Consider the following 57,671-nt stretch of genomic DNA (forward strand, 5'->3'; position numbering starts at 1 on the left):
CCCATTGCTTTGGATTGGGGCTATGATGTTCAGCTATATGCACGTGAAAGAGTCTAGCGGTTCGGGAGCCGGATTTGGTGGCTTAACCACATTAGGCATTTTGTTCGGCCAATATCTTACTCCGGATGGTGACTTAATGTTCAGTGCGCTGTATCGCGTGAGCAGTATTTTGTTTGCTATTGTTGCGACGCTGCTTGTGACCTATACGGTTCACAGAATACTCAACAGCTTTGAGGCGACGCGCTTTAGCGAGCAGTAAGTTCAGACGTTACTGGTTAGAAAGGATTGCTCCAGTAACTCTGTTTTTAGTTCGTGAGTCATCGCAATGGGACTGGCAAACTTAATTCCAACTACCCATCCCTTCACCAATTTCTTAATGTTGGCAATGACACATCGATTTTCTTCTCCGATATAGTGGCTTAACGGGCATTCGATGGTAACACTCTCACCCACGTTGAATTCGGGCTCAATCAAGGTTGATATACCAACACCTGCTAGAGAAAAATCGATAAGGCTACCGTCGTAGACATTCCCTGCATGAATAACGTTACAGTCCATTTGCAACTTGTAACGCTCATGTTCCCGAACTGGTTTGGTTGCAAATGTTCCTGGAATGCGGATAAACAAAAGGGGGGATGGTCGAACGGTCGTCGTCAGCACGCTGGACTTAAACGCAATGACATGGCCTAACTCCGTATCTGATACTCCACGCACGATGACATCGGCGTTGGGGAGTTTCCTCATCACTTGCTCTTCAAGCAAACGCATTGGTATATCAAGAATCAAATAAGCATTTTCTTTCATCCCAAGATAGGTGGTGGAATACGTATATTGATCCTTAGGCCCAAATTCGAAATTAGTAGAAAGTTTCATTCCCGGTTTGAGAAACCTATGCAGTTCATCTTTAGTATGAGTGGCTGGCATCACATTGGCGTTTTAATTTTTAGTTAAGCTGAGGCTATCAAAACGCCATTTTGTTATTCAAGATAGTAAGGCATAAGTTTTTGTAAAATCATCGCTATCTGTGAAGTGGTGGGCGATAAGTTTGGTTCATTCCATCTTTCATAAAGATTTGGCTTGCCACAATACTGCCGCATGTGACCAACATCAGCGCTAACCAAGTGAGAGAATCTGGTTGTTCACCAAAAATTGGAACGGCAAGAAGTGTCGCGACGACTGGAGTTAATGAACCAAAAGCTGCGCTGGCTTCGGCACCGATGATCCTAATTGCATAAATGAAAGTGAAAGAAGCGATTAAACCTGCGCCAACACCTTGTAGCATCGCGTGGCCAAATAACTCCTCCCATGGCCACTGGCTGAACGGTGTTACCACCAAATAACTGTCTACCCACCCGAAACCAACGGCGATGATGAGCAGAGCCAAAGACGCGATTGCAACGAATCCTGCACAGACGTGTGCATTAAGATTGGCGACACGAGCGCTGATGGTGAAAGCAGCCCACATGATGCTGCCAGTTAGAAACAGGATATGCCCTTGTAATTGAGACCAGTTGTACTCTGCGCCGCTATTAGAAAGAAGGAATACGAAAATCCCTAACAACACCGTAGAAAGCCCGATTAAGCGGTGAGCACTCAGCGACTGTTGATAACAAAGTACCGCGATAGCAGAAACAAACAATGGCAAAGTGCCAGGTACTAATGCACTGCCGTGCGCCACGGGAGCGAAATGCATAGCCGTTCCGACGACCAGAAGATAGGGAAGGCCGCTTCCAACCACAACACCAACCAGGTAGCGTTTAGGCACCACGCGCAGCGACTGTTTATGCTTAATCACAAATGGTAATAAAATTATACTTGGGATTAGAAAGCGAACTAACGCGATATCGGCTGGCTGCAAGGCAGAAATTGCGCCCCCTTTTAAAGAAATAAAGAAACCAGACCAAAGCAGTAAGGTCGTTAATATAGCTGCGTATCCCAAGATCATTATCGACATGTCCATTTGTAAATGATGTGTTAATTGTTGAATAAAACTCTTGCCAAAGGGAGGCAAAGTTTGACGTAATTAGGCTTGATGTTGGTGATAAATTGCGTATAAATGTTAATTATTAGTGATTAAAGGCACGGAAGGATGAATGGATAAAATTGACAGGCAACTTATCAACCTAATGCAGAAGGATGCCACTCTGACAACTGCAGAACTTGCTGACCAAGTAGGGCTATCGGCATCACCTTGTGCAAGGCGCATTAAGCGTTTGGAGCAGGAAGGTGTAATTAGTGGTTATCGAGCTATTGTGTCCAGAGACACTGTAGGCATCGCGATGACTGTATTTGTTGAAGTGAGTTTAAATAACCACCAAGCTTCTTCGATTGATGAGTTTGAACATGCCGTTGTTGAGATGGATGAAGTGATCTCATGCCATGTCGTATCAGGGGCCTATGATTACCTGTTAGAGGTGGTCAGTAAAGATCTCGCTGGTTATGAAACATTTACTAGAAAGTTACAGCGATTAGAAAATGTGAAAGATATTCATACCCACCTGGCGATTAGACAAGTGAAAGGAAATGGCAGTTTGCCGATTTATGCATAAGAAAGATGAAATTTTTCGATAGACTTAAGATTGCCCACTATCATCGAAAGCGATATAGACAGTTTGGTAAAGACAGAGCCCGAACTCTGGGATGGGCAGATAAGTATAGTCAGATCAGCCGTTTTGAGGCGTTGTGCCGAGGGTTAACGTTAGACGGTTCAAGTATTTTAGATATTGGGTGCGGCTACGGAGACTTGTTAGCGTTTATCGAACTTACGGGGGGGCTTCCTCAAAGCTATATTGGCATTGATCAGCAAAAACAGTTTATCTCTGAAGCCAGAAAACGAGATTTTCGTACGCAAAGTAAGTTTATATGTGGCGACTTTTCAACGTTGGTATTGCCTCGTTGCGACTTTGTTTTTGCTTCCGGATCATTGAACTATCAATCCACCAACCCAAATCATACCATTGAAATGATTGATAAAATGTACCGAGCGACAGAGAAAGGTTGTGTGTTTAACTTGTTGGATGAATCCAAACTACCCAGCATGAAAATGTTAGCGTCGCACAATAAAGAAGGTGTCTTTCGCTATTGTCGGTTGCTGTGTCCGAATACACGATTGATTGAGGGGTACTCCGAGCACGACTTTACGATTGCCATGATCAAAAAAGCGGAGTCCGTTTCCTGACTCCGCCTTATAAATTCTTAAGCCTTATTGGTTTTTGTATTGTGAGATTTCACAGTTACCTGTGTATCTATCAACCTTGAATGAGAAAGCGGCTGAATGGTATTCCCTCCCATCACTCCATATTGTTTCTCCGAAGATTTTACAAAGATCCAAATCACTGATTGAACCGAACTCTTTTACGTGCCTAACTACTGACAAAAACTTGGCTTTGGTAGCATTAGGACATTCCCTGTTACTTAATCGATTGATAACCATGTTTGTAGCATCATCTCCAGCCAAATGTGACTTTTTATTAAATTTTATTAATGGCTAAACTAACCAAAAAATGTCCATAAGTAAAGCATTAATGTGACGTATGTCTCTATAAATTGATTGTCTTGGTCATGGTTTAGTCAAGTTTGTCAAAGGGAACAATCCCATTATTTACATTTGATATTATTCACGACTAAGGAAAGATAAAAAGCACGAATAACGTCCAATATTGGAGTGAAAAACCAACATCGTCTATTCAAAACTGGCTCTGTTTTTACTTCGAAACATCTTGAGCGTATTGAAGTGCTCGAGCTTCTTTATCATAGACTTGTGACAGAGTTTGATATTGTGAAGAGAGGCGCTTGTAATCTTCAGCAAGTTCCAAAGCGTTGGTGTTATACCATTCCGCAGTTATTTGATTGGCTGTTTTGTTTGACTCGCGGCACTTTTGGGCCAGGATCTCCCACCCATTAGCTGACCATTGGGATTGTGTGCTCAATTTAAGCAGCTGATTCGCTTTAGTTGTGAGCTCTTCTTTGTATTGAATCGATGCTTTTAATTGCGCTTTGAACACATTTTGGTTCGACTTGGCACGCCAAAGTAGCACGAGTTCATGCAGTGAAAAGGTTTCGGACAATAACTGACGCTGTTTATGTTCGGTCAAAAGTGTATTGAATACCTCAACATGCTGATTGTAATTGGACTCTAAACGATTGAATTGGGTAAGATTGTCATTCCACGACGATGGGTTACATTGAATATTGGCGTGCCCCATTATCGGGAACAGAAGAAATAGTAGTATCCAATTGAGTCTGTTGATCATTATTGCTCGCGTTAGTTGACCTGCTCTTTTGAGTATATACCCAAATTTCTACGACATGCGTGCTGCTGGTGGGATAAGAATAAAGAATGAAAAGGAAAAGGGCATGAAGAAAATTCTCGTCGCATTGATTGTCATGCTGTTGCTCGGCGGAGCGGGGGCTGGATACTATTTCTTCTTTATGCAGAAAGATGAACCTGAAGCACCAAAGGCTACACAAGTCGAGCAATCGTCACTGCAAAAAGAAACATCCAAACCGATTCTGGATTTAGAAGCCGTTCCCCCGGAAGTTACCGAGTACTACGTTATTGAGCGTCGTGTCAATGTTTACAACAAGCCTAACCCTAATGCTTTAGTTGTCGATACGCTCTATAAGGGAGAAAAAGTATCGGTGTTAGAAAAAGTAGATGGGTGGTACCGAATCTCCGGCTATCTTGTCTATGAAGAGGGTGGAGAAGAAAAAGCCGAATGGTTGAATGCTGAAGGGTTATCTGATGCAGAGCCAGTTATTAAAGAGCAAGAGCGCTTAGAGATATTGGATGAATACCTACAGAAGTCGGATGATTTAAAAGTTCACTTGGATATTTTCCGTAAGAAAACACAGCAATTGTTAGACGATGAAACCTGTGATCCGAGTGATTTTGAGGAGCTCGGAGGCTGGGTTCGTTCTGTGACGTTCAAAAAGCGCAACGTTTACTTCATCTATTGTGGCGGTTTGGAGCAAGAGAACAAGATCTACTTAGATGTTGATAAGGGCGATATTTTTTATCGATAACTCACCACCAATTACACTAGTTTTCTAAAGACGTTTTGATAAATGCAATAACGATGCAAACCTGAAATCAGAGATTTATAACTTTTTAGTTGTGAACCATAATCAATAGGAATACTATCAACGAGTCAAGTGACCTAACTTGGCTCTTTGTGTTTTTAGTGAGTTCCTATGCCTTGGATTTACCTTAGAAAATTGATTTTACTGCTATTTGCAATGGTATTGCTACCAGTGCATGTATCTGCTGCGCAAATCGACCACAAGGCTCACGTACCGCACTTTTCTAAGCTACAACCTTTTGTAGCCGCAAGTGTATCGCCAAACTCTTCCGTCGATTTTTCTGAAGTTTCAGAAGAAAGCTCTCAATCTCCAGTATCTGAAGGCCATGCAAGTCTCGATTCCGTTGCTTTGTTTAACTCTCAGCGCTGGACGTCTTACTTACGGGAAGGGCTTGATGACGAGCACGTAGATTTTGTCGGCGATCTCACTACTCCGTTTTACGCTGATGCGGGTTACGCATACAGCTTGATGGACATTAACTGGCGTCACAACCAGTCCACATTTTATCATTTCACAAGCGATCATCGCATTTCTGGTTGGAAAGAGACCAATGCCATGTACGTCGCACTCAATAGTCAGTTTTCTGCCTAAACACCATCTATTTGCACCATTGTGCACTCTTAACACGACGATTGTATTCGACAGGACGTGAGCGTTCTGAGCATTTCATACCCTGAATTTATTCTGGGCGCATCTGTCGTGTGTTAAGCCTTGTTATTAAAAGCTTCACTTCATCGTGAAGGGATGATGTTTACATGAAAAAAACACCAAAGCAGCAAAAGAACAGAAAGCTGATGAATCACTACTCAGCTTGGAAATATGTAGTATTAATCACGACGGTCATTATTTTAACCCTAAGTGCTATACCAACTTGGTTTGGCGAACAGCCTTCTATCCAGTTGACGTTTTCGGAGCAAAACAACAGTGAAATGTCGGTTGTTCATCTGAATCAACTGTTAAAAACCAACCATATTTCAGCCGACAAAATCATCGAAAAAGACGGCAAAACAACCATTGTATTCGATGGTGAAGATGCGCAAAGTAAAGCTCGTGCGTTGTTAAACAAAGAGCTAAATAAAGACGACAGCATCACTTTCTCATACGTATCGGTTGCGCCAGAATGGTTGAATGAGATGGGCTTTAGCCCAATTAAGCTCGGTCTTGACCTTCGTGGTGGCGTTCAGTTCTTGTTGAATGTTGATGTGAATAAAGCGTTTGAAGAACAACGTGATGCATTGATTGATGAAATCAAAGCGAACCTGCGTGATCAACGTGTTCGTGGTGTGCAAGTTCGAGCAGAAAGCGGCAACCGAATTACGGTAAACAGTGACAGCGAGCAAGCATTGTCGGAAGTGAACAAGTTCTTGCGTCAAAACTACCCGGGCTGGATTTCAAAAAGTTCATCTCGTGGCTTTGTGCTTGAACCGAGTGAACAAAATATCCAAGAATTTCAATCGTCGACTCTTCAACAAAACCTGAAGATCATGCGTGGTCGTATTGAAGAACTTGGTATCACAGAAGCACTAGTGCAACGCCAAGGTAAAGAGAGCATTCGAATTGAACTCCCTGGTGTACAAGATCCTGCTCAAGCGAAAAACGTTATTGGTGCAACAGCAAGCTTGGCGTTTTATGAAGTGAAAGATGCGAGCCAAGCACACAGCAGCCAAGATCTTGTTCTTCAAGACAATGACGGCCGTACAGTGATTTTGGCAAAACGACCAGTCCTAACGGGTGAGCATATCGTAAACGCTCGTGCTGGTGTCGACAAAATGGGTATGTCAGAAGTAAATATTTCTCTTGACCACGCTGGTGGTAAGAAAATGAGCGACTTCTCAGCAACTCACATCGGCAAGCCAATGGCGACCGTTTACCGAGAGTACAAGACAAACGATCGCGGTGTAACCGAGCGTAGTGAGCGCGTTATCAGCGTCGCGACTATTCAATCTCAACTTGGTAGCCAGTTCCGTATTACCGGAGCAGGTAGCATGGACGATGCGCAGCAGTTAGCGCTATTGCTTCGCGCGGGTTCACTAACCGCGCCAGTTACTATTGTGGAAGAGCGTACTATCGGTGCTTCTCTGGGTGCAGAAAACATTGAAAACGGTTTTGCAGCACTGGCTTTAGGTATGGGTTTAACACTGACCTTTATGGCACTTTGGTACCGCCGCTTAGGTTGGGTAGCAAACGTGGCGCTTTGTGCCAACATGCTTTGTTTGCTTGGCCTAATTGCTTTGCTACCAGGTGCGGTGTTAACGCTTCCTGGCATTGCAGGCTTAGTGTTAACCGTCGGTATGGCAGTGGACACCAACGTTATTATTTTCGAACGTATTAAGGATAAAATGCGTGAAGGCCGCAGCTTCGCTCAAGCGATTGATCTAGGCTTTGACAGCGCGTTCTCGACCATCCTTGATGCCAACATTACTACTATGATCACCGCCGTGATTTTGTACGCCATCGGTAATGGCCCAATCCAAGGCTTTGCCTTAACACTCGGATTAGGTTTGTTAACCAGTATGTTTACAGGCGTATTTGCCTCTCGAGCAATGATCAATTTAATTTGGGGCCGCGATGCCCGTCGTGATGTGAGGGTTTAATCATGGTCGAAATGCTAAAACAAAATATTCGTAAAATTCGCTACTTTACTACGCTAGTTTCCATCATTTTGACGGTGATCGCGTTAGTCGCTCTAGGCTTTAAAGGGTTGAACCTCGGCTTGGATTTCACTGGTGGTATGGTGACAGAAGTAAAGGTAGATAAGCAGCTAACTAACCATGATCTGCTTGATGTACTGCAACCAAAACTTGGTGAGTCAACGTCAGTAACTCGTTCTGGTGAAGATGGCCGTTGGGTGATCCGTTACTCTGCGCCGGAAGAAGGGCAGACATTACCAAGCGTGGCAGATGTACTTAAGCCAATCTCTCACCAAGTTGATGTTGTCAGCAACAGTATTGTTGGTGCTCAAGTTGGCCAAGACTTGTTTGAACAAGGTGGCTTAGCACTGTTGATTTGTGTGTTGAGTATTCTCGGTTACTTGTGTTTCCGTTTTGAGTGGCGTTTGGCAAGCGGTTCACTGTTTGCTTTGGCTCATGATGTGATCTTAGTGCTTGGCTTCTTTGCAATTACTCAAATGGAGTTCAACTTAACCGTTTTTGCTGCTGTGCTGGCGATTTTAGGTTACTCATTGAATGACTCGATCATCATTGCAGACCGAATCCGTGAGCTGTTGATTGCGAAGCAGAGTTGGAAAACAGAAGACATCAATGACCAAGCTGTTATCGCGACGTTTTCACGCACCATGGTGACATCTGGTACAACACTGATCACCGTTGGAGCATTGTGGATTATGGGAGGAGCGCCTTTGGCTGGTTTCTCAACAGCGATGTTTATTGGCGTTCTGTCTGGTACATGGTCATCGATTTCGATTGGTACCGTGCTGCCAGAGTGGTTGAAACTGGAGCCGAAACATTATCTGCCTGTTGAGATCGACGCTGCGCCATAGCATCGTTCTTTTAAGGTAAAAGTGCTTGCGCCACTCATTTTGAGTGGCGCTTTTTTTGTGCTTATTTCACGCGCATCAGACGATGTTTTACCCGTCCCAAATCGAACTCTAAGATCTGTGAGCGCTTCATTGCTTCGACTTTATTCAACATCGACTCTTGGTAGCCTTTTTTCTTCATCCACTGAAGAGGTTCAGAGAAAGCATCTTCATTAACGACATAAGACTCGCCTTTATGCTCTCCTGCATAGACGTTCACAACCCACACTCGGGCCTGAAAATCTAGTACTTCACTCATCACTTGCGTGAACTTTTGAAAGAGGTTTTTCATTACTTTTAGTTCCGCTCTAACTCACAAACAGCCAAACACCAACGCCCATCATCAAAGTGCCTGCGAAACGGTTCATCAAACGTACATTTTTTGATTGGCCTAAAACACGTTTAAGCCCTTTACCGCCTGTCGCGTAAAGTGACATACAGATGAACTCGAACAGCAGAATGATCGAGACTAAAACCATGAGCTGTGGCGCCAAGGCTTTGCTTTGGTCGATGAATGGAGGCAAAAGTGAGATCATAAACGCCCAACCTTTAGGGTTCGCGATGGCGGTAACGAAGCCCTGCAGAACCAAATTCCAGTTACCTTTAGGTGGTGAAGTTGAGTTCTCCAAATTGATCGCGAGTTTGCCCCGAGATCGCCACATTTCGATACCTAAATAGAGCAAGTACGCACCGCCGCCAAATTTGAGGAAGGTAAACAGCCACGGATAATTGAGCATAACTGCGGCGATGCCGAGTACAGCAGAGATGGAAACCAGAGCGACTCCGGCGAGTTCCCCAATCATCATCCACAGTGTCCGGCGATAGCCGACACTCATTCCCAATGTGAGTGCCAACGTCATGCACATTCCTGGAGTAATCGAGACGAAAAAGAAAGTAGGGATGAACATACTGAGTAATGCAATATTCATATCTGTTGATGACTTAGTGATTAAAGAGAAGCCACAAAGATAGTGCAAAGCGGGAGAGGATGCTACTACAAAGCGAACGGTTGCTTTTTGTGTTAGTTAGCTGATGTTATTCGGATATTTAAAATTAAAATGAAATTATATTTTAATCTCTGCGTCATAATAGTGCGTATTGCACCAGTATGAGACAAACTCTTATATCGATCTTCGATTAAATATATTTAATTTTTTATATTTTTTCGTTGTTTATTTTCATTGTTCTAAATAGCCATGTTGATAACTAAATTGTCATTAAATGCAGTAATTAAATGATATGTTTGATAATTGTCTTTACTGATATTTGAATTATTATTCTAATCTTGTTTTTGCCATAATCATTTAGACTTAAAATTCAGATCTTAAATCATGACATAATGTAACGTCTGCTGTACTGTATGTAATTATATGATATATAATGATTATTTTACCGTATTGGTAGGCTAATGTTTCAGGTAAGTACTATTAAAAACAATGAGTTATGAAGAGTTAACCATTTTATAACATTTCATGTGTAATGAGATCTAAATCAATCTTATGCAATTGGGTGAGTTTTTTATTTGAAATGTAATATTTCTAGGTTAACTTAAAATAAAGGCAGCACGGGATTGGTTGTCAAAAGAATAAATAAACACGTCAGTTGGTGAACTATTTCATCAGTGTATTAAGTTTGCTTTTTAAATGCCGTTAAGAATGGAGTCTTCAATGAAGAAAGTCGCTTTGATCACTGGATCAAAAGGCGGAATTGGTTCTGCTATTTCCTCTCAATTAGTCAATGACGGTTACCGTGTAATCGCTACTTATTTCACAGGTAACTACGAATGTGCGCTGGAGTGGTTCAACAGCAAAGGGTTTACCAAAGATCAGGTTCGCCTTTTTGAGTTGGATGTAACAAACACGACAGAGTGTGCAGAGAAATTGGCGCAATTGCTTGGGGAGGAAGGAACCATTGATGTTGTTGTCAACAACGCAGGAATCACACGTGATGGCGTGTTTAAAAAGATGACTGCGCAAGCTTGGAATGATGTCATCAATACTAACCTCAATAGTTTATTCAACGTTACGCAACCCCTCTTTGCTGCAATGTGCGAAAAAGGCGGTGGTCGTGTCATCAATATCTCTTCAGTCAATGGTCTTAAAGGGCAGTTTGGTCAAGCAAACTACTCGGCGGCGAAAGCTGGGATGATCGGTTTCTCTAAAGCCTTAGCATACGAAGGTGCTCGCTCGGGTGTGACAGTTAATGTTATCGCTCCGGGTTACACGGGTACGCCAATGGTTGAGCAAATGAAGCCAGAAGTGCTGGAATCCATCACGAACCAAATTCCAATGAAACGTCTTGCGACACCAGAAGAAATTGCAGCATCAGTGAGCTTCTTGGTCAGCGATGCGGGCGCCTACATCACCGGAGAGACTTTGTCGGTGAACGGCGGCCTATACATGCACTAAGGAGAGAAGATGATGGAAAAAGTATTTATCGTAGCGGCGAAGCGTACTCCAATTGGTGCTTTTGGTGGCAGCCTGAAAAATACTTCTGCTGGCGATCTGGCAGCAGTAGCGATTAAAGGCGCGTTGGAAGCGGCAAAGTTGCCTGGCGACAAGGTTGACGAAGTGATTGTTGGCAACGTTGTTGGTGCAGGTCAAGGAATGGGTGTTGGCCGCCAAGCGGCACTGTTTGCGGGGGTTCCTGAATCTGTTCCTGCATATGGCGTAAACATGGTTTGCGGTAGTGGCATGAAAACGGTCATGGATGCCGTGTCCCATATCCGTAGTGGCGATGCTGAGATCGTTGTTGCAGCGGGTGTTGAAGTCATGTCGCAGATTCCGTTTGCTGCACCAAGCAGCATTCGTGATGGCAACAAAATGGGCAATCTGGAGCTAAAAGATCTGCTCGTAGCGGACGGTTTAACCGATGTTTACAACCAATATCACATGGGTGTGACGGCAGAAAACGTAGCAAAACAAATCGGCTTAACTCGCCAGCAGCAAGACGAATACGCGCTGTCTAGCCAACAGAAAGCGGTAGCCGCTATCGAAGCTGGCAAATTTCAAGACGAAATTGTGCCAGTGGAAGTAAAGCAACGCCGTGAAACCGTAATGTTTGATACGGATGAATACCCAAAAGCGAACGCGACAATGGAAGCCTTAAGCAAGCTACGTCCTGCTTTTGACCGCGAAGGCACTGTGACTGCGGGTAATGCATCAGGTATTAACGATGGCGCGAGTGCGATTATCGTTGCATCTGAAAGCGCAGTTAAAGCGCATGGATTAACGCCGCTTGCTGAGATCGTAAGCTATGCGCAATCGGGTCTTGATCCGAAGATCATGGGCCTAGGTCCTGTTGAGTCGGTCAATAAAGCACTCGAAAAAGCAGAACTCAGTGTACACGACATCGACGTTTACGAGTTAAACGAAGCATTTGCAGCGCAAGCACTTGGCGTGATTCATCAGTTGGCGGAAACAAACCAAGTTCCAGTTAACGCGATTCAAGATAAAGCGAACTTTAACGGTGGTGCTATCGCGCTAGGACACCCGCTTGGTGCATCTGGAAACCGAATCTTAGTCACGCTGGTTCACGAGCTTCATAAGCAAAATGGTCAATATGGCGTTGCTTCACTTTGTGTGGGCGGCGGCATGGGCACGGCTGTGGTTGTAAAGACAGTTAAGTAATTATTTAAACGGACATTTTTAATTCTTTCTCTAGGAGACAAACCATGTACACAGATTTCTTCAAAACATTTAGCGATCAAACTGAAAAAAATCTAGAACCTTACTTGAAGTTCAACAAGCTAGTGACAAAAAACGTAGAAGTGTTGACCGAGCTTCAATTGAACGCCATTCGCACATACAGTGAAGTGGGTCTAAACCAGATGAAAGCAGCGACAGAAATCAAAGACGTAACGTCATTGACTGCTTTCAACAGTCAGCAACTAAGCGTACTTACTAAACTTTCTCAACAAATGATGGATGACAGCAACAAGCTTCAAGCGATTGCAAAAGAGTTCAAAGAAGACGTTGAGAAAATGACTTCGGAAAATCTAAAGACTGTTACTCCAGCGTAATTTGTCCGATTCTCGCCGCCCCTAGATTTGGGCGGCGTTGTTTTTTCCGAATATAGGAGTAAGACTATGTTTCAACACTTCTTTTCGGACTATCTTGTGAAGCTTCAGGAAACCAATCATCAGTGGTGGCATGATTTCGAAGTGAACAAGGCAGTCGTGAACTCTCCTTTAAACAAGGCCATGCAAGAAGTGAACTTTGAGGATACTGCCAAACTGTTCGAACAAGCTGCGAATCAGCCTGCTGCGATTTTAAAGCTGCAAGCACAGTGGTGGGAACAGCAGCTACAAATTTGGCAGAATGTTGCATTGGCAGGGAACCAAGCACAAATCGTCGAAGCTGAAAAAGGGGATAAGCGTTTCTCAAACGAAGCGTGGCAAAATGAAGCCATGTATAGCTTCATCAAACAATCCTACCTTTTATTTAGTAAGACCTATCTGGACACCATCGAGTCTTTGGAAGGCTTAGATGAAAAGACGAAAGAACGTATTATTTTTTTCTCTCGCCAAGCCATTAACGCCCTTTCTCCTTCCAACTTCATCGCCACTAACCCAGAGCTTTTGAAGCTGACACTTGAGCAAAACGGTCAAAACTTACTGGCAGGCTTAGAGCAGTTGAAAGAAGACGTTGAGTCGAGCGCAGACATTTTAAAAATTCGTATGACGAATAACAATGCATTCCGCGTGGGCGATGACGTTGCGACGACACAGGGCAATGTGGTTTTTCAAAACGAATTGTTTGAGTTGATTCAATATCGACCTCTAACAGAGAAAGTGAATGCGACGCCGCTGCTCATCGTCCCACCTTTCATCAATAAATACTACATCCTTGATTTAACAGCAAAGAACTCAATGGTTCGATGGTTGTTAGAGCAGGGGCATAGTGTATTTATGATGTCTTGGCGCAATCCAGGCAAGGCACAAGCGCACATAGAGTTTGGTGACTACGTGACAGAAGGCGTAGTGAAAGCCGTCGCTGCAATTGAAGATATAACAGGACAAGAGCAAATCAATGCTGCTGGTTATTGTATCGGTGGTACTGTTTTAGCAAGCACGGTTGCCTACTACGCTGCAAAACGTATGAAGAAGCGCATTAAGTCTGCCACTTTCTTCACCACGTTGCTCGACTTCTCTCAACCAGGTGAAGTCGGCGCGTATATCAATGACACCATTGTTAGTGCAATTGAAGCGCAAAATAACGCAAAAGGGTATATGGACGGCCGTTCCTTAAGCGTGACGTTTAGTTTACTGCGTGAAAACAGCTTGTACTGGAACTACTACGTCGACAATTACTTGAAGGGTAACAGTCCGGTTGATTTCGACTTGTTGTACTGGAATAGCGATAGCACCAACGTCAGCGCTGCATCTCACAATTTCTTGCTTCGCGAGCTCTATTTAGAGAACAAGCTGGTGCAAGATAAAGGCGTCAAAATTGGTGGAGTATGGATTGATCTAAATAAGATCAAAATTCCTAGCTATTTTGTGTCAACGAAAGAAGACCATATTGCGTTATGGCAGGGAACTTACCGTGGTGCGCTGAACACGGGTGGTAACAAAACGTTTGTCCTCGGTGAGTCTGGTCATATTGCGGGCATCGTGAACCCTCCAGCTAGAAATAAGTATGGTTATTGGTTGAACGATAATTTGGATGACTCTGCTGATGAGTGGTTGAATAACGCGGAACACAAAGAGGGATCGTGGTGGACACACTGGAACGAGTGGTTACTCCAATTCAACCCTAAAGAGCAAGTTGAGCCTTTCCCTATTGGCTCAGAAAACCATCCGGTTATTGATGAAGCGCCAGGACAATACGTCAAACAGGTTCTGCCAGTGAAAGAATCTTAAACAACTCCCTATAGCAGTAAATCTTAGCGGCCTTTATGGTCGCTTTTTTTATGTATGATTGCTTGTTTATTGTTGGCAAGTACCATTGAGTAATAAATAAAAAGCGCCGAGCATTTGCTCGGCGCTCAGTGTCAACAAATAGGCTAGTTGACGAGTAGAGATGCGTTACGTTACACCTCTTTATCCTTACCAAATGACAGCAGCCAGAGAGAGATTGCTGCTACCGCCACAAAGCCGGAAAGAATAATCACTGGCATAGCACTGTAGCCAAGGATATGCCAAATTACAGATTCTAATGTACTCATGGTAAGTCTCCTTAGTGCCAGCCTTCAACGCCGCTCATGTCTGGTAGTTTGTGCGCAATACCTTTGTGACAGTCTACACATGTTTTCTCGCCTGAAGCTAGAGCGGTGGAGTGTTGTTCTGCCGCACGTGATCCTTGCTGAGAGTAATCCATGAAATCAAACTCATGACAGTTACGACATTCAAGAGAGTCATTCTTTTTCATACGTGCCCACTCTCGCTCTGCGAGGTGTCCACGACGCTCTTGGAACTTCTCTGGCGTATCGATCGTCTTCGTTACGAAGTGTGCAAATAGCTCTTTAGATGCCTGTACTTTACGAACGATCTTATCCGTCCATTCATGAGGAACGTGACAGTCTGAACAAATCGCACGAACACCAGAGCGGTTGGAGTAGTGAATTGTTTCTTGAATTTCAGCAACGATCGGCGCGTGACAGCCAGAACAGAATTCTTCTGTGTTGGTTGCTTCCATACCTGTGTTGAATGCGCCCCAAAATAGAAGGCCACCAGCGAAGCCTAGAAATAAAACCACACCAGCGGCAGCTTTACTCGGGCTCGACAGTCTCTTCCAAAACGCTTTAAGTATTTTCATAAGTAACCTCTTAGTACTCGCGTTTCAATTACTGAAGCGAATCGACTGCCTTAAACTCGTTTTCCACTAGTGGTTTTGCATCCGTTTGTGGAACGTGACATTGCAAACAGAAGTAACGACGAGGAGACATATCTGCCAGTACCGCATCTTCTCTGTTTACATAGTGCGTTACGCTAATTTTAGTCGCACCTGACTCTTTTGCATTTTTCCAACTATGGCATGCAAGACACTTGTTAGCATTTAACGAAATTTCGTAGTGACGAATGCTGTGTGGGATCAACGGTGGTTGATAAACATAGCTGTCTTCAACAATTTGATCTTTAGGGAAGTCTTTGAACTCGTCTGCTGGACGCGTATCTTCCAATTGAGACATTCCACGTAAAGATTCTAGACCACCAATACCACCTGGATTATCCAACTCAGCTTGCGCAATGCCTGTCACTAACGCACCTACAGATAAAACTGCGACAAGTAATTTTTTCATCATTTCATCTCCGCCTTTATGGCTTAAATTCTTTATTAGGCCGCCATAATGACGGCCGTAGCATTCAGTATCTGAAGGTTAAGCAATCTTAGTGATTTTGACTGGGCACTTCTTAAAGTCTGTCTGTTTAGACAGTGGATCAGTCGCATCTAGGATAAGCTTGTTAATCAAAATACGTGCATCAAAGAACGGTACGAATACCAAGCCTTTTGGCGGACGGTTACGACCGCGAGTTTCAACACGAACGCGTACTTCACCGCGTTTGTTTGCCATGAGTACTTCTTCACCACGACGAACATTGCGTGCTTTTGCGTCTTCTGGGTGCATGTAACACACTGCGTCTGGTACTGCTTTGTATAATTCAGGTACACGACGAGTCATGGTGCCTGTGTGCCAATGTTCAAGAACACGACCAGTACATAACCACATATCAAATTCATCGTTCGGTACTTCTGGTGGCGCTTCGTATGGCGCGGAAATGATCTTCGCTTTGCCGTCAGCATTGCCGTAGAAGTCCCAACCAGAGCCTTCTTTCGCGTATGGGTCTGAACCTTCTTTAAAGCGCCACTGTGTTTCCTTACCATCAACAACAGGCCAACGTAGACCACGCACTTGGTGGTAGCGGTCGTATGGAGCCAAATCATGACCGTGACCACGGCCAAATGTTGCGTATTCCTCAAACAGACCTTTTTGAACATAGAAACCGAAGTGGTGAGCATCGTCATTCAGTTCACGAGCTTCTTCGATAGGGAATTTGTCGACGTTACCATTGCGGTAAAGTACGTCGTACATTGTTTTACCACGGTATTGAGGCGCTTTCGCTAGAAGCTCTTCAGGCCACACTTCTTCCATTTTGAAGCGTTTCGAGAACTCCATTAGTTGCCAAAGGTCCGATTTTGCTTGACCGACTGTGCCCACTTGTTGGTACCAAGCTTGGGTACGACGCTCAGCGTTACCGTAAGCACCTTCTTTTTCAATCCACATTGCGGTAGGAAGAATAAGGTCTGCTGCTTGTGCTGTTGCTGTCGGGTATGGGTCAGACACAACGATGAAGTTTTCTGGGTTGCGGTAACCTGGAAGACGTTCTGTGTTGATGTTTGGACCGGCTTGCATGTTGTTGTTACATTGAACCCAGTAACAGTTCAGAACGCCGTCATTCAGCATACGGTCTTGCAATACGGCGTGGAAGCCAGGTTTTGGTGGAATCGTACCTTCTGGCAGTTTCCAGATGTCTTCTGCAATCTTACGGTGTTTAGGGTTAGCAACCACCATATCCGCTGGTAGGCGGTGAGCAAACGTACCAACCTCACGAGCGGTACCACATGCTGATGGTTGGCCCGTTAGTGAGAATGGGCTGTTCCCCGGAGTCGAGATCTTACCGGTTAGTAGGTGGATGTTGTAAACCAAGTTATTCATCCATACACCACGAGTATGCTGGTTCATACCCATCGTCCATAGAGACATCACTTTCGTGTTTGGATCCGCGTATTGCTTCGCAAGCTCGATAAGCTTCTCTTTCTCAACACCAGAGATTTCAGATGCTTTCTCTACTGTGTATGGCGCTACTGATTTCTTGTACTCTTCGAATGAGATAGAAGTGAGTTTGCCAGAGTTCGGGTTCTTCGCTGCTTTTTGTAGCGGATCGTCGTCACGTAGACCGTAGCCGATGTCAGTGTCTGCTTGAGTGAAGTTCGTGTGTTTGTTCACGAAGTCCCAGTTTACTGCATCGTTTTCGATGATGTAGTTTGCGATGAAGTTAGCAATTGCAAGGTCAGACTGAGGATTGAAAATGTAGCCGTGGTCAGCCAACTCAAATGAACGATGGTAGTAAGTAGAAAGCACGTTCACTTTAACGTGAGGGTGGCTTAGGCGGCGGTCAGTAATGCGAGTCCATAGAACCGGGTGCATCTCTGCCATGTTTGAGCCCCAAAGAACGAAAGCGTCTGCGTTCTCGAAGTCATCGTAACAACCCATTGGCTCATCGATACCGAATGCGCGCATGAAACCTACAACGGCAGAAGCCATACAGTGACGAGCGTTTGGATCAATGTTGTTTGATCGGAAGCCTGCTTTCATTAACTTTGATGCAGCGTAGCCTTCCATTACTGTCCATTGGCCTGAGCCAAACATACCTACGCTTGTTGGGCCTTTTTTCTCGAGGGAAGCTTTCCATTTCTCAGCCATAATGTCGAAAGCGTCATCCCAAGAGATAGGTGTAAATTCACCATCTTTGTGGAATTTGCCATCTTTCATTCGTAGCATCGGTTGAGTTAGACGGTCTTGACCGTACATGATCTTAGAAAGGAAGTAACCTTTGATGCAGTTCAGACCTTTGTTTACTGGTGCTTCTGGGTCACCCTGTGTTGCTACCACTTTGCCGTTTTGAGTGCCAACAAGAACAGAACAGCCTGTACCACAGAAACGACAAGGTGCTTTGTCCCATGTGATTTTGGTTTGATCAGAGCTTGCAATCAGGTTGGCTGCAGATGCTGGTAGTGTCACACCTGCGACAGCAGCAGCTGATGCAGCCGCGTTTGCTTTCACAAACGCACGTCTTGTCATTTTCATACTTCACCCTCGATTTGGGAATGTTGTGTTCCAGTGTCTTCTTCATCCGTTTCTTCAAGCCCAGTTTCGATTTGGTGATAAACCAATACCGTGCTTAAGACGTTCGGTAAATTGTTAATGGCATCGATAGTGTCTGTGATGAAACCTTGGTTCTCAGTTTCAAGTACGACGATAATCTTGCCTTCAGGACTGTCACCATAGATTTCCGCATTTTCGTGTGCTTCTATCTTTTGTTTGATTTCGTCCAAATGTTCCGGCAGCACATGTACTACCAAACTTGAAATATGCACTTCATTTAGTGACATATAGCTCTCTCATTTATTTTTATTGCCTTTGGCCGACGACATTCGGCTTAGGCTGTTGTATTGCTCACATTGATGGATGAAGTCGGGCACACTGAAACACAGGCGCCGCAGCCGTTACACTCATCAAGGTCTAAATTGGGTTGTGCTACTTTCCCCAGTTCTAATTTGAACTGAATTGCCATCGGGTCGCACATATCCCCACAACTTCGGCATTCGACATTTTGTTTTGCTAAGCAGTTATCGTTGATACTTGCTTTTGCTTGCCAAGGTTGTTCTGTTTCTGGCAAGAAAAGGGGCTCAGGACAGGCGTTTGCACATTGATAGCAAAATGTGCATTCATCGATGGAAAAATCGACCGAGGGGAATCCGCCATCACTTTTGGTTATAATCTTTGTTTCACAGACCTCAATGCATTTACCGCAGCGAGTGCAATCGTCCGTAAACTGTTGCGGTTTAGTTAACCAAGGCAAACGTACGGCGTTGTCGGGGTGCGCTTTTCTTGCAAAGAGTCTTCTTCTGGAAAGGTCTACCACTTAGTCACCTCGAAACTTGGAACCCAAACTAAGCATAGTCCACAATTTTCATTAATAAACTGTCATTTAAACTAACGAAATTGTAGTTTTTGACATATTTGTATAAATACCTCTTAGGGGGTAAATGGTATGCAATATTGTTTTGGATCAATAAATTCCGTCGCAGGTGATCACATATTGATAAAGTTGAAAGGTAATGGGTTCATTGCACGTAAAAATAGGATTGTTAATGGGCGAGGAACTCAGATTGTTTAAAAATGTGAAAAAGTCGGTGACGCGCACGATTGCGTCCGCGATGCTTCTTATTTTGCTGCTCTCAGTCGCTACGACTGGTTTTGCAATTTTTACGTTAGCGTCCAGTTTGAACGATGCTGAAGCCGTCAATGTTGCTGGCTCGATGCGAATGCAAAGCTACCGTCTGGCGAATGATATTCAGGTTAAATCTGTTGACTATTCTTCACATATTGACGCATTTGAACATTCGATATATTCACCTTCAATGAAAGCGCTTCAGCATTGGTCTGTGCCAGAAGACATCACTCACGATTACTACCGTCTTATTATCAGATGGCATGAACTTAAGGCGGTGCTTAGAGGAGACAACCCGGCAGAATATCAACTCCTAGTGGCCGGTTTTGTTGAACAAATCGATGAGTTTGTATTTAAGCTGCAGAGCTTTTCGGAGCAAAAACTGATTAACTTAGCCTGGATCGGCGGGTTAGGGTTGGGTGGCATTCTTTGTGTCAGTATGTTTGTCGTTCATTTTGTGCGCCTCGAAGTTGTTCGGCCTCTGCGTGCCTTAGTTTTTGCTAGCGAGCAAATTAAAAATCGCTCATTTAATATATCGCTCAATGTATCTAGCGATAATGAAATGGGAATACTGACTCGAACCTTTAATCGGATGGCGACAGACCTTGGTAAGTTGTACCGAGGATTAGAACAAGCGGTTGATGAGAAAACACGTAAATTGCAGCATGCCAACCAGTCTTTAGAGGTGCTGTATGACTCGTCAAAAGAACTCACGGCGTCGCGTATTAATCAAGACAATTTCCAGGCGATTTTGCAGCATATCGTCAGTCTTGAGGGCATTAAAGCGGTCAAACTTGAAATCGAGCAGCTGGGAGAACCGAGCTGGATATTGATGGAAGGAGAAGAATGCTGCCAAGATTGTGATGAAGATTGCCACGGTAAAGCCCTGATGCTAGATGGTGAGCACTTGGGTTATTTATATTGGAAAGCAGGGTTACCTTGTCCGAACGAGGCTCTTATTGACAACTTCGTGCAGATTTTATCACGCGCCGTGTATTACAATCGGGCGCAGCGCCAAGCAGAACAAATTCTGCTGATGGAAGAGCGAGCCACTATTGCTCGGGAGTTGCATGATTCATTGGCTCAAGCACTCTCTTACTTAAAAATTCAGGTCGCTTTGTTAAAGAGAAGCGTAAAGAACTTGCCTGACGAAAAGGCGATCGCGCAGGCTAATCAAGTTATTGCTGAGCTAGATACGGGCTTATCTGCGGCTTATACGCAGTTACGCGAGCTACTGACGACGTTTCGTCTTACGATTAAAGAGGGCAGTTTTGGCCAAGCATTGCAAGACATGGTTGAAACGCTCAGTGAACAAACTGCTGCGGACATTACGCTAAAAAATAGACTTTCATCAACTGAACTGGATGCACATCAGCAGGTTCATTTACTACAGTTGATAAGAGAAGCGGCAATTAATGCTATCAAACATGCGCAAGCAGATAATATTCACATTCAATGTCTCGATAATGATGGAAAAGTCACAGTAACCGTTAGCGACGATGGAATAGGCTTTGAACATCAAGACGAAAAATTAAATCATTACGGTATGAGTATCATGCAAGAGCGGGCCGCTAGACTGCATGCCGATCTTCACATCGAAGCATCGATAAACAAAGGTTGTACCGTAAAATTAGAATTCCAACATAGTAAGGAAGTAAACAGTGACAGTGTGTAAAGTAATGCTGGTGGATGATCATCCACTCATGCGAAGAGGTATCCACCAGCTTTTAAGCTTTGAGCCTGAGTTTGAGGTTATTGCAGAAGCAAGTAATGGCGCGGATGCAGTAGCGAAAGCGCATGAGCTGGAACTGGATCTTGTACTTCTTGATCTTAATATGAAAGGCATGTCTGGCCTTGATACTTTGCAAGCACTGCGTGCAGATGGCTGTGAAGCCAGAATTGTCATTCTAACCGTTTCGGATAGCCCAGCAGATATAGAAGCAATAGTTCGAAGTGGTGCCGATGGCTATTTATTGAAAGACACTGAGCCCGATGAGTTGGTTGAGTTGCTAAAACAAGCGCACCAAGGGGACAAGGCATACAGCCAAGAAGTTTCTAAGTATTTGAGTGAACGTTCAGAGCAAGAGGACGTGTTTGATACACTGACCGATCGTGAATCGCAGATCTTAAGAGAGGTGGCAAGAGGTTTCCGCAACAAGCAAATTGCCGATCGTCTTTTTATCTCTGAGTCTACGGTTAAAGTACATATGAAGAGTTTACTTAAAAAGCTTCAAGTTCCTTCTCGTACTGCAGCAACCGTCCTTTATCTTGAGCGCTTTGGAGACATCAAATAACATTGTTGGATTTGAATCTGTAATAATAAATAAAATCAAACAGTTATATTGATTCTGACGAATAAAAAAACCGCCTGTTAGGCGGTTTTTTTACTTGTCTGGGCGAATAGAGTACAAGTCACTGTTGTGCTTACCACACTCCAAATAGTACTGATAAGCCACTTTTTTGCTTTCAGCAATGACTCTCATGCAGTGCATTTTCCCCTGTTCAAAATATCGAATCTCATATTCTACACTGGTATCAAGTTGCTCAGCGGCTGCCATACTTCGCCTCCATAAACCATCCAAAAAACATCCATGCAAATTATATGCCGTTATAGGGAGCGTCGTTCGGTACGTTTTTTAGCCGATAATTGCGCTCTAACTCACTTTTTTGCGGATAGCTGTGATCAAAAAGTTAATTTCAAACTCTATATATTATTAAGGTGGCAATCAATATTTGTCACACTGGTGTAAGTTTGCCGCAATACTAAGTGATACAGGTTGAGTATAGAACTTAATCAACAGAAAAGGGAATACGAATAAGTGACTAAATTAAAGGATGTATCTAATAAGGCGCTTCGTTATGGCCTTCTATTTTGTTTCGTATTTCTGCTTGCCGGTTGTGCGAAAAAGTTTTTATACAGCAATATCGATTGGTTCGTGCTCGATTACTTAGAGGACTATGTCTCGTTGCAAGGGGAACAAGAAGTCCTAGTGGAAGAGCGTTTATTATTGTTGGCAGACTGGCACAAGAAAGAGGAGTTACCAATATATATCGAACATTTAAAAGACCTTGAGAGATTAAAAGCGAGCGATATCACCTTAAATTACTTACAAAAAAATCGAGATAGAATGCGAGCGCATTACGATAGAGTGGTCAGCAAAGCAGCACCAGATCTTTTTGCGTTAAGTTTGCAATTAACGAAAGAGCAAGAACGCGAGTTTTTGAGTAATGTACAAGAACATTATCAAGAGCGAAACGCAAAATATGCCGATAAGACAGAAGACGAAGTGCGTGAAATTATTCTGGATAACACTGAAGAGTGGATGGAAGAATGGCTGGGGAATCTATCAGGAAATCAGCGTCAATTAGCTCAAAGATTTTCTCAGCAAGTTATTTTAAACAGCCCTTTATGGAGAGATTATCGAGCCACGGTATATCAAGAGCTCGAATACTTGTTCGACAACAAATCTAATGTTGTGACTTATCAAGATATATTTATGCGACTCTTGTTCGAGCCAGAGAGTTATTATAGTGAGCAGCTTTCTCTGAATATTGACTCTAACTTTGCATTGGTTGATCAACTGACATTAGATGTTTCTCGTTCGATGACCGATAAGCAATGGCGTCATTTTCGTGAAAAGGTTAAAGAGTGGCGAGTACTGGCAGAGGAACTTTTAGATTAAATTCATGCTTCAATGAGCGGAAGCAAAGCGCAAAAGCCTTTCTTATCAAAAAATGATTCAAAGCAAATTCTTATTGAACTAAGAGCGTAACATAGCGTGAGGTTTGATGAGGCAACGTCAGCTTATCAATGCGTGATATGGCCTCATCGTACAAAACAATGAGAATAAATATGAAACATTTAGTTGAAAGATTTCTTCGATACGTCACGTTTGATACCCAATCCAATCCACATGTGACGCTTTGCCCAAGTTCACCTGGCCAGTTTGTGTTTGCTGAGTTACTTAAAAAAGAGATGCTCGAACTTGGCTTAAGTGACGTGACTTTGGATAAAAATGGCTACTTGATGGCTAAACTGCCAGCCAATGTTGATTATGAGGTTCCTCCTATCGGCTTCATTGCCCATATGGATACCGCGCCGGATGCATCTGGCAAAAACGTAAAGCCGCAATTCATCGAAGATTACCAGGGTGGCGATATTGCATTAGGGTTGGGGGATGAAGTGTTATCTCCCGTGCAATACCCAGATTTACATCACCTACATGGCCACAATCTTATTACTACCGATGGCACTACATTACTTGGCGCGGATAACAAAGCTGGTATCGCAGAGATTCTTTCCGCGGTAGCTCTGCTACTGGAAAACCCAGACATTCCACACGGCGACATTTGTATCGGCTTTACTCCGGATGAAGAAATCGGTCGTGGTGCAGATTTGTTTGATGTTAAAAAATTTGGCGCGAAATGGGCATACACTATAGATGGTGGCCCGCAAGGTGAATTGGAATACGAAAACTTTAATGCAGCAAACGCTGATGTAATTTTTCATGGAGTTAGCGTTCATCCAGGTACCGCAAAAGGCAAAATGGTCAATGCGATGAACTTGGCTGCGAAATTTCAAGTTCAAATGCCCCAAGATCAAACTCCGGAAACAACCGAAGGTTACGAAGGGTTCTTCCATCTAAAATCGGCAGAAATGGGCGTTGCACGAAGCGAGCTAGGTTACATTATTAGAGACTTTGACCGTCAAAGACTTGAGGATCGAAAAGCTTTTATGCAGAAACTCGTCGATGAAATGAACACGGGTTTACGCCATGGTTCTGTAGAGCTAAAAATAAAAGACAGCTATTACAATATGAGAGAAATGGTTGAGCCTTACCCTCATATCATTGAGCTGGCAAAGCAAGCGATGGAAGCGTGTGATGTGGAACCGATTATAAAACCTATTCGTGGTGGTACAGATGGTGCTCGTTTATCTTTTATGGGTTTGCCGTGCCCGAATATCTTCACCGGTGGTTTTAACTTCCACGGAATTCATGAGTTTATTTCTGTTGAAATGATGGAAAAATCAGTACTCGTTATTGTCAAAATTGCTGAGCTCACTGCGAAAAAACACAGTTAAAAGACTACGTCGAGACCTCTTGCAGATTTAATAACAAAATAGCCCAGATCTCTCTGGGCTATTTAAATATTAAGATGGAATACTAGCGCACGTCTTTGTCTTCAATTTCAATGTCTTCTAGCGGTAACCAGTCGACTTTCACACCCGCTTGGTCGAACATATCTTGACTGACTTGGATTTTATCTCCCCAGCGAGATAAAAAGTCTTCAGACTGCTCAGGGCAGTGTACGTGTGAGATCCCTGTTTGAATGATCTTTGCCGCGCAGTTAGGGCAAGGAAAATGCGTTACCCAAATATCACATCCGTCTAAGTCACGTTTTGAGAACAAAATTGCGTTCTCTTCCGCGTGCAGTGTTTTAAGGTATTTCAACTCGCGCTCATCGGTGTCGACACTGTCAGAAACACCATGCGGATAGCCATTAAATCCAACAGATACAATGCGATTCTGTTTAGTAATAACGGCACCGACTTGTGTTGATGGGTCCTTACTCCAAGACGCCACTAGTTCTGCCATCTGGTAAAAGCGTTTCGCCCATTTAGAAATCATAGTCATCCTCTCTGTCGAAGGCGTTGAATTAATTGAATGATAACCCATTTATATTAAAAAAATAGTCAAAATCGGGGTCTTGAGTATGAAGGCGTCACTTTTTACCTTTTTAGCCACAAAACGTTCTTATCTTGAGCACTGAATCTCACTTTACGCCCGAATACAATACTCCCGTTAGTGTTTCCAAGCACACGCTAAAATTCGCGATCTCCTAAGGCGTATATTAAATAGTTATGATTGAGTTGTATGTATATTGCTCATTGAATACCACTGTTAACTAAATTACTTTATTTTCCTTTTGTTTCTCATGTTTACATTTAGAAACACCTTGGGCGCTTTTCAGTGAAGTTTTCAGTGGCAGCAAGGAGTAAGGTTGATAGGAATTCAACAATATCCTGTTCTATAAAGACGGTAAATACATGCAAAAGAAACCACTTGTCGCACTAATGGCGGCTACAGCAATCCTCGCTGGATGCGGGGAAGCTAATAATGCCCAAACGAAAGGTCAAGCGCCTCTCGTAGTGACTCAGGATGTCACGGTTATCGACTACCAACCGAGCAAGTCTTATATCGGTCGCATTGAAGCAGTAGAAGATACCAATATTACCGCGCAGATTTCTGGCTACTTAAAAGCTCGTCACTTTGAAGAGGGGCAAATGGTAGAAAAAGGGCAGCTCCTTTACTCTATCGAGCCATCTTCTTTTGAAGCCCAAGTCGCGAGTGCTAAAGCCGCACTTGCACAAGCTAAAGCGGCGCTAAAAAAAGCCGAATTAGATCATACTCGAGGTAAAAACTTGTTGCCTCGCGGTAGTATCTCTCAATCTGAGTTTGATGCTTTAACTGCGGCACTTCTTGGTGCGAGAGCAGAGCTAGAAGCGGCAAATGCTCAACTTAAACTTGCTGAAGTTAACCTTTCCTATACTCAAATCCGAGCACCTTTTAGCGGACGTATTAGTGATACCAAAGTTAGTACGGGTGATCTGGTTTCTCCGTCATCTGGCGTGCTGACAACTCTGGTGAGTTTAGATCCAGTTCATACCTCATTTAGTGTGAGTGAGCGTGAGCGTTTAGCTATGGGTATGGATCAAGTAAAAGGTGATGGCTCGGCTGAATCAAACCGCGTTGAAGTTCAGCTTGAACTGGAAAATGGACAGTTTTTTGAGCATCTTGGTAAGCTTGATTTCTTAGGTAATCGTATTGACACCAAAACGGGTACGATTGCTATGCGCGCGCTAGTGCCAAACCCAGAGCAGAAGTTACTTCCGGGTCAACACATCAAAGTGAACTTGAGAGATAAGAACACGAAAGACGTTATTGTTATCCCACGACGTGCCGTACAGACTGACTTAGAAGGTGACTTTGTGATGGTGATGGCTGAGGGAAGTGTGGCAGAGCGTCGTAACGTCGAGCTTGGCCCTCAGGTTGAACAAGGCATTATCATTCGAGAAGGGCTCGATCAGGAAGATACGGTTATTACACAAGGCCTACAACGTGTGCGTAATGGTGTAGAAGTGCGCCTTCAAGCACCTGCTGAAGATAAGCAGTAGGGGGCACTATGTTAAGTCGTTTCTTTATTCAGAGACCTAAATTCGCGCTGGTTATTTCGATCATATTAACGCTAGCCGGCGCGATCTCACTGGCGATTTTGCCAGTGGCTGAGTATCCACAGATAAGCCCGCCATCAGTAAGCGTTTCGGCTTACTACACTGGCGCGAGTGCGGAAGTTGTCGAGCAGGCCATTGCGGACCCCATAGAGACCTCAGTCAACGGCGTTGAGGATATGATATACATGTCTTCAAAGAGCGCGAACGATGGCTCTTACAGCCTAAACGTCACGTTCGATGTTGGCACCGATCCAGATATGGCGCAAGTTAACGTGCAAAACCGCGTGTCACAGATTGAGTCAAAACTGCCTCAAGAAGTTCGCATGGTTGGTGTGACGGTGAAAAAGCGTTCACCTGACTTGCTGATGGTACTTAACTTCTATTCACCTGATGGCAAATACGATGATCAGTTCTTGATTAACTACATTAACTTGAATGTAAAAGATCAGTTGGCTCGTGCGAAAGGTATCAGTGAAGTTAACGTGATTGGTGGTGGCGAATACGCAATGCGTGTTTGGTTAGATCCTGAAAAAATGGCCAACCTTAAGCTAACCACGTCAGACGTATACGCCGCTTTGGCTGAACAGAACGTTCAAGTTGCGGCAGGGCGTGTAGGTGCAGCACCATACAACAATCCGCAAGAAGTTCAGTTTAACCTTGTGACCAAAGGTCGCTTGGAAAGCGTGAGTGAGTTTGAGAACGTAGTCCTTCGAGCTAATCCCAATGGCTCTACGGTTTATCTGAAAGATGTTGCTCGCGTTGAACTAGGCAAAAAGTTCTACGATGGTAACGGTAAGTTCCGTGGCCAGGACGCGTCAATCGTTGCGTTGTCTCTTCAATCGGATGCGAATGCGTTAGAAAGTGGTCAGGCCGTCATGGAGCTCCTTGAAGGCTTGAGCAAAAACTTCCCAGAGGGAATGGAATACGAGACCAGCTACGATACAACCGTGTTCGTATCTGAATCGATCAAAGGGGTAGTAAAAACACTGATTGAAGCGATTCTATTGGTGATTGCTGTAACTTACTTGTTCTTGGGTAGTGCGCGTGCAACGTTGATTCCTGTTGTCGCGATCCCCGTTTCTCTGATTGGTACGTTTGCCATCATGCAGGCAACGGGCTTCACCATTAATACGGTTACTTTGTTTGGCTTGATCCTTGCGATTGGTATCGTGGTGGACGATGCGATTCTGGTTATCGAAAACGTCGATACTACCATGGCGAAAGACCCAAGCATTTCACCGCGTAAAGCGACGTTGCTAGCGATGAAAGAAGTAACGGGACCAATCATCACGTCGACCTTGGTTCTACTTGCGGTATTCATACCCGTCGCCATGCTGCCAGGTATCACCGGTATCATGTATCGCCAGTTCGCTTTGACCATCTGTATTTCGGTTGTGATTTCATCCATCAATGCATTGACGCTGTCTCCAGCACTTTGTTCTCTGGTATTGAAGCAGGGTGGGGGCAATACCGCTAACTGGTTCCAGGCTTTCAACAGAGGCTTAGAGCGCATCACTACGCGTTATGGCCAGATCGCTGGTTTCTTGGTGAAGAAGTCTTTACTGCTCGTGACGTTCTTTATAGTTGCTATCGCAGCGGTCACTTTCTTTGCGAAAACCACCTCTACAGCGTTTGTTCCTCAAGAAGATAAAGGCATTTTGCTGGTTAACGTACAGCTACCAGATTCAGCCTCTTTATCACGTACTGAAGAAGTCACCAATGATTTAATGAAAATGATCGGTGAAGAGCCTGGTGTGGATGGTGTGACGGTTGCGAACGGTTACTCGTTTATGACAGGCGCAGCAGCATCAAACGGTGCTTCTGTATTTATCAAATTGCATGACTGGGATACTCGTAACTCGCTGCAAGGAGAGCACTCTGCTAATGCTATCGCGGCACGTATTAACGGGCGAGCGGCGACAGAGTTACCTCAAGCGGTTGTTTTTGCGATGGGACCACCGGCGGTTCCAGGTATGGGCGCTGCGTCTGGTTTTGAGTTTGTGCTTGAAGACACGCTAGGGCGAAGTCGTACCGACTTGTCGATGGTCATGGGAGAAATGATCCAAGCGGCTAACCAAGCGCCTGAAATTGCCTACACGTTTAGCACGTTCCGCGCGAATGTTCCGCACTACTACGTTGATATCGATCGTGAGAAAGCGCAGCAATTAGGTATTTCGCTGTCGTCTATTTTCCAAACCTTGCAAGGCAACTTAGGTTCGCTTTATGTGAATGACTTCACCATGTTTGGTAAGAACTTCCGCGTAACCATGCAAGCTGATAGCCAGCACCGTAGCAGCATGGAAGATCTAGAGCGTTTCCATGTTCGTTCTTCGAACGGTGATATGGTTCCGTTAAGTACGCTAGTGAGCTACGAGCAAGTGTTTGAGCCTGATGTGGCATGGCGTTACAACATGTACCGCAGTGCTATCATTCAAGGCCAACCAGCTCCGGGTTACTCTAGTGGTGATGCGATTGCCGCAATGGAACGCGTTGCTGCTGAAGTTCTTCCGCAAGGGTACACGTATGAATGGACAGGTATGGCTTATCAGGAAGTGCTTGCGGGCAACCAAGCCATTTATGCGTTTGCGCTGGCTTTGATATTCATTTACTTGTTTATGGTGGCTCAGTATGAGAGTTGGAGTATTCCACTGGCTATTATTTTGGTGGTCCCAGTAGCAACGTTAGGTTCCTTCCTTGCGTTGAATCTAACTGGCACGCCGCTTAACTTGTATGCCCAAATTGGTCTTGTCTTGCTCATAGCCTTGGCGGCGAAAAACGCAATTTTGATTGTGGAGTTCGCCAAGCAAGAGCGTGAAGAAAAAGATGCTGATATCGATAGTGCAGCGGTTAAAGGAGGCACGTTACGTTTCCGCGCTGTGAATATGACATCTTGGTCATTTATCCTGGGTATCTTCCCGCTTATCTTTGCCGCTGGTGCGGGGCACGTGAGTCAAAACTCACTCGGCGTGTCGCTGATTGGTGGTCTATTGTGTGTGCTTCTAGCAGGTACATTCTTGATCCCAGGCTTCTACGCCCTGGTGCAAAGGCAGCGTGAGAAAGTTCATGGCGGCAACACCAAGCTGGTTCCTCTTGATGATGAATAATCACATCCGAAGTGCGCAGTAAGCACGAAGTGACAATTGAAAAAAAGCCCGAAGCGATGATTGCCTCGGGCTTTCTATTTTGAAAAGGGTTATTTTAGCGCAGTTTTGAATTGTGCAACGGCTTCATCCATATCATGAGCTTGAGCAGAGACAGAGTTCACTTCGTGCAAGCATTCCTGAGCGGATTGCATGTTATTCTCAGATATTGCGTTTAGCTCGGTGATTGAACCGCTAACTTGGTTCATAACGATACCTTGTTCTTCAATTGCTGAAGCTATGCGCTCCGAATTACCTTGAATTGAATGCATGTCAGTGATGATCTGCTGTAGGCTAGAATCCAGTTTTTCAGAAGCATTAAGTGTTTGTTGCCCTTGATCGTTACATTGATCAATATCAGCAACAACTGTAGACATTTGAGTTTGAATGTCTGCAACGACCCGCGTGATTTCCTCTGTGGATTGATGAGTTCGGCTAGCTAGGGCGCGTACTTCATCGGCGACAACTGCAAACCCGCGGCCTTGTTCGCCTGCTCGCGCGGCTTCAATTGCTGCGTTGAGAGCTAGTAGGTTGGTTTGCTCTGCTATTTCTTGGATGATGTTCACGGCACCACCAATTTTATCTACATGCTGATTCAGCGAGCCAATCGACTGCTGGCTGTTTGATAAAATCGTGGTTAGTTGACCGATGTTGGTTACCGTCGCCTCAACAACTCCTCGACCTTGTTCGGCATTATTCGCTGCCTGATGTACGCCTTCTACCGCAACTGATGTGCTTTCAGAGATTTCACCTATTGTGGCAACCATTTGCTGAACTGCCGTCGCCATTGATGCAGTGTGGTCAGTTTGAGTGTGGAATTGCTCCATAACGCCTTCTAACTCACGATGCATATTATCGGTACTTGCAGTGAGTTGCGCCGATTTTTCTTGGGTACTACTAATTAGATGCTCAAGCTTATCCAATAGGTCATTGAGGTGATGACTGATATCAAATAGCTCGTCTTGACCTTTCAAATCAGATCGAAGTCCCATATTGTTCGTTTCGCTGATACTTCGAATGGTGCCAAGTAAGCTATTCACTCGCGTATTGATTGAACGTGAAATTTGCCAAATCAATGCGAAAATAACGACTAAGATCAGAGCTGTAATGACCTGCTTGATGGTCGACATTTGTTCATCACGTTGTGCGGCAGCAGAGCTAAGGGCTGTGGAAAAGGTTTCAAATTGCTCTTCTACGGCATGAGATAATGCGCGAGTTTCACCGAGTAGGCCTTTGTCATAAGCAACCCCAACAACTTGCTTTTGGGCCGCCAATTGCTTACCTGTTTTGATAAGCTCAGGAGCATATTGCCCCTCAAGCAAGTCACTATTGAATAGTCCTGCTTTTACCGCAGAGTCAAAACGGACTAATGCCAATAACTGCTGGTGGTCTGAACGTTGTTTTGCTTCTAATAGTGCTTGTTCGTAACCAGCGAGAAGCCCACTCTTTGAATCAAGCCCGTATCGTTGGTAAGCGCTGACCAGATTCTGAAAGCCCCTTTGGTATGCGAGCAAGTCTTGCTTAAATTGTTGACTGGAAGGTAATTCATTACTCTTGAGTATATTCGCAAGCTCTTTTTCTGTGTCTATAAACTTGTCAACATTGGCGTCAAACTTATTTAGATATTTGTCATTACTACGTAGTAGGAAATCTTTTTCATTTCTGCGTAAGTTGAGTAAGCGTATTTCTAGATCACCAACGAGTTTGATGGCGTGATTAAGGTCATTGCTCTTATTTTCAAAATGGGATGACGTACCCAAAAGGGCCACGATGCCTAAAATGGCGATAACTCCGAGGAAGTAGAGTTTTTGCCTAATAGTCATATTGTTGTTTCCTGAATAAGTAACTAAAAAGAGAAATCCAATGAGATTTCCAAGGGCTAGCAAACGTTGTTCAACTAACATGTCGAGAAAACGACATGCACTAATACAGCACTTTTTTACGTTGCTGTTTTTTCGCTCCGTGCTTGTTTTTTGTATCAAGTCGTCGGCGTTGAGAAGCGCGGGTTGGTTTCGTTTTAATACGCTTCTTCTCCTGTAAAGCGGCAGCTTTTATTAATGCTTGAAGCCGATTTAGGGCGTCTTCCTTATTTTGTTCTTGTGTCCGAAATTGTTGCGCTTTGATGATGATCACGCCATCTTTACTTATACGACTATCAGAAAGTGCAAGTAATCGCTCTTTGTAAAAGTCAGGTAAGCTGGAATGCCGGATATCAAAGCGCAGGTGTATAGCGGACGCTACCTTGTTAACGTTCTGGCCACCATTTCCTTGAGCTCTAATTGGGGATAATTGAATTTCCCACTCTTGAATTGTGACGGAGTTCGAAATTTTGAGCATGATAAGTAAATGCCGGTAAGGACGATTGAAAGAGCTGATAAATTAACATTACAGATGCACAAATAGAAGAAAAGACATGAGCACGATTGATTTTAGACCCTATGAGGGATTCATATTTGATATGGATGGTACTCTAATCGATACCATGCCAGCCCACTTGGCAGCTTGGCAAGCAACTGCTGAGCGTTTTGATTTTCTGTTTTGCCAGGAATGGTTTCACAGTTTGGGAGGGATGCCGAGCTTTAAAATTGTTGAGGAACTAAATCGTGTGCATGAGCTTTTATTAGATCCTAAAACTGTCGCGACATTTAAAATGGAAACATTCGCTGCTATGGAGCTTCATGGTGACGTTATTCCTTGCACGAACATCGTGTTAGAGGAATATTTAGGCCATAAGAAAATTGCAGTCGGTACTGGCAGCCAACGAGAAAGTGCCATGCGCTTATTAAGTCATGCAGGTTTATTAGACAAGTTGTATGTTGTAGTAACCGCAAGTGATGTAGAGAACCATAAACCCTTTCCAGATACCTTTTTGATGGCCGCGGAACAACTCGACTTGGAGGCGTCACAGTGTCTTGTGTTCGAGGATACTGAGTTGGGGAAGCGAGCGGCGCATGCAGCTGGTATGGATTGCGTTATGGTGCAAGATAATGAGTTGATCTTTTTCCCAAAACCATAGTGGCAATATCCCTTAATATGAGATCAAAATGGGGTGCAAATGCACCCCATTAATTTTTACCACATCATCGATCATGAATCATAGATGCTTATTCTGGTTGAACTAGCTCTTGGTATTCAAATGAAGGTACCACAACTTCTACGCGACGGTTTTTCTCACGACCTTCGCGAGTGCTGTTGTCAGCAACTGGGTTTTCTTCACCCATACCTTTAACTGTCAAACGATCTGAACCAATGCCAGCTGCGGTTAGGTAATCAGCAACAGATTGAGCACGACGCTCAGACAGTTTTTGGTTGTATGCCGCAGGGCCTGAGCTATCCGTGTAACCAGTAATCTCTACTTGAGCTTGAGGATATTCGTTCAAGAATGAAACAAAGTTGTCCAGACGTTCAGAAACGGAATCTGTTAACTTAGCACTATCGAATTCAAACGTACCTGTACCGTACTCTTCTTTGTGCACCTTGCTCATCATCACTGGTTCTGGATCTGGCTCGATCACTTCTTCCGTTACAACTGCTGCAACAACTGGAGCTGCTGCAAATTTGTAGTTAACACCGATACCAAAGAAGTTAGCATCCATGTCGTCCCACACGTCGTCAGACATGTCTTGGTAGCGTTGGTATTCAGCGCGAACACTCCAGTTTCTATCGATCGAGTATTCAGCCCCCAAAGAACCTGTTGGGACAAAGTCTGTTTCGTCATCAGACATCATGTAAGCACCACCGATCTTAGCAAACAGATTCCAAGAGTCGTTTAAGTGCCAGTTGAATTTAGGTGCAAGTGTTAAAGCCGTTAGATTGCCGTCAATCGTATTAACCGTGTTAGCCCCTGACATCGAGTTAGCTTTGTAGTCGCCTAAGAAGTCTACGCCGTACTCTAGCCCAATGATATCGGTAAAGTCATAACCGATATGTAGTCCTGCACCGAACGCTTCATCATCACAAGGGCTATTTAGATAGCAAGCGTCGTCAAGTGTAGTCATGCCCACTTTGCCCCCGATGTACATTTCAGCTTGAGCAGAGTTTAAAAGCGCGCTACTACCAGCTACCACTGCTGCTACTGCAATTGCTACTTTGTTCATAATGTTTCCTTGTATTGATTGCATATTAACTTCTACTTCGTTTTATCAAAAAATTAGAAAAAACCAGCGTTTATAAGAAATTAGTTTAATATTCTAATCATTTCATATCAAGCAACAATATATTTGAACTTGATCAACATTTACTACCCAAAAATACCTCACAAACTTCTGATATTTCTTACATTGTAGTAAAGATTTTTTGGTGCATAAGAAAATTGATGATTATTTTGAACTTTTTTTCGTAAACTTTACTTTACATTGTGCGTGGTGGTTAACAGGTGGTTTTTATTTGCATTTATTTGCAAAAACTGATTGCAAGTCTACGCCTAAGCCGATAAGTTACTTAAACGCTAGACAGAAAATGACCACAGCCCTTGATGCTGCTCGCTTTGTGAACAATGTTGCAATGAGTTCAGTTGGTAAAAATGGGGTCGGAAATAAAACCAGGAAGTAGAAGTAATGTTTCAAACTGATGATGTAAGAATAAATAGAGTAAAAGAGTTATTGCCACCTGTTGCAGTATTAGAGAAGTTCCCAGCGACTGAAACCGCTTCTTCGACCACTTTTGATTGCCGTAACGCCATTCACAATATTCTTGAAGGAAAAGACGATCGATTACTCGTGATCGTTGGCCCGTGTTCTATTCACGATCCGGCTGCCGCGGTTGAGTACGGTAAAAAGCTAAAAGTACTACGTGATGAACTGGGCGAGCAGCTTGAGGTTGTTATGCGAGTTTATTTTGAAAAGCCGCGTACAACCGTTGGTTGGAAAGGCCTTATCAATGACCCTTACTTAAATGACACCTATAAGCTAAATGATGGTCTACGTATCGGACGTAAACTTCTTCTTGATCTAACCGATATGGGCTTGCCAACGGCAAGTGAATTCTTAGATATGATCACACCTCAGTACGTGGCGGATTTGATCAGTTGGGGCGCTATCGGTGCTCGTACGACAGAATCTCAGGTTCACCGCGAGCTAGCTTCTGGTCTTTCTTGTCCTGTAGGTTTCAAAAACGGTACAGACGGGAATATTAAAATAGCGAGCGACGCGATTCGTTCTGCAAGCGCTTCCCATCACTTCCTTTCAGTAACAAAATACGGTCATTCCGCGATCGTAGAAACCGCTGGTAATCCAGACTGCCATATTATTCTACGTGGCGGTAAAGAACCAAACTACAGTGCAGCACATGTAGCTCAAATTAAAGATGAGCTGGACACTGCAGGTCTGCCGAAAAAAGTGATGATTGATTTTAGCCATGCTAACAGCTCGAAGCAGTTCAAGCGTCAAATGCTGGTGTCTGATGATGTATCCGAGCAAATCTCTGCTGGCGAAGAAGCCATTTTTGGTGTGATGATCGAGTCTCATTTAGTTGAAGGTCGCCAAGACTTAGTGGATGGCAAAGCAGCCACTTATGGTCAGTCGATTACTGATGCATGTATTGGTTGGGAAGATACGGAAACGGTACTTCGTCAGCTTTCTGATGCAGTAAAAGCGCGCCGCAACAAGTAAGCTCAACAGAAAAACTTTTTAAAAGCGAAAAGTGAATAGTGAAGAGCCAGAGGTACTATGCCTCTGGCTCTTTTTGTTGAGAATTACTCTCATATCTTTCTATTGTTTCTGCTTTCCTATATGTTATCTGTATACGTTGTAACCAAAAGGAATTTGGAATTGAATCGTAATGTATGGCTTCTATCTCTCTGCCAAGCCTTATTAATGACAGGGAATATTTTACTCATATCTGTTATTGCCCTTATTGGCAAAACACTTGCGCCGTCATCAAGTTTTATCACATTACCAGTTGCACTGCAGTTTTTGGGACTGATGGCCGCGACAATTCCCGCGTCGCTAATTATGGGCAAGTTAGGGCGTCGCCTTGGTTTTAGCCTTGGTAATGTCATTGGCATTTTGGGTGCTAGTCTAGCGACGTATGCATTAAGTCAACAAAACTTCTATCTGTTCTGCATGTCTACGTTTTTGCTTGGTGTTGGTATAGGTTTCGGTACTCTATACAGGTTTGCTGCCATTGAAGTGTGTGAAGAGTCGGCAAGGCATAGGGCGATTTCGATATCTATGGCGGGTGGGGTGTTAGCGGCGATCCTTGGACCTAATTTGGCGGTGTACTCACAGCAGTGGTCAGGTGATGGCTTATACATTAGTGCATTTGCTGTGCTTGTCGTGCTTTATATAACCGCTTTGGTTGTGCTACAAACCATTCGTTTTCCACCTGCACACACGCAGGCGCTACACGCTAAGGCGGATAAGCTGAGACTGATTATTCGTCGACCTAATTTCATGCTGGCAGTTATCGCGGCAATGGTTGCGTACGCGGTGATGAACATTTTAATGACAGCAACTCCTTTAGCGATGATTGGTTGTGGCTTTGATTTTGATAAAGCGGCGGGAGTGATCGAATGGCACGTGTTGGGTATGTTTGCACCTGCGTTTGTCACGGGCCGTCTGATAGAGCGGTTTGGCGCTAAGAATATGATTTTAGGGGGTGGATTGCTATTTGTTGCTTGTATTGGAATTAACATACATGGAGTGTCTATCTGGCATTTTAGCCTTGCTTTAATCTTGTTAGGAATAGGGTGGAACTTTATGTTTATCGCAGCCACCGGGCTGTTTAGTCAAAGTTATGAAGCGAAAAACAGAAGTAAGGCTCAAGCGTTTAATGAATTCTTCGTGTTCAGTTGTGTCACCATTACCGCATTACTATCTGGTTGGCTTGAGTCTACCGTAGGTTGGCAGAATCTTAATTTGTATGTTCTTCCATTTGTGTTACTCGTTATCGCGATGTTTGCGTTAAAAACGAATAAAAAGCCAGAATCACAAACCGCTTAATTAAGTCTTAATATATAACCCGGCCGATCGTGTCGGGTTTGTTTATTAGCTCAAATCAACAATCTCTTCTTTATGTTTTTATCGATAATGTGAATTCCCACAATAAAAATGTCGGTTTGATAAGACTTTTTATCTAACTTTTTGTAATAAAAATAAAAATCCTGTATATATCTTGCCGAAAATCAATAAAAACTAAAGAAGTTTCGTCTATGTCAGCCAATATTTCTCATAAAGCTCAAGAAACTCTCGTGAGGGAGTCTGAGGAACTCGTCTCAACAACGAACTTACAAGGTGTTATTACATATTGTAATGAAGCCTTTTGCCGCGTTGCTGAATACACTCACGAAGAACTTGTCGGTCAGAACCACAATATAGTTCGTCATAATGATATGCCTAAAGCCGCTTTCGGTGATATGTGGGCACGCCTTAAACAAGGTAAAGCCTGGCGTGGAATGGTTAAGAATTCCACTAAGTCTGGCGGTTACTATTGGGTTGATGCTTATGTCACCCCTATCTACGAAGACAACCATGTTGTTGGGTATCAATCAGTGCGCGTGAAGCCAAAGCGAGAGTGGGTTGATATTGCGACAAAAGCCTACAAAAGCATGCGTGCTGCAGAGAAGTCTGGCCGAACTTGGTCGTTGAAAATCAATGAAACCATTCGCTATGCGATTCTACTTGGTGCACTAACCGCACCTGCAACCGCATATGCGTTGTCTGTTGAAGGGCCGTTGGCTTGGCTTGCAAGTGCGTTACCTGCAAGTGTTCTGGCTCTGTTATTCCGCCAAGAGTTAATTGATACACCTCAGCAACTTAAAAAGTTACAAAAGCAATATGACAGCGTAAGTCGCTTGATCTATTCCGGTAACACGGCATTTTCGATTGCCGATTTCCATATCAAAATGCTATCCGCAAGAATTCGAACCGTGTTAGGAAGAATGACTGACTCCGCATTGCCTTTGCAGCATTGCGCCGAAGAGCTTAGTCAAACAACGGCAGAAGTCTCGGCTGCATTAAATCAGCAAAATACCGATATTCATCGTGTGCGAGATGCTACCCAAGAGGTGGAGTCGTCGGCAAATTCGGTTTCTTCGAGTACCAATGATGCCCATATGTTGATTGATGATACATTGAAGTCATGCTTGATGGCGAAGGAGACCATTGATCAAACGCACACCAATCTAGCGAAGTTAAGCCTTCAAGCTGAAAAAGCGACGGAAACGACGTATCAACTGAGTGATCAGGCGCAGAAGGTGAACCATTTGATGGAAGAGATTGGTGGGATCGCAGAGCAAACCAATTTACTGGCACTCAACGCGGCGATTGAAGCGGCAAGAGCAGGGGAGCAAGGTCGTGGTTTTGCTGTTGTAGCTGATGAGGTCCGCGCGCTTTCTGGGCGAACATCCAATGCAACTGAACAAATCCAAGCCTCTATCTCCACTATGTTGGCAACGATTCAAAGTTGGCAGAAAGATATTCTGGCAAACAAAGAGCAAACCGATGCCTGTTCTCAAGTAGCAGAACAAAGCGCGTTGCGTTTGTCTGAAGTTGAACAGATGATGCAAACCATGAGTGGGCTGATGGTTGATGTAGCAGAAGCGGCGAATAACCAGTTAAAGCTATCTAGTGATGTAAACCAGCACATTCATTCTATTGCTTCGACCGCAGAACAAAACTTGGCAGCAACACATTCAGTTGAGCAAAATAGCCGACAGTTGAAAGACCAAGTACAAGATTTCTATCAGCTCGCACTTCGATTTGAAGACAAATAGTCGTGACGAAAGTTGTGATGTTTATGTCCTGGCTGCGTTTATGCGAATAGGAGCCAGATAAAAGAAAGCCCCGCCATTGCTGGTGGGGCTTTTCAGTTTTCACATTCGCAATAGAGAAAACTGACTATCTTTTTACTGCAATTACGCGAGTAGCTCTTTTGCTGTGTTCACTACGTTTTCAGTCGTGAAACCAAACATTTTGAATAGTTCGCCAGCTGGTGCAGATTCACCGAATGAAGTCATACCGATGATGCGACCGTCGAAGCCTACGTACTTGTACCAGAAGTCAGCAATACCTGCTTCAATTGCGATACGTGCTGTTACGTCTGATGGCAGTACAGCTTCACGGTAAGCGGCGTCTTGTTTGTCGAATGCGTCTGTTGATGGCATTGAAACAACGCGTACTTTCTTACCTTCAGCAGTTAGCTGTGCTGCTGCTTCTACTGCTAGTTCAACTTCAGAACCTGTTGCGATAAGGATTAGCTCAGGCTTGCCTTCGCAATCTTTCAGAATGTAAGCACCTTTCGCGATGTCTGCTACTTGTTCTGCTGTGCGCTCTTGTTGCGCAAGGTTTTGACGAGAGAAGATAAGTGCAGTTGGTGCATCTTTACGTTCAATCGCCAACTTCCAAGCTACAGCGGACTCAACTTGGTCACATGGACGCCATGTGCTCATGTTTGGTGTTAGGCGTAGCGATGCCATTTGCTCAACTGGTTGGTGAGTTGGACCATCTTCGCCAAGACCGATAGAGTCATGCGTGTACACTTGGATGTTCTGAATTTTCATCAGCGCAGCCATACGCATTGCGTTACGTGCGTACTCCATGAACATTAGGAATGTTGCGCCGTAAGGAACGAAACCACCGTGTAGCGCGATACCGTTCATGATCGCTGTCATACCGAATTCACGTACGCCGTAGTGGATGTAGTTACCAGAGAAGTCGCTTGCTTCTAGAGACTTAGAACCAGACCACATGGTTAGGTTAGAAGGTGCTAGGTCAGCAGAGCCACCCATGAACTCTGGTAGTAGAGCGCCAAATGCTTCTAGAGCATTTTGAGACGCTTTACGTGATGCGATGTTTGCTGGGTTAGCTTGAAGATCTGCAATGATTTGGCTTGCTTTTTCTTCCCACTGTGCAGGAAGCTCACCGTTTACGCGGCGTTTAAATTCAGCTGCCAGCTCAGGGTACGCTGCTTCATAAGCTGCAAATTTCTCGTTCCACGCTGCTTCCTTAGCTGCGCCTGTTTCTTTCGCTGACCATTCTGCGTAGACTTCTTGCGGAATTTCAAAAGGACCGTGCTCCCAACCTAGTTCTTTGCGTGTTGCTGCAATTTCTTCAGCGCCTAGTGGTGCACCGTGACAGTCGTGTGAACCAGATTTGTTTGGTGAACCAAAACCGATGATAGTCTTAGTACAGATTAGAGTAGGGCGAGGATCCGCTTTTGCAGCTTCAATCGCTGCGTTGATTGCTTCAGAATCATGGCCATCTACTGCAGGGATTACGTGCCAACCGTAAGCTTCGAAACGCTTAGGTGTGTCGTCAGAGAACCAACCTTCAACGTGACCGTCGATAGAGATGCCGTTGTCATCCCAGAATGCGATCAGCTTGCCTAGACCAAGAGTACCTGCAAGAGAGCATGCCTCGTGCGAAATACCTTCCATCAGACAGCCGTCGCCCATGAACACGTAAGTGAAGTGGTCAACGATGTCGTGGCCTTCTTTGTTGAATTGCGCTGCTAGCGCTTTTTCAGCTAGAGCCATACCAACCGCGTTAGTGATGCCTTGACCTAGCGGACCCGTTGTGGTCTCGATACCTGGCGCGTAACCATACTCTGGGTGACCAGGAGTTTTAGAGTGAAGCTGACGGAAGTTTTTCAGATCGTCGATAGACAACTCGTAACCTGCAAGGTGCAGTAGAGAGTAAATCAGCATTGAGCCGTGGCCGTTAGACAGTACGAAACGGTCGCGGTCTGCCCACTCAGGGTTTGATGGGTTGTGGTTTAGATGAGAGCGCCAAAGAACTTCAGCGATGTCAGCCATACCCATAGGTGCACCTGGGTGACCAGAGTTAGCTTGTTGAACACCATCCATGCTTAGCGCACGGATTGCATTTGCTAGATGTTTACGATCCATAGTGATTACTTCTCGATATTTGATTTAAATAGAGGGAACTCGACGAAACAAGTTCAAATAGAATTTTTTGAAAATAGTGCTGATGGTAAAAGCGAGTAGACGGGCTACTCGCTTTTGGTAAGCAATTAAAGCTTAGCTTCGATCATCGCTTCTAGTTTGCCTTGGTCAACGGCGAAGTTGCGGATACCTTCAGCCAGCTTCTCAACAGCCATTGGGTCTTGGTTATGTTCCCATAGGAATTCAGCGTGAGTCATTGGTGCTGGACGCTCAGCTGCGCCTTTAGAATCAACTAGTTTCTCAACTACTTCACCCTCAGCTGCTTCTAGTTCTGCAAGTAGAGCAGGAGCGATAGTTAGACGGTCACAACCAGCTAGTTCTAAGATCTCACCGATGTTACGGAAGCTTGCGCCCATAACTACAGTTTTGTAGCCGTATTCTTTGTAGTAGTTGTAGATCTTAGTTACAGATAGTACGCCTGGATCTTCTTGAGCTTCGAAGTCACGGCCTTCTTTCGCTTTGTACCAGTCCATGATACGACCAACGAATGGCGAGATTAGGAATACACCCGCTTCTGCACAAGCACGTGCTTGAGCGAACGAGAATAGAAGCGTTAGGTTACAGTTGATGCCTTCTTTTTCTAGGATCTCAGCTGCGCGAATGCCTTCCCAAGTTGAAGCCAGTTTGATAAGGATACGGTCGTTAGTGATGCCAGCATCGTTGTACATTTTCACTAGTTGACGAGCTTTCGCTACGCTGCCTTCCATATCGTAAGATAGACGAGCGTCTACTTCTGTAGAGATACGACCTGGGATAGTTTTTAGGATTTCTTTACCGATGTTTACTGCAAGCATGTCACAAGTATCTTGAACTTGTTGAGCTTTGTCGTTGCTCTGTGCTTTAGCGTATTCGATTGAAGCATCGATTAGAGGTGCGTACTCTGCGATTTGAGCGGCTTTAAGGATAAGAGAAGGGTTAGTTGTTGCGTCTTCTGGCTGATACTTTTTAATTGCATCAATTTCGCCAGTGTCTGCTACTACAGTCGTTAGTTTACGAAGTTGCTCTAACTTGTTGCTCATAATCGATCATCCTATTTAAATGGGCTTAAGCGTGATTTTTGTTATCACAGCTTGTGCATTTGCAAGCGAGTTAGCTAACCGTCTCATCGCATTTAATGAGACATCTGCTCAGCCAACTACGGAAAATTTCGTTACCGAACAAATGCTATGAACATTTGATCGATAGCTGAGTAAATGATGTGTCCATATTTATCCTATCTATGCTGAAAGTCAATCGCTGAAATGGACTTATAGTGAACTTCATCAACGTTTTTTTACTGTGTGTTTAGTGGTTAACCCAAATAAACGTTTGCCCTTATTGTTCAAAGCTTGAGCGTTGTTCAATAGGGTAAAAAATTGTAGTGAGAAAATGTTATTGCGATGAGCAAATGTCGCAGTAAAATTGGAGGGTAACATATGCTAAGTCAATGAGCGGATGCTCACTAATGCATACAATGTCGATCCTCTAAAAGGGCGAGAAAAACCATGAGCAGTTCTAACCAAGATATTTCTATTGAAAGCACAGACTTACTAACGGAGATTTCCGTCGCGTATTATCAAGACGGTGCGACTCAGGAAGAGATATCGAGAAAATTTGCCATATCACGCGCAAAGGTCGGGCGAATGCTCAAGCAGGCGCGTGATGAAGGCATTGTTGAAATTACCGTTAAATACCATCCGGTGTTCAGCGCCAAGATTGAACAACGTTTGATCGAGCGATTCGGCGTTAAGCGCGCGCTGGTTGCTCTTGATCAACCGAATGAAGAAGCGCAACGACTACAGGTATCGGGATTGGTGTCCAATTATCTCACTAGCACGCTCAAAAACGGCATGGTGGTGACGGTCGGACAAGGGCGCAACGTGTCGTCTGTCGCTCACCATATTGGTGTTATTACGCCGCGTGACTGTAAATTTGTGTGTGGCATTGGTGGTATTCACCCGCGTGGCGGTATGTATAACGCCGACCATATTTGTCGTCAGTTGGCGAAGAAATATGGGGGAACCTCTGAAACCCTTTATGCGCCGGCATACGCAGAAAATAGAGAACAGAAGTTGGCCTTCATGCAAAATGCAACCGTGAAACAAACGCTCGACCTAGCACGTAAAGCCGATGTTGCTTTGGTTGGTATTGGTGACATGAGCGAAAACAGTTACATGGTCGACTTAGGTTGGTTTACGCCTGATGAAGTGGTTCAGTCGAGACTTCAACAAGGTGTGGTAGGGGATTTTGCAGGTTATGACTTCTTTGATATTCACGGTAATGTAGCGAACACGGTAATGAGTGACCGAGTAATTGGACTTGGTATTGAAGAGTTTCGGCCGATCTCGGAAGTCATTGCGATCGCAGCTGAGAACAGCAAGCCACTCGCTCTACTCGGAGCATTAAGAACTGGAGCGATAGACGTGATCGCCACGAGCGTTAGTAACGCATTAACCGTGCTCAACTTAGATGAGCAAATGCACGGTAACGCGACATCTGAACACTAACGGAAACAGTCGGCTTTTGATGTGGTCAGGCTATGAGGAGGGACAAATCACTCATAGCCAGTTTCTATTTCGAAATGACAAGTTTGGTCTAGAAGCTGCGTTTAGTTTATTGGAACACATCATCTTTAGATAAACGTAAGATACTTTGTTAAACAGACACTTGTCTTAACGCTCGATAGGTAGAGAGTGGTCAGCACCCCATTCGGTCCAAGAACCGTCGTACACCGACAGATTGTCTAGACCAATTTGATACGCCGCGAGTAATAAAATGCATGCGGTTACACCGGAACCGCAACTAAAAATAATCGAATTGTCACTATCTATCGTTAGTGCGCTAAATATCTGTTGCAACTCTGAGTTTGGTTTAATGTGACCGTTGGTCAAGAGTTCTTGAAACGGTAAGCAAACCGAATTTGGAATGTGCCCACTACGTAGACCTTCTCGTGGCTCAGGCACTTCACCAAGGAATCGTGCTTTGGCTCTGGCATCGATGATGTTGGCACTTTTATTGGTTGAATGAGCAAGAACATCTTGTGCACTCAAAAAGGCATTTTGGTTGAGCTTACCTGCAAAGTTACCTTCTTCGCTTGGTTGCGATAGGGTACTTTCAACAGGGAGTCCGGCTTCAACCCAAGCGGGAAGGCCGCCGTTTAAGACTCGAACATTATCATGTCCCATAGCTTTGAACATCCACCAAGCTCTTGGCGCGGCTAAAGTGCCAGAGTTGTCGTAAACCACAATCAAATCTTCGTTGTTCAAACCGAGTTGTAGCGCACTTTGGTTGAAGCCTTCTTCTGTTGGCATCATATGCGGCAGAGAAGAACCGGGTAAGCAAAAGTCATTGTCGTAATCAAAGCGTAAAGTATTTGGAATCCACTTATCTTGAATCTTTTTGCCTTCAGAAGGGATTTGAAACGCAATACTAGCGTCGAGGAGCTTGACGTTAGGTTGGCCGAGAAGGCTATTGAGTTCATCAGTACTAATCAGTGCTTGCATTGTCTTTAGTTTGCTAGGTGGATAATCTTACTGTTTTACAACAAAAAAATCGCATGTTCAAAAGAACGATACGATTTTTAAGCTTGAGATTGAAGATTTATGATGAAAGGTCGCTTTCGCTATGCCTTCAATCTATCTAGTTACATGGTCCAAGTGTTGTCTCCAGAAGTAATCACTTTCTGAATTGGGTCACTGCCGTCATAGAACCAAATTTCAACAAGTAGGCTACCTTGGCTATCAGAAACATTAAAGTCGACGTTTGCTGTACCGTTGTTGAGTGGAACCGATGCGACTTTGCTTGGATATTTTGCATCGTAGTTACCTGAACTGTTCTCGACAAACTCTTTGTACACGCTTAGGTGTGCACGTTGTGAAGAGAAACCACTGATGTCTACATTGAGCGTACCCTCCGTCACTGGGTTGTAGCTAAAGCCATCCGGTACTACTAGGTCCTGCATGGTTGCATTTTCTACAGTTACGGTAGTCTCTTCTACGGTTATTTCTTCCTGCTGGGTTGTGTCTTCCTCTGCAACGGTGGTTTGGGTTGGTGAAGGTGGTGTACTGTTACCACCTCCGCCGCCACCGCCACAAGCTGTTAGTGCTAATCCCATGATGATTGTGATAAGTGCTTTCATAATGTTATCTCCCTATGGAATGTAGCATTTGTTAGGTGTTGGAGCGGTGTGCCAATCTGTGCTTAGTTCGCCACCAGACTCAGCCCAAGTTTGGAATTGAGGGTATGCATCGACCATGTCTACTCGCTCTAGCGGCCAATCCCAATCTTCTACTATCAACAGTGCCCAAGGTAAGTTGTTTGCTGTTTTGAAGTACACACCTTGCGCAGGGTCACTTGCATCGACGCCGACACCGAAGAGGTTTTGGTCATCAAACTGTTCTGTTGGTGCTTGGTCTGCTAAGTGAACTTCCCATTTACGACCTGGTTGGAAGGTAATCCCGTCGCCATGGTAAGTCCCCGGCGTTGCGAAGATGAACGGGTCGTATGGCATGGCTTGAATCGCAGAACGGTCAGAGCCTTCAGTGAAGTACACATTCAAGGTAAAGGTGAGTGAGACGTTATCATCACAGCCAGACTCTGTGCGGAAGTAGCTACAGCTGCTCGCCGCGTGTGTGCTTAAGTCTTCACTGATGATGAAAATGGCTTCATCAGAAATACTTTCCAAGCCATTAGATGCTTGCTCTACACCATTGAAGGATAGCGTTGTTAATCCGTTTTCAATCGAGCTTCTCAATACACCCGGTAATCGGATTGCGAAGCCATTTTTGTAACTTGCGCCGTAAGCCGCTAGGTCACCAGTAATTTGAATATTCTCAACATGCCCCGCAAGACTGGTTTCTGTGATGCGGAATTTCACGACCACATCGTTCATGTCGTAGTCTGCGGTGTATGGCCAGTTATCTTCGTAAGCGACGGTGGCGTAATCTTCTGCACTCGGGAAATATTCCACTGAGTAGCCATTACCGGTGATGGTAATTGGGTAATCTTCCACCTCACCAGACGTTGAGCCACCATCGTAGTTTAATCCGGTTTGTTGGCTAAAGCGGAATCGACTCCAGCTAGAACCCTCTGTTGCGGCTGTTGAGACTACAAACGGTAGAGGGTTATTACCCGCAGACAGTAATTGGTCGGTAAAGACTTGTTCGCCTTCATCATCAAAGTCACCATCGCGGTTCCAGTCAAACCATGCTGATAGGTAGCCGGAAGTAGAAGCTGTCACATTCACAATTGAGCTTAAGCCTGGATCAAGTGCGGATACAAAACCAACACCATCTTCATCGGCTGTGCCCACAGAGTTGTCGTTTGCTTGACCGTCGGCATCACCATCAGGAGCGACTGAACCAAGCCAAGTTACACCGTCGACTTCGTGGCGAGGACCGTTTGACGCAAGTGTTGTGTGGTAGCTGTCTGGAGCATCACCGAAATCAATTGGCTCGTCTTCGTTAATCACTGGAGCGTTTGCACAACGTGCGCCATCATTTTGGCTTGAGCTTGGACCGTTGGATACAAACTCAACCGCAGGAACGATACCTGCTGCGATATTGGCTGCGTTACCTTCCGAAAGGTCAACGCGATAGATTTTGCCATCTTGGTTACGTGACACGTAGTAGTTGCCGTTTACATCGAAGTAGCCAGCACCAAATGTGCCTTTCTCACCTGTGTCACCTATCGCAGTTGCGCTACCATTTGATGGGTTGAACTGATATAGCACACCAGAGTTGTTGTCGATGCCGTAAAGGGAGCCATCACCTGGATGGAATGCAAAGTCGGTTAGGTTCACAGTCGCTGTTGAGCTGATTTTCACGATGCTCAATGTCGCATTTGGATCAGAATCGAGCGGAGAAAGGTCAATGGAGAAAAGTCCTTTGCCTTTGCGGTACAAGTAGTAGACGTGGTTGTAAACGTCACCTACGTAAAACGTGTGGTCGGTAGGAAGACCCGAAACATCAAGTGTCTCTGCTTGGAAGTCTTGACCAAGACGAACAATCTTTTTGTTTGTGGTGTCGTAGCCGTAGATATAACGGTCAGTGAAGTTAAAGCCTACACCGTTGATGCCCGAAGCCAAACCTGTGTCGTCCTCTAAAAGAGTCGTAGAACCTGTAACCAAATTGACGCCATAGATTTGAACCGGGGTTGATTGGAACAGGTATGCTTTGCTTGGGCATGTGTCAAATGGCGCCGCTTGTGCATAAGCGCTCGCTATTAGAGACCCAAGTAGTAGTGATGTCCTTTTCATAATTCGCCCTCTCATTGGTTCGTGATATATGCAATGAAAGGAATGTGCCAACTTTTAAGTTGTTGAATTTTATTGGGTTAATATTTGTAAGAAGAAGGGTTTTAAATCTGATTGTCAAAATGAGAAAAAAGCCCAGCATCGAGTTGGGCTTTTTGGGAATGATTAGAGGTTTAGAACTAGCTACAAACCGGACAGGTGGGCATTTTCATCAGATTCATTTCTCGCCAAGACATGCTGAGCGCGTCCAAAATCAGAATTTTGCCTTTCTTTGGTTGGCCGTAATCAGCAATCACTTTAATCGCTTCCATCGCTTGTACTGCGCCAACAATACCCACAACAGGCGCCATGACTCCGGCTTCGACACAACTTAGCGCATCGCTGCCGAAGAGGGCACTTAAGCACTGGTAACATGGTTGCGCTGGATCATCGTAAGTAAACACACTCACTTGGCCTTCCATACGAATGGCCGCGCCTGAAATCAGCGGTGTTTTGGTCGCAAAACATAGGCGGTTAAGTTGATTGCGCGTATCGACGTTATCTGATGCATCGACAACAATAGTGTGCTGTTCGATCAAGCTTTTTAGCTCTGTATCATCAAGACGCTTTGCGATGGTATCTACAATGATGTGCGGGTTAAGCTCGCGTAGTGCATCGGCCGCTGATTCTACCTTCTTACGACCAATATCCGCATCGTGATGCAGTACTTGGCGCTGAAGGTTAGACAACTCGACGATATCATCATCAATCAGCGTGATTTTACCGACACCAGCCGTCGCCAAATATTGGCTTGATGCGCAGCCTAAACCGCCAGCACCAAGCATCAATACCGATGCTTGTTTGAGTGCTTCTTGTCCTTCAAAGTCAAACTGACGAAGAATGATTTGGCGGTTGTAACGCAGCATTTCCTGATCGGAAAGAATATCCACAACGTCTTCCTAGTAAAGGGTTGAGTTGAATAGTTGAACCTGAACCGTTTCGCCCACTTCAACTCGGCCGCGCTCACGTTCCAAGACAACAAAACAGTTCGCTAGGCTCATTGAGCGGAATGCACCAGAGCTTTGGTTACCGGTTGTTTCAACCACAAACTTGCCATCTTCCAATGTGTAGATACCACGTTGGTAATCGGTACGACCTGGTGCTTTCTTAAAGGCGGTTTTGGTTGTTGCTGGAATAGACTCGGGTGCTTTCCATTCGGTATGGCCTGCAAGTTTTGCCAGCATTGGTTGAACAAGCACGTACATAGTGAGCACGGCAGAAACCGGGTTCCCCGGCAGACCACAGAACCAAGCAGTGCTTAGCTTACCAAACGCGAAAGGTTTACCCGGCTTGATTGCTAGCTTCCAGAAACCGATTTCACCAAGCTCTTCAAGAATGTCTTTGGTGTAATCCGCTTCGCCTACACTGACACCGCCGGAGGTCACAACCACATCTGCCAATGTTTGCGCTTGTTCAAAGGTTGCTTTTAGAGTCTCTGGGCAATCTGGAATGATGCCAAGATCAACGGCTTCACAACCGAAGTTCTCGATAAGTGGTTTAATACCGTAACGGTTGCTGTCGTAGATCTGACCTTCGTCTAGCGGCTCGCCCAGTGGTTTAAGTTCATCACCAGTAGAGAAGAACGCAACTTTTGGCTTACGTACTACTGTCACATGGCTAACACCAAGCGACGCAATCATCGGAATATCGCGAGGTGTTAAACGTGCACCTTTTGCCAGCACGATGTCGCCTTGCTTGATGTCGTCACCTGTTGGGCGGATGTTGTTTTGTGGCTTCACGTCGGTTCGGTTGAACTGAATGCCAGCATCTGTTACTTCAGTGTTTTCTTGCATGATAACGGCATCACAACCCTGTGGGATTTTTGCGCCAGTCATGATGCGAACACAGGTACCTTGAGGCCATTCACCTTCAAAAGGTTGTCCTGCAAATGATTTACCTGCCAGAGGCAATACAGAAGATGACTCAAGATCTTGAATGCGAATAGCGTAGCCATCCATTGCTGAGTTGTCGAATGGCGGTACGTGGATAGGAGACAAGATATCTTCTGCCAGTACAAAACCGAGTGCTTCAGCAAGTGGAAGAGAAAGCGTTGTTTGGATAGGTTTGATTCGCGATAGCATTTTGTCCATCGCTTCTTCAATTGGCATCAAGCCAGGTGCGTCGCAGCAGCCCATTGAGAAAATCCTGTGTTCTTTTGTTTTGTGGCAACTTTACCATAAAAGGGGACTGAGTAAGAATGTCCACCTATAAAATATGGGTGTAATTATTCAAAAATCCGAGTATCCTTGTCAGCCATCCAAAAGGGGTAAAAAACCTGCGGAGCTCAAGAAAATCAGCTCAGTACCTTCATCTGATGTGACTTGGTGTAAAGACACGAACTGAGCAACTCAAAGCGAAAAGTATGAATGCAATTTTGATTGGGTTTGTACGAAGGCTGAAGTAAAACAAAAGAGGAAGTGGAATGTCAGGTCTTAGCGAGTCAGCGAAGTTAGTAAAAGAAGCGCTAGAGCAACGCGGTTTGGAAACGCCAATGCGTCCAAACAACGTAAGTCGTGAAGAGAAGAAAGAGAAGATCGAACACCACATGCGTGAGATCTTAGGTCTACTTCAACTTGACCTTACCGACGATAGCCTAGAAGAAACCCCTCACCGCATTGCTAAGATGTACGTTGACGAAATCTTCTCTGGTCTGGATTACTCCAACTTTCCTAAAATCACAGTGATTGAGAACAAGATGAACGTGAGCGAGATGGTTCGCGTGAAGGACATCACCGTAACCAGTACTTGTGAACACCACCTTGTGACCATTGATGGCAAGGCCGCTGTGGCTTACATTCCACGTGGAAAGATCATTGGCCTGTCAAAGATCAACCGTATCGTTCGCTTCTTTGCTCAGCGTCCACAAGTACAAGAGCGTATGACTCAGCAGATTCTTGTTGCACTTCAAACGCTGCTTGAGTCCGATGATGTGGCAGTGACGATTGACGCAACACACTACTGCGTGAAATCTCGCGGTGTGATGGATGCAACTAGCGAAACGACAACAACTGCATTGGGTGGCATCTTCAAGAGCAACCCAGCAACGCGTGCCGAGTTTCTGCACGGTTTACGCTAGGTAACTAAGCAAGTTTCTAAGAGGATGGCAAACGCCATCCTTTTTTTATACTTGTTTAGAAAATGACTTCATGATTTCTGGCCAATACATTTTGACGTAACCTGCCGATACCCAAACAACCAATACAGTCGCGATACTGAGCTCTAGAAAACCAAAGTCGTGTAGCCAGTGCCAGTGAGGGTGCGATTCGGCAAAAAAAGAGGTTAAGCGATGCATTGCGATGGCGCTGATCACGGAAGGAAAGGTTACTGCCGCGATAGAAGGTTGAAACTTCAAGCGAAGTAAGCGGAAGTAACATAAGTAGATCAATAACGTCATAGTGATGGCGATCCCGGCCAATGCGCCTGTCAGTATCGGATCAGGTAAGGGAAAGTTCACCAAGTATGCTGCTAATGACAAGTTTACCGGCGCGGCCATAATCGCGAGGGTCGGTCTTGCTCGCCTTGGTAGAGAGCCGAAAAACACCAAACGATACAACACGAGTGGCAGCATGAAGAAATAAATGCCGATGCACATCATCGCTAACGTTTCGGAGAATAAGTTGTGACCTAGTTGAGAACCGGCTAGTGAACTACTGATCAGCCCCACCGGATAAAGAAACCAACTCGGTACGATATTGGACATTTTGAAGTTCATTAGCTGAAAGCTAAAAAACAGCACCATCATAGTAAAATGCAGCAAAAGCGCCATAAACCAAAGTGGATAAGCGATGATAGGCGCTACAGCGGCAAGATAATCTGCAAGGATCAGTAACGCCATACTCATTGGTGCCATTAAACTACCACTCAGCGGGTGACGAATGTCGACCATGAATAATCGTGGATTAGCGGCATATTTTATGAGTACAGGGGCGAGTAAAAGTGCGCCGAGTGACGCCAAAAATGGGCGTATCGGTTCACCAATCTCAGGAACATAGAGTGCCCAAGCTTGCCCTAAACCTATCATACCTAGTGCCAACGCGGCTTGAGACGGCGGGACACTATAAAACTGCACAAGTCTTCTCCAGTTCAAATCTACTCCATTTGATTTTTGCCTGAATGAAACAAAACATGACGATTTGGATGAAATGCTCTATTTAAGTAGCGAATACTAACAAGTATGGAGAGGGGTTTCTCATGAAAGGTGGTGAGCAAATATCAGAGAATGATAATTTTGTGAGTTTGGTATCGAATATTTGGGAAAAGATGTAAAAATGCAGAGTTTATCGCTCCAAACCCTTCGATAGTCTGGAGCGAAGTGATAACAAAGAGAATGTTATGTTGATTGATTCTCCGGTAGATCCTGCTGGCGTAACTTTTCGTTTTTGATTGTGCGATGCAGCAGCTGGCTGTAAATAGGTTGTCCACCCAACAATTGAGCAATAATCACAGCGCCCAAACAAGTAATGATCAATGGCAGGATTAAGTAGTAGTTATTCGTCATTTCAATCACTAACAGAATACCAGTAATCGGTGCACGTACCGTTGCAGCAAACAGGGCACCCATGCCCGCAATCGCAAATACACCAGGCTCGATATCAAGCGCAGGGAGCAAGACATCAGCACTTGCTCCGAACGCATAACCAAATAAGGTTCCCAGAGCAAGCATAGGTGCAAAGATGCCTCCCGGCGCACCAGAACCAAAACAGAGCAGGGTTGTAATTACACGACCAAAGAAAAGCAAAACTAAAATGGATACCGAGTAGTTACCGTTAGTAATGTCAGGAATAAGGCCGATACCACCACCAGTTAGTTGGGGTACGTACAAAAGAAGCAAGCCAAACACGCCTCCCAGTAACGAACCTACAATCAAGTAGCGCTTACGATCGTTTTTGTGAATTGCGACAAAACTGTCTTGTGCCACGGTAATCAGTTTATTGAAGATCACGCCAAACACGCCAAACAATGCGCCAAGCAATAAAAACAGCCATAGGGTTTGAAGCTCTGGCGACTGGTATTGCGGCATAGTGATAACGGCGTCTTGCCCGTTGATGGCGCGAAACACTATGTTCGCCATAATGGCAGAAATGATCACTGCGCGAATTGAGATCAAAGAGTAGCGAAACTGAGGTCGCATTTCCTCCACAACGAACATAATGCCTGCGAGCGGGGCATTAAAGGCCGCAGCCAAACCACCAGCAGCACCAGACGCGAGCAGGGAGTGGCGGGTATCGTCATCCTTTACCCGGAATATATCGGTCACCATTCGACCTACAGCACCACCCATTTGAACGGTTGGGCCTTCACGACCAAGCACCATACCTGAGCCAAGTGCGCCCATGCCGCCGAAGAATTTTACTGGTAGAACTCGCCACCAGCGCACTGGACGAATATTATCCATTGCCCCTTCGATTTCAGGAATACCAGAACCTGCCGCTTCTGGCGCAAAGCGGTGCACAAGAAAATAGCCAATAAAAGCTAAAAGTGCGCTAATGAGAACCGCTGCCAGCCACAACGGTAGAACATTACCAATTTCGCTTCTTAACCATTCTGTTCGTGTTTCAGAAACGAAATGAACGGCAAGCTCGAAATACGTACCGACAAAACCAGCCAACGTACCCACAATGGCGGCCATAATGAGAACAGAAAATGGTGTTGACCCTCGAGAGACAAACTGGTTAATCGCATCTTTCGGTACGTGCGCCAACACAGATTTCACAATTCTCTCGCGTTTGGTCATTAAAAAGCTCTCCTGTTGCTGGGGGAAGGGACGAAAGAAAGTATACGCTTCGCAGAGTCTAGACCTAATCAATAAAGATGCAATTTAGCTTTTCACTATTGAGTGTTCGAAGTGTCGCGATATTATTCATTCACTCAGATTGTGCTATTGCTCTCATAATTTAGGATAAAAAACTTGTTTTTTGAGAAAAATGAACCATGCTTTAATTGTAAAGCAACATGACTGCTTCAGAAGGAGGGATGTGAGGTTTTACACACAATTTGGATGGATTCAAACCCTACGGTAAGTCCTCGTTTTATGTTCGGGATGCATCAATAGACATCGCCGATTCGCACACTCACGATTGAGTAACGAGGTAGAGGCGCACGAACATGTGCGCCTTCTTAATTTCTGCGTTATAACTTTCATCACCATAACTTTCATCGCCACCTGCCACTATTTTTCTCTTGAACATTTTCTTGCAGTTAGTAATGTCTTGGTTCGATGTCAACCAACTAGAGCAGTGCATGCGCTTTTATCTTCGACTCTTACTTTCTTTATGTTGTTGTTCGGTAACGTTTCCGGCACTTTCAACGCCGAGCTGGTGGCAAGACACGTTGTCAGCAATGCCATATTCCAATTTAAAAGAACGTATAGAAAAAAGTGGAAGCTGGTATGGTTGCGAAGTGCAGTTGCGAGACAACTCAACGTTTATCAGCGCATTTTGTTTGGATGATTTTTCGTACTACCAGCAGCACTTGTATGGTGAAGTGATTTTGAGAAGAGAAAGTGCTCAGTTCTCGTTTCTCACTGAATACGAGTGGCAGCGTCTGAATGACTTACTTCTCAACTTAAGAAAGGATGGGTTAGTTTTACGCAGAGTTACTATCGGACAAGAACACTATGATGTCGTTGAAGCTCTGGAAAAGAAATCTTCCGAACTTGTCGATAAAGAAGTTGTTTTGTTGATGAACCGCTATCCACAAGAAACGATTCGAAGTTTGCTTTGGGTAAAACCGGACGAGTTTCTGACGCCATCACCGTCCTTAAATGTGCAATTGCGCAGTGATGGCGAAATTATCGAGGTCAAAGTGACTCGTTTTTAGATTCTTTATGGAGAGATAGGAAGGTCGCCATTGCAGACTCATCCAAAAAACCATCCGATTTTTTGTGAGCGCGCAGGTATTGATAGCCTGCAATTAGCTTGCGGTGTATCTCTTCTGCATCGTCTGACAACGGCTGATTCATAACGTGTTGAAAGGCAAGTTTGTACGCATCCATATCCACGACTTCAGCACGGCGATATAAATAACCACATCCCGTTGCTAACCATTCGAGAGAGCAATTGGCGCGCATTGCAATTTGATTTGCTTTGGTTAGGCTAGGTTCACTGCCTTTAAGGTATTTGCGTATTAAAGCTTCAGACACATCGACGCGTCGAGCGAACCCGCTGATGCTTTCTTCTCCGATCAGGGTGGCTAGGCGTTGGGCAAAAGACATATTTCGTACTCCAGTTCGAATTGCGAAAGTTTACCCGTTGAGCCGGTACGAAAACAAGACTACGATGAATGCAGATCAATTGAAGGAGAAAACCCATGGTTGCAAAAGTAGTAACTGCACCAAAAGGCCCAGAGTTCTCAGAGCTGGTTCAAGGATATTGGCGTGCAGTTGAGTGGGGAATGACGGCTCAAGAGCGTTTGTCATTTCTTAAGCAACACATTGAGTTAGGCATTACGACAGTCGATCACGCCGACATCTACGGTAATTACGAGTGTGAGGCGTTGTTTGGTGAAGCGTTAGCTTTAGACAAGAGTGTTCGTGAGCAAATTCAGATCGTGACGAAATGCGACATCAATTTGTGTGGCGATAAAACGCCAGAGCGTAAGATCAATCACTACGACACGAGCTCAGCACATATCTACCAATCGGTGAATAACTCGCTAGAACGTTTGAATGTGGATGAAATCGACGTACTTTTAATTCATCGTCCTGACGTGTTAATGGATGCAGACGAGGTTGCAGAAGCATTTTCTGAGCTTCACAAAGTCGGCAAAGTGAAGCACTTTGGCGTGTCTAACTTCACTCCACGCCAGTTTGAACTGCTGCAATCTCGCTTAGGTAAGCCGTTGGTTACTAACCAAGTGGAAATCAACCCACTTAACTTTGAGGTTGCTCACGATGGAACGCTTGATCAAATGCAAATGTTGCGCACGCGACCAATGGCTTGGTCTTGCCTCGGTGGTGGTTCAATTTTTAGTGGTGACAGTGAGCAAGCTGTTCGTGTCCGTAACGAATTAGAAGCAATTCGTGAAGAAGTGGGCGCAGCGAGTATTGATCAAGTAATTTATGCCTGGGTACGTCGTTTGCCATCTAACCCTATTCCAATCATTGGCTCTGGTAAAATCGAGCGTGTGCAAACTGCAGTTAATGCATTGAACATCGAACTTACTCGAGAGCAATGGTATCGCGTATGGGTGGCTTCTAAAGGCCATGGTGTGCCATAGAATTGATATCTTATCGATGAAATTATTATTAAAGGCATCCTCTAGCAGGGTGCCTTTTTAGTTTTAGCGCGTTACTGTTTACCCATTATGGAAATGGAAAGAATGAAATTCGAGCAAAAATGGGCTTTGGATGTTAGCTGCAACTTTTTGCTTACTTTTGGTGGAGGAGTTTTACCCATGTTTGTTTTATGTCACTAAACAGCGAATGTGATGCTTGCTTTTTAGTCATTTTGTTCACTCATTCATTCATATTGCGTATGCTTATTGAATAATAAAGAAATAAAAAACTCGTCAGTTTTCTCGTATTACATGCTGTAACAATCTGTTAGACTCCGGCGCAGATTGTGGAATATAAAAAGGTGATTGAATGTCTTTTCCCGTACTCATCTGTGATGATTCAGCGTTAGCACGCAAACAGATGGCGAGATCACTACCAGCCACATTGAATGCCGATATTACGTTTGCTATCCACGGAAAAAACGCGCTAGAAGAACTCGAAAAAAACGAGTTTAAATTGATGTTTCTTGATTTGACCATGCCAGAAATGGATGGCTTTGAAACACTAGAGCACATGCAACGGTTGGGGGATAAAACTCCGGTGGTTGTTGTGTCGGGGGATATCCAACCTAAAGCGAAAGAGCGCGTGTTCGCACTGGGTGCAAAAGCGTTTATTCAAAAACCGATCGCCAAAGATGAACTCAAGAAGGCGCTTAAAGAGTTGGTCGAGCCAGAACCTCGTCCTCAAATTATCACGCCTGTCTCTATTGAGTTACCGATTTTACGTCGTCGCGATATTTACATGGAAGTGGCTAACGTTTCAATTGGTCGAGCAGCCGATGCGTTGGCGCGTCACTTTGACGTGTTTGTGCAACTACCTCTGCCGAACGTCAATATCTTTGAAGTGAGCGAACTTCACATGGCGCTACGCGACTTGGCGTCGCATGACAACGTATCGGGCGTTTGTCAGGGATTTTGTGGCGAAGGTATTGCTGGCGAAGCGCTAGTGATTTTGAGTGATTCAAGCGTATCTGATCTCAAAAAGTTGATGAAAGTACCAGCAGACAGCGAAGAGCTAGAAGAGCTTGAGCTGCTAATGGATATTTCTAATATTTTGGTGGGGTCGTTCTTAAATGGTTTAGGCGAGCAGTCTGAAGTCCGATTCTTCCAAAGTCCACCGGTACTCCTTGGTCAGCACATCTCAATTGACTCGATTATTGAATCTACAACTGGAGCATTCAGCCGCACGATGACATTCGAAGTGAGCTACAACATTGAAGGAACGTCGATTCGTTGTGACTTGTTGTTTATGTTTGTGGACGAATCCTTGCCGCTGCTTGATAACAAACTGTCTTATCTAATGGAGGAGTTCTAATGTTGAATATGCCAGCAGAGTTTGAACAATTCCATTGGATGGTGGATATGGTACAAAACGTTGACATGGGCTTAGTGGTCATTGATCGAGATTACAATGTACAGGTCTGGAATGGGTTTATGACTCATCACAGTGGTTTGCAGTCTCATGATGCGATAGGTCGTTCTATATTTGATATCTTCCCTGAAATCCCACAGGAGTGGTTTAAATTAAAAACAAAACCAGTGTATGACCTAGGCTGTCGCAGCTTCATCACATGGCGACAACGACCTTACTTATTCTGCTGTCGCAATGTTCGACCAGTTACGCAGCAAGCGGAGTTTATGTACCAGAATGTTACGTTGAACCCAATGCGCACACCGACTGGAAAAATCAACTCGTTGTTTTTGTCTATACAAGACGCGACGGCTGAAGCTCTGATGTCTCAGAATCAATAGCGATAAAAAACTTTCTCAAAAGCCAAGGTCCGCCTTGGCTTTTTTGTATACTTATAATTGTGTTTCCCAATGCGTAGAACGTGAATATGGACTTTAATCTCGCCCTAAAACTCTACACCGCAGAGCAAGTAAAAAACGGTGAAACGCTGGCTGCGCAAATGACTGGTGTTTCTATGTATAGCTTAATGCAACGCGCTGGTATGGCCGTGTATGAGCGCTTTTTACATCTGTATCCTAAATCAAAAAATATCTTAGTGATTTGCGGTAAAGGGAATAACGGTGGCGATGGTTACGTATTTGCATCTCTTGCGAAACAAGCTCAACTCAATGTACATGTTTTCCAAATTGGTGATGTATCTGTGCTAAAAGGTGATGCTTTGCGCGCATACCAAGACTGGCAGTCAATCGACGGTGTTAACAATGATTGGGATGAATGGAATACCGCATTGCTAGAAGCAGATGTGATCATCGATGCCATGTTAGGCACTGGTTTAAGCGGTGAGGTTCGTTCGGAGTATCGTCG

55 protein-coding genes (2 of these 55 only partly in view) are annotated in these 57,671 nt (G+C 44.5%); 29 read left to right on the forward strand and 26 right to left on the reverse strand.

Going from position 1 to position 57,671, the window contains the following annotated elements; genetic code table 11:
• On the forward strand, window positions 1-259 hold the final stretch of the coding sequence (locus R7F07_RS04205) for a DUF2955 domain-containing protein (RefSeq protein WP_017635179.1). 779 nt of this gene lie to the left of the window's left edge; the window shows 259 of its 1,038 coding nt (coding positions 780-1,038); its start codon lies off the left edge, out of view; the stop codon is at window positions 257-259.
• Window positions 260-261: 2 nt separating this feature from the next.
• Here R7F07_RS04205 and R7F07_RS04210 read toward each other — a convergent pair whose 3' ends face one another.
• Together R7F07_RS04210 and R7F07_RS04215 are read right to left on the reverse strand one after the other, a co-directional pair.
• A complete protein-coding gene (locus R7F07_RS04210) occupies window positions 262-924 on the reverse strand; it encodes a flagellar brake protein (RefSeq protein ID WP_064369362.1) in 663 nt (220 codons plus the stop codon).
• A gap of 94 nt (window positions 925-1,018) precedes the next feature.
• Window positions 1,019-1,945, reverse strand: coding sequence for a DMT family transporter (locus R7F07_RS04215; protein WP_025767932.1), 927 nt, complete (start codon window positions 1,943-1,945; stop codon window positions 1,019-1,021).
• A gap of 148 nt (window positions 1,946-2,093) precedes the next feature.
• Between R7F07_RS04215 and R7F07_RS04220 the strand changes: the two genes are divergently transcribed.
• Complete coding sequence (locus R7F07_RS04220) at window positions 2,094-2,549, forward strand: Lrp/AsnC family transcriptional regulator (protein ID WP_005373581.1); 456 nt, start codon at window positions 2,094-2,096, stop codon at window positions 2,547-2,549.
• A gap of 5 nt (window positions 2,550-2,554) precedes the next feature.
• A complete protein-coding gene (locus R7F07_RS04225; protein WP_005373579.1) occupies window positions 2,555-3,178 on the forward strand; it encodes a class I SAM-dependent methyltransferase in 624 nt (207 codons plus the stop codon).
• A 526-nt stretch (window positions 3,179-3,704) separates the two neighbouring features.
• Here R7F07_RS04225 and R7F07_RS04235 read toward each other — a convergent pair.
• Complete coding sequence (locus tag R7F07_RS04235) at window positions 3,705-4,253, reverse strand: hypothetical protein (protein ID WP_025767930.1); 549 nt, start codon at window positions 4,251-4,253, stop codon at window positions 3,705-3,707.
• A gap of 103 nt (window positions 4,254-4,356) precedes the next feature.
• Between R7F07_RS04235 and R7F07_RS04240 the strand changes: the two genes are divergently transcribed.
• The 4 genes from R7F07_RS04240 (at window position 4,357) to secF (ending at window position 8,581) form a co-directional block, all read left to right on the forward strand.
• Complete coding sequence (locus R7F07_RS04240) at window positions 4,357-5,025, forward strand: SH3 domain-containing protein (protein ID WP_005385650.1); 669 nt, start codon at window positions 4,357-4,359, stop codon at window positions 5,023-5,025.
• 168 nt (window positions 5,026-5,193) lie between these two features.
• Complete coding sequence (locus R7F07_RS04245) at window positions 5,194-5,673, forward strand: hypothetical protein (RefSeq protein WP_005477272.1); 480 nt, start codon at window positions 5,194-5,196, stop codon at window positions 5,671-5,673.
• 164 nt (window positions 5,674-5,837) lie between these two features.
• Window positions 5,838-7,676 carry a protein translocase subunit SecD gene (gene secD, locus R7F07_RS04250; RefSeq protein ID WP_171342613.1) on the forward strand — a complete coding sequence of 613 codons (1,839 nt, stop codon included), beginning with the start codon at window positions 5,838-5,840 and terminating at the stop codon, window positions 7,674-7,676.
• 2 nt (window positions 7,677-7,678) lie between these two features.
• Window positions 7,679-8,581 carry a protein translocase subunit SecF gene (secF, locus tag R7F07_RS04255; protein ID WP_005463489.1) on the forward strand — a complete coding sequence of 301 codons (903 nt, stop codon included), beginning with the start codon at window positions 7,679-7,681 and terminating at the stop codon, window positions 8,579-8,581.
• Between the two features lie 61 nt (window positions 8,582-8,642).
• Here the strand turns inward: secF and R7F07_RS04260 are convergent, their stop codons facing one another.
• Both R7F07_RS04260 and R7F07_RS04265 read right to left on the reverse strand, forming a co-directional pair.
• The gene (locus R7F07_RS04260; protein WP_005485023.1) at window positions 8,643-8,909 is read right to left on the reverse strand and encodes a hypothetical protein; all 267 of its coding nucleotides are present in this window, start codon (window positions 8,907-8,909) and stop codon (window positions 8,643-8,645) included.
• A 16-nt stretch (window positions 8,910-8,925) separates the two neighbouring features.
• Window positions 8,926-9,546: a LysE family translocator gene (locus tag R7F07_RS04265; protein WP_025525188.1), complete on the reverse strand. Its 621-nt coding sequence runs from the start codon at window positions 9,544-9,546 to the stop codon at window positions 8,926-8,928.
• 738 nt (window positions 9,547-10,284) lie between these two features.
• Between R7F07_RS04265 and R7F07_RS04270 the strand changes: the two genes are divergently transcribed.
• The 4 genes from R7F07_RS04270 (at window position 10,285) to phaC (ending at window position 14,480) form a co-directional block, all read left to right on the forward strand.
• Window positions 10,285-11,025: an SDR family oxidoreductase gene (locus tag R7F07_RS04270; RefSeq protein WP_005373555.1), complete on the forward strand. Its 741-nt coding sequence runs from the start codon at window positions 10,285-10,287 to the stop codon at window positions 11,023-11,025.
• Window positions 11,026-11,037: 12 nt separating this feature from the next.
• A complete protein-coding gene (locus R7F07_RS04275) occupies window positions 11,038-12,246 on the forward strand; it encodes an acetyl-CoA C-acetyltransferase (protein ID WP_054574713.1) in 1,209 nt (402 codons plus the stop codon).
• A gap of 44 nt (window positions 12,247-12,290) precedes the next feature.
• On the forward strand, window positions 12,291-12,638 hold the full coding sequence (locus tag R7F07_RS04280) for a phasin family protein (protein WP_005373550.1): 348 nt from the start codon (window positions 12,291-12,293) through the stop codon (window positions 12,636-12,638).
• A 66-nt stretch (window positions 12,639-12,704) separates the two neighbouring features.
• Complete coding sequence (phaC, locus tag R7F07_RS04285) at window positions 12,705-14,480, forward strand: class I poly(R)-hydroxyalkanoic acid synthase (protein WP_054574707.1); 1,776 nt, start codon at window positions 12,705-12,707, stop codon at window positions 14,478-14,480.
• Between the two features lie 170 nt (window positions 14,481-14,650).
• Here the strand turns inward: phaC and R7F07_RS04290 are convergent, their stop codons facing one another.
• The 6 genes from R7F07_RS04290 to napF form a co-directional block, all read right to left on the reverse strand.
• On the reverse strand, window positions 14,651-14,785 hold the full coding sequence (locus R7F07_RS04290; protein ID WP_005373546.1) for a TIGR02808 family protein: 135 nt from the start codon (window positions 14,783-14,785) through the stop codon (window positions 14,651-14,653).
• 11 nt (window positions 14,786-14,796) lie between these two features.
• The gene (locus R7F07_RS04295) at window positions 14,797-15,375 is read right to left on the reverse strand and encodes a NapC/NirT family cytochrome c (protein ID WP_005373542.1); all 579 of its coding nucleotides are present in this window, start codon (window positions 15,373-15,375) and stop codon (window positions 14,797-14,799) included.
• Between the two features lie 28 nt (window positions 15,376-15,403).
• A complete protein-coding gene (locus R7F07_RS04300; protein WP_005389061.1) occupies window positions 15,404-15,859 on the reverse strand; it encodes a nitrate reductase cytochrome c-type subunit in 456 nt (151 codons plus the stop codon).
• Window positions 15,860-15,937: 78 nt separating this feature from the next.
• Window positions 15,938-18,427, reverse strand: a complete 2,490-nt coding sequence (napA, locus tag R7F07_RS04305; RefSeq protein WP_005389060.1) for a periplasmic nitrate reductase subunit alpha — start codon at window positions 18,425-18,427, stop codon at window positions 15,938-15,940.
• Window positions 18,424-18,732: a chaperone NapD gene (locus R7F07_RS04310; protein WP_005373535.1), complete on the reverse strand. Its 309-nt coding sequence runs from the start codon at window positions 18,730-18,732 to the stop codon at window positions 18,424-18,426. The genes napA and R7F07_RS04310 overlap by 4 nt, the downstream gene beginning before the upstream one ends.
• 47 nt (window positions 18,733-18,779) lie before the next feature.
• The gene (gene napF, locus R7F07_RS04315; RefSeq protein ID WP_170893134.1) at window positions 18,780-19,265 is read right to left on the reverse strand and encodes a ferredoxin-type protein NapF; all 486 of its coding nucleotides are present in this window, start codon (window positions 19,263-19,265) and stop codon (window positions 18,780-18,782) included.
• Between the two features lie 247 nt (window positions 19,266-19,512).
• On the opposite strand from napF, the gene narQ reads away from it, so the two are divergent.
• Window positions 19,513-21,249 (forward strand): nitrate/nitrite two-component system sensor histidine kinase NarQ, encoded by a 1,737-nt coding sequence (gene narQ / locus R7F07_RS04320; protein ID WP_025767926.1) that lies wholly within the window; start codon window positions 19,513-19,515, stop codon window positions 21,247-21,249.
• Between the two features lie 4 nt (window positions 21,250-21,253).
• Window positions 21,254-21,868, forward strand: coding sequence for a response regulator (locus R7F07_RS04325; RefSeq protein ID WP_031777156.1), 615 nt, complete (start codon window positions 21,254-21,256; stop codon window positions 21,866-21,868).
• A gap of 90 nt (window positions 21,869-21,958) precedes the next feature.
• On the opposite strand, the gene R7F07_RS04330 is transcribed toward R7F07_RS04325, so the two are convergent.
• A complete protein-coding gene (locus R7F07_RS04330; RefSeq protein ID WP_005373524.1) occupies window positions 21,959-22,132 on the reverse strand; it encodes a hypothetical protein in 174 nt (57 codons plus the stop codon).
• Between the two features lie 261 nt (window positions 22,133-22,393).
• On the opposite strand from R7F07_RS04330, the gene R7F07_RS04335 reads away from it, so the two are divergent.
• The gene (locus R7F07_RS04335) at window positions 22,394-23,257 is read left to right on the forward strand and encodes a DUF6279 family lipoprotein (RefSeq protein ID WP_171342612.1); all 864 of its coding nucleotides are present in this window, start codon (window positions 22,394-22,396) and stop codon (window positions 23,255-23,257) included.
• Window positions 23,258-23,427: 170 nt separating this feature from the next.
• On the forward strand, window positions 23,428-24,657 hold the full coding sequence (gene pepT / locus R7F07_RS04340) for a peptidase T (RefSeq protein WP_151515725.1): 1,230 nt from the start codon (window positions 23,428-23,430) through the stop codon (window positions 24,655-24,657).
• 82 nt (window positions 24,658-24,739) lie between these two features.
• Here the strand turns inward: pepT and R7F07_RS04345 are convergent, their stop codons facing one another.
• A complete protein-coding gene (locus R7F07_RS04345) occupies window positions 24,740-25,204 on the reverse strand; it encodes a dCMP deaminase family protein (protein ID WP_005373515.1) in 465 nt (154 codons plus the stop codon).
• Between the two features lie 419 nt (window positions 25,205-25,623).
• Here R7F07_RS04345 and vmeY point away from each other — a divergent pair, with 419 nt between their 5' ends.
• Window positions 25,624-26,751, forward strand: coding sequence for a multidrug efflux RND transporter periplasmic adaptor subunit VmeY (vmeY, locus tag R7F07_RS04350; protein WP_017635193.1), 1,128 nt, complete (start codon window positions 25,624-25,626; stop codon window positions 26,749-26,751).
• Between the two features lie 8 nt (window positions 26,752-26,759).
• Entirely contained in the window at window positions 26,760-29,912 is a 3,153-nt protein-coding gene (vmeZ, locus tag R7F07_RS04355) for a multidrug efflux RND transporter permease subunit VmeZ (protein ID WP_005373507.1), read from the forward strand.
• 89 nt (window positions 29,913-30,001) lie between these two features.
• Here vmeZ and R7F07_RS04360 read toward each other — a convergent pair whose 3' ends face one another.
• Both R7F07_RS04360 and arfB read right to left on the reverse strand, forming a co-directional pair.
• Window positions 30,002-31,771 (reverse strand): methyl-accepting chemotaxis protein, encoded by a 1,770-nt coding sequence (locus tag R7F07_RS04360; protein WP_025767924.1) that lies wholly within the window; start codon window positions 31,769-31,771, stop codon window positions 30,002-30,004.
• A 100-nt stretch (window positions 31,772-31,871) separates the two neighbouring features.
• Complete coding sequence (arfB, locus tag R7F07_RS04365) at window positions 31,872-32,285, reverse strand: alternative ribosome rescue aminoacyl-tRNA hydrolase ArfB (protein ID WP_017635196.1); 414 nt, start codon at window positions 32,283-32,285, stop codon at window positions 31,872-31,874.
• 76 nt (window positions 32,286-32,361) lie between these two features.
• On the opposite strand from arfB, the gene R7F07_RS04370 reads away from it, so the two are divergent.
• Window positions 32,362-32,964, forward strand: coding sequence for a beta-phosphoglucomutase family hydrolase (locus tag R7F07_RS04370; protein ID WP_318110447.1), 603 nt, complete (start codon window positions 32,362-32,364; stop codon window positions 32,962-32,964).
• Window positions 32,965-33,052: 88 nt separating this feature from the next.
• On the opposite strand, the gene R7F07_RS04375 is transcribed toward R7F07_RS04370, so the two are convergent.
• A complete protein-coding gene (locus R7F07_RS04375) occupies window positions 33,053-34,045 on the reverse strand; it encodes an OmpA family protein (protein ID WP_017635198.1) in 993 nt (330 codons plus the stop codon).
• Window positions 34,046-34,247: 202 nt separating this feature from the next.
• Between R7F07_RS04375 and R7F07_RS04380 the strand changes: the two genes are divergently transcribed.
• The 4 genes from R7F07_RS04380 to R7F07_RS04395 all read left to right on the forward strand — a co-directional run bounded on the left by R7F07_RS04380 (window position 34,248) and on the right by R7F07_RS04395 (window position 38,661).
• Window positions 34,248-34,499 (forward strand): hypothetical protein, encoded by a 252-nt coding sequence (locus R7F07_RS04380; protein ID WP_017819898.1) that lies wholly within the window; start codon window positions 34,248-34,250, stop codon window positions 34,497-34,499.
• A gap of 5 nt (window positions 34,500-34,504) precedes the next feature.
• On the forward strand, window positions 34,505-35,557 hold the full coding sequence (aroG, locus tag R7F07_RS04385) for a 3-deoxy-7-phosphoheptulonate synthase AroG (protein ID WP_017635200.1): 1,053 nt from the start codon (window positions 34,505-34,507) through the stop codon (window positions 35,555-35,557).
• A gap of 159 nt (window positions 35,558-35,716) precedes the next feature.
• Window positions 35,717-36,889: an MFS transporter gene (locus tag R7F07_RS04390; RefSeq protein WP_171342610.1), complete on the forward strand. Its 1,173-nt coding sequence runs from the start codon at window positions 35,717-35,719 to the stop codon at window positions 36,887-36,889.
• A gap of 209 nt (window positions 36,890-37,098) precedes the next feature.
• Window positions 37,099-38,661 carry a methyl-accepting chemotaxis protein gene (locus R7F07_RS04395; RefSeq protein WP_171342609.1) on the forward strand — a complete coding sequence of 521 codons (1,563 nt, stop codon included), beginning with the start codon at window positions 37,099-37,101 and terminating at the stop codon, window positions 38,659-38,661.
• Window positions 38,662-38,802: 141 nt separating this feature from the next.
• Here the strand turns inward: R7F07_RS04395 and tkt are convergent, their stop codons facing one another.
• Window positions 38,803-40,794 carry a transketolase gene (gene tkt / locus R7F07_RS04400; protein WP_171342608.1) on the reverse strand — a complete coding sequence of 664 codons (1,992 nt, stop codon included), beginning with the start codon at window positions 40,792-40,794 and terminating at the stop codon, window positions 38,803-38,805.
• Between the two features lie 125 nt (window positions 40,795-40,919).
• Complete coding sequence (tal, locus tag R7F07_RS04405; protein ID WP_005373488.1) at window positions 40,920-41,870, reverse strand: transaldolase; 951 nt, start codon at window positions 41,868-41,870, stop codon at window positions 40,920-40,922.
• A gap of 465 nt (window positions 41,871-42,335) precedes the next feature.
• On the opposite strand from tal, the gene R7F07_RS04410 reads away from it, so the two are divergent.
• Entirely contained in the window at window positions 42,336-43,337 is a 1,002-nt protein-coding gene (locus R7F07_RS04410; protein WP_171342607.1) for a sugar-binding transcriptional regulator, read from the forward strand.
• Between the two features lie 165 nt (window positions 43,338-43,502).
• Here R7F07_RS04410 and R7F07_RS04415 read toward each other — a convergent pair whose 3' ends face one another.
• The 5 genes from R7F07_RS04415 to moeA form a co-directional block, all read right to left on the reverse strand.
• Complete coding sequence (locus R7F07_RS04415; RefSeq protein ID WP_171342606.1) at window positions 43,503-44,333, reverse strand: sulfurtransferase; 831 nt, start codon at window positions 44,331-44,333, stop codon at window positions 43,503-43,505.
• Between the two features lie 140 nt (window positions 44,334-44,473).
• Entirely contained in the window at window positions 44,474-44,968 is a 495-nt protein-coding gene (locus R7F07_RS04420) for a hypothetical protein (protein WP_054701851.1), read from the reverse strand.
• 12 nt (window positions 44,969-44,980) lie between these two features.
• On the reverse strand, window positions 44,981-47,086 hold the full coding sequence (locus R7F07_RS04425; RefSeq protein ID WP_171342605.1) for an LruC domain-containing protein: 2,106 nt from the start codon (window positions 47,084-47,086) through the stop codon (window positions 44,981-44,983).
• Window positions 47,087-47,262: 176 nt separating this feature from the next.
• Complete coding sequence (moeB, locus tag R7F07_RS04430) at window positions 47,263-48,012, reverse strand: molybdopterin-synthase adenylyltransferase MoeB (protein ID WP_171342604.1); 750 nt, start codon at window positions 48,010-48,012, stop codon at window positions 47,263-47,265.
• A gap of 9 nt (window positions 48,013-48,021) precedes the next feature.
• Window positions 48,022-49,257, reverse strand: a complete 1,236-nt coding sequence (gene moeA, locus R7F07_RS04435; protein WP_171342603.1) for a molybdopterin molybdotransferase MoeA — start codon at window positions 49,255-49,257, stop codon at window positions 48,022-48,024.
• Between the two features lie 287 nt (window positions 49,258-49,544).
• Here moeA and folE point away from each other — a divergent pair, with 287 nt between their 5' ends.
• Entirely contained in the window at window positions 49,545-50,198 is a 654-nt protein-coding gene (gene folE, locus R7F07_RS04440) for a GTP cyclohydrolase I FolE (protein ID WP_005373478.1), read from the forward strand.
• A gap of 45 nt (window positions 50,199-50,243) precedes the next feature.
• Here folE and R7F07_RS04445 read toward each other — a convergent pair whose 3' ends face one another.
• Together R7F07_RS04445 and clcA are read right to left on the reverse strand one after the other, a co-directional pair.
• Window positions 50,244-51,191 carry a TDT family transporter gene (locus tag R7F07_RS04445; RefSeq protein ID WP_017819907.1) on the reverse strand — a complete coding sequence of 316 codons (948 nt, stop codon included), beginning with the start codon at window positions 51,189-51,191 and terminating at the stop codon, window positions 50,244-50,246.
• A 261-nt stretch (window positions 51,192-51,452) separates the two neighbouring features.
• Complete coding sequence (gene clcA, locus R7F07_RS04450) at window positions 51,453-52,856, reverse strand: H(+)/Cl(-) exchange transporter ClcA (RefSeq protein ID WP_005373473.1); 1,404 nt, start codon at window positions 52,854-52,856, stop codon at window positions 51,453-51,455.
• A gap of 470 nt (window positions 52,857-53,326) precedes the next feature.
• Between clcA and R7F07_RS04455 the strand changes: the two genes are divergently transcribed.
• Complete coding sequence (locus R7F07_RS04455) at window positions 53,327-53,941, forward strand: hypothetical protein (RefSeq protein ID WP_080773711.1); 615 nt, start codon at window positions 53,327-53,329, stop codon at window positions 53,939-53,941.
• On the opposite strand, the gene R7F07_RS04460 is transcribed toward R7F07_RS04455, so the two are convergent.
• Window positions 53,922-54,335, reverse strand: coding sequence for a helix-turn-helix domain-containing protein (locus R7F07_RS04460; RefSeq protein WP_005373470.1), 414 nt, complete (start codon window positions 54,333-54,335; stop codon window positions 53,922-53,924). The two genes, R7F07_RS04455 and R7F07_RS04460, sit on opposite strands and share 20 nt — an antisense overlap.
• 95 nt (window positions 54,336-54,430) lie before the next feature.
• Between R7F07_RS04460 and R7F07_RS04465 the strand changes: the two genes are divergently transcribed.
• The 4 genes from R7F07_RS04465 to R7F07_RS04480 all read left to right on the forward strand — a co-directional run.
• Window positions 54,431-55,339 (forward strand): aldo/keto reductase, encoded by a 909-nt coding sequence (locus R7F07_RS04465; protein ID WP_005387688.1) that lies wholly within the window; start codon window positions 54,431-54,433, stop codon window positions 55,337-55,339.
• A 367-nt stretch (window positions 55,340-55,706) separates the two neighbouring features.
• Window positions 55,707-56,711, forward strand: coding sequence for a response regulator (locus tag R7F07_RS04470; RefSeq protein ID WP_005373466.1), 1,005 nt, complete (start codon window positions 55,707-55,709; stop codon window positions 56,709-56,711).
• Window positions 56,711-57,148, forward strand: a complete 438-nt coding sequence (locus tag R7F07_RS04475) for a PAS domain-containing protein (RefSeq protein WP_005373463.1) — start codon at window positions 56,711-56,713, stop codon at window positions 57,146-57,148. Before R7F07_RS04470 ends, R7F07_RS04475 begins: the two co-directional genes overlap by 1 nt.
• Window positions 57,149-57,234: 86 nt before the next feature.
• Window positions 57,235-57,671, forward strand: the 5' portion of a protein-coding gene (locus R7F07_RS04480) for an NAD(P)H-hydrate dehydratase (protein WP_171342602.1). Its footprint extends 1,105 nt past the window's final position; 437 of the gene's 1,542 nt are visible here — the first part of the coding sequence; its start codon is at window positions 57,235-57,237; its stop codon lies off the right edge, out of view.

Source organism: Vibrio sp. YT-16, from assembly GCF_033337405.1.
Classification (GTDB): domain Bacteria; phylum Pseudomonadota; class Gammaproteobacteria; order Enterobacterales; family Vibrionaceae; genus Vibrio; species Vibrio alginolyticus.

Bases quoted from the DNA above. Each gene is read 5' to 3' on its own strand.
- folE (WP_005373478.1), top strand. From the start codon at position 49,545: ATGTCAGGTCTTAGCGAGTCAGCGAAGTTAGTAAAAGAAGCGCTAGAG.
- R7F07_RS04295 (WP_005373542.1), bottom strand. From the start codon at position 15,375: ATGAAAATACTTAAAGCGTTTTGGAAGAGACTGTCGAGCCCGAGTAAA.
- R7F07_RS04420 (WP_054701851.1), bottom strand. From the start codon at position 44,968: ATGAAAGCACTTATCACAATCATCATGGGATTAGCACTAACAGCTTGT.
- arfB (WP_017635196.1), bottom strand. From the start codon at position 32,285: ATGCTCAAAATTTCGAACTCCGTCACAATTCAAGAGTGGGAAATTCAA.
- secF (WP_005463489.1), top strand. From the start codon at position 7,679: ATGGTCGAAATGCTAAAACAAAATATTCGTAAAATTCGCTACTTTACT.
- secD (WP_171342613.1), top strand. From the start codon at position 5,838: ATGAAAAAAACACCAAAGCAGCAAAAGAACAGAAAGCTGATGAATCAC.
- R7F07_RS04325 (WP_031777156.1), top strand. From the start codon at position 21,254: ATGCTGGTGGATGATCATCCACTCATGCGAAGAGGTATCCACCAGCTT.
- R7F07_RS04455 (WP_080773711.1), top strand. From the start codon at position 53,327: ATGTCTTGGTTCGATGTCAACCAACTAGAGCAGTGCATGCGCTTTTAT.
- R7F07_RS04375 (WP_017635198.1), bottom strand. From the start codon at position 34,045: ATGAACAAAGTAGCAATTGCAGTAGCAGCAGTGGTAGCTGGTAGTAGC.
- R7F07_RS04425 (WP_171342605.1), bottom strand. From the start codon at position 47,086: ATGAAAAGGACATCACTACTACTTGGGTCTCTAATAGCGAGCGCTTAT.
- R7F07_RS04300 (WP_005389061.1), bottom strand. From the start codon at position 15,859: ATGAAAAAATTACTTGTCGCAGTTTTATCTGTAGGTGCGTTAGTGACA.
- R7F07_RS04280 (WP_005373550.1), top strand. From the start codon at position 12,291: ATGTACACAGATTTCTTCAAAACATTTAGCGATCAAACTGAAAAAAAT.
- R7F07_RS04470 (WP_005373466.1), top strand. From the start codon at position 55,707: ATGTCTTTTCCCGTACTCATCTGTGATGATTCAGCGTTAGCACGCAAA.
- R7F07_RS04475 (WP_005373463.1), top strand. From the start codon at position 56,711: ATGTTGAATATGCCAGCAGAGTTTGAACAATTCCATTGGATGGTGGAT.
- R7F07_RS04360 (WP_025767924.1), bottom strand. From the start codon at position 31,771: ATGACTATTAGGCAAAAACTCTACTTCCTCGGAGTTATCGCCATTTTA.
- R7F07_RS04290 (WP_005373546.1), bottom strand. From the start codon at position 14,785: ATGAGTACATTAGAATCTGTAATTTGGCATATCCTTGGCTACAGTGCT.
- tkt (WP_171342608.1), bottom strand. From the start codon at position 40,794: ATGGATCGTAAACATCTAGCAAATGCAATCCGTGCGCTAAGCATGGAT.
- vmeZ (WP_005373507.1), top strand. From the start codon at position 26,760: ATGTTAAGTCGTTTCTTTATTCAGAGACCTAAATTCGCGCTGGTTATT.
- R7F07_RS04415 (WP_171342606.1), bottom strand. From the start codon at position 44,333: ATGCAAGCACTGATTAGTACTGATGAACTCAATAGCCTTCTCGGCCAA.
- R7F07_RS04210 (WP_064369362.1), bottom strand. From the start codon at position 924: ATGCCAGCCACTCATACTAAAGATGAACTGCATAGGTTTCTCAAACCG.
- R7F07_RS04265 (WP_025525188.1), bottom strand. From the start codon at position 9,546: ATGAATATTGCATTACTCAGTATGTTCATCCCTACTTTCTTTTTCGTC.
- R7F07_RS04460 (WP_005373470.1), bottom strand. From the start codon at position 54,335: ATGTCTTTTGCCCAACGCCTAGCCACCCTGATCGGAGAAGAAAGCATC.
- R7F07_RS04270 (WP_005373555.1), top strand. From the start codon at position 10,285: ATGAAGAAAGTCGCTTTGATCACTGGATCAAAAGGCGGAATTGGTTCT.
- R7F07_RS04465 (WP_005387688.1), top strand. From the start codon at position 54,431: ATGGTTGCAAAAGTAGTAACTGCACCAAAAGGCCCAGAGTTCTCAGAG.
- R7F07_RS04245 (WP_005477272.1), top strand. From the start codon at position 5,194: ATGCCTTGGATTTACCTTAGAAAATTGATTTTACTGCTATTTGCAATG.
- R7F07_RS04240 (WP_005385650.1), top strand. From the start codon at position 4,357: ATGAAGAAAATTCTCGTCGCATTGATTGTCATGCTGTTGCTCGGCGGA.
- R7F07_RS04310 (WP_005373535.1), bottom strand. From the start codon at position 18,732: ATGTCACTAAATGAAGTGCATATTTCAAGTTTGGTAGTACATGTGCTG.
- R7F07_RS04215 (WP_025767932.1), bottom strand. From the start codon at position 1,945: ATGATCTTGGGATACGCAGCTATATTAACGACCTTACTGCTTTGGTCT.
- R7F07_RS04395 (WP_171342609.1), top strand. From the start codon at position 37,099: ATGTCAGCCAATATTTCTCATAAAGCTCAAGAAACTCTCGTGAGGGAG.
- R7F07_RS04235 (WP_025767930.1), bottom strand. From the start codon at position 4,253: ATGATCAACAGACTCAATTGGATACTACTATTTCTTCTGTTCCCGATA.
- R7F07_RS04330 (WP_005373524.1), bottom strand. From the start codon at position 22,132: ATGGCAGCCGCTGAGCAACTTGATACCAGTGTAGAATATGAGATTCGA.
- R7F07_RS04345 (WP_005373515.1), bottom strand. From the start codon at position 25,204: ATGATTTCTAAATGGGCGAAACGCTTTTACCAGATGGCAGAACTAGTG.
- R7F07_RS04410 (WP_171342607.1), top strand. From the start codon at position 42,336: ATGAGCAGTTCTAACCAAGATATTTCTATTGAAAGCACAGACTTACTA.
- R7F07_RS04260 (WP_005485023.1), bottom strand. From the start codon at position 8,909: ATGAAAAACCTCTTTCAAAAGTTCACGCAAGTGATGAGTGAAGTACTA.
- R7F07_RS04225 (WP_005373579.1), top strand. From the start codon at position 2,555: ATGAAATTTTTCGATAGACTTAAGATTGCCCACTATCATCGAAAGCGA.
- aroG (WP_017635200.1), top strand. From the start codon at position 34,505: ATGTTTCAAACTGATGATGTAAGAATAAATAGAGTAAAAGAGTTATTG.
- pepT (WP_151515725.1), top strand. From the start codon at position 23,428: ATGAAACATTTAGTTGAAAGATTTCTTCGATACGTCACGTTTGATACC.
- vmeY (WP_017635193.1), top strand. From the start codon at position 25,624: ATGCAAAAGAAACCACTTGTCGCACTAATGGCGGCTACAGCAATCCTC.
- R7F07_RS04370 (WP_318110447.1), top strand. From the start codon at position 32,362: ATGAGCACGATTGATTTTAGACCCTATGAGGGATTCATATTTGATATG.
- tal (WP_005373488.1), bottom strand. From the start codon at position 41,870: ATGAGCAACAAGTTAGAGCAACTTCGTAAACTAACGACTGTAGTAGCA.
- napA (WP_005389060.1), bottom strand. From the start codon at position 18,427: ATGAAAATGACAAGACGTGCGTTTGTGAAAGCAAACGCGGCTGCATCA.
- R7F07_RS04220 (WP_005373581.1), top strand. From the start codon at position 2,094: ATGGATAAAATTGACAGGCAACTTATCAACCTAATGCAGAAGGATGCC.
- phaC (WP_054574707.1), top strand. From the start codon at position 12,705: ATGTTTCAACACTTCTTTTCGGACTATCTTGTGAAGCTTCAGGAAACC.
- moeA (WP_171342603.1), bottom strand. From the start codon at position 49,257: ATGGGCTGCTGCGACGCACCTGGCTTGATGCCAATTGAAGAAGCGATG.
- clcA (WP_005373473.1), bottom strand. From the start codon at position 52,856: ATGACCAAACGCGAGAGAATTGTGAAATCTGTGTTGGCGCACGTACCG.
- R7F07_RS04275 (WP_054574713.1), top strand. From the start codon at position 11,038: ATGGAAAAAGTATTTATCGTAGCGGCGAAGCGTACTCCAATTGGTGCT.